Below are 55,811 nucleotides of genomic sequence, written 5' to 3'. Positions count from 1 at the left end.
GCCGCTCGGTCACCCGCAGCCGGTACGCCGGGTCGGGACGCAGTTCGTACCGCCGCAGCAGCAGCCCCAGCACCAACGTCGCCTCGTGCAACGCGAACTGCCGCCCGATGCACGCCCGCGCCCCCGTCCCGAACGGCTTGAACACGTGCGGCGGCCGAGCCCGCACCGCCCGCGCGTCGAAGCGATCCGGATCGAACCGCCCGGCGTCCGCCCCCCACACCTCCGGGTCCCGGTGCAGCATCGGCGTCAGCACCAGCGTCCACGCCCCCCGCCGCATCGGATGCTCCCCCGCCAGTACCGTGTCCCGCGTCGCCTCCCGCGCGAAGGCCGGCGCCGTCGGCCACAGCCGCAGCGACTCGTCCAGCACCCGGCGCACGTAGCGCAGCTTGGCGACCTGCTCGTAGCCGGGAGCCGCCGTGTCGCCCCAGACCCGGTCCACCTCCGCGCGGGCCCGGGCCGCGATCTCGGGCTCACGGGACAGGTAGTGCAGCGCGAACGACAGCGCGCCCGAGGTGGTCTCGTGACCGGCGACCAGGAAGGTGATGACCTGCCGCCGGACGTTCTCCGCCGACAGCCGCTCCCCGGTCTCCGGGTGCGCGGTGTCCAGCATCCGGTCCAGCAGGTCGCCGCCCCCGCCCCCGCCTCCGTCCGCCCGCCGCTCCCGGACCACCTCGTCGACGATGCGGTTGAGCCGCTGGATGTCGGCCGCGTTCCGGCGGCTCGCGCGGCGCAGCAGCAGCGGAGTCAGCGGCGCGGGAACGCTGTTCAGCCGCTGGGCGTAGGTGAGCGTGCCGACCATCGCCGTGACGAACGGGTGCGGGCGTGCCCGTTCGAAGGACCCGAAGTCGTGCCCGAAGCCGGTCCTCGCGATCGTCTCCAGCGTCAGCTTCGTCATGTCCCCGGGCACGTCCACCGACCGGCCCGCGGCCGCCGCGCGGTCCCAGTGCTCCGTGAGCCGCTCCGCCACGGCCAGCATCATCGGGTGGTACCCGGCCATGGCCTCGCGGCTGAACCCTGGGGCCAGCACGTCGTGCGCCAACTGCCAGTTCGGCTCGTGGTTGTACGCGGTGAACAGCCCGTCGCCCGCCACCGGCCGCAGATTGGCCACGCCCAGCCCCACGTGCTTGGCGAACCGCGACTCGTCGGCCAGTTCGGCCACCAGCCCGGCGCCCCAGGTGAACACGAACTCCTTGCCGAAGGCGTTCCGGCGGAAGATCGGGCCGAGCGTGCGGGCGTACTTCAGCGAGTCCTGCAGGGGCGTGTGCCTGCTCGCCCCGACGATGTCGCCGACCAGCGGCAGGCGGTAGGGCGGGTGGGGTATGCGGTGCAGCGCCGGCCAGCCCTGCTCCGCGCTGCGGAACCCCTTCGGCAGCCCCGTCCGTGTCGTCGTCTCCGCCATGACGCGATCTCCTTCGACCCGGCGAGCGAGTGCGACCTGTTGTACGCGAGTTCAATAACGCGGCCTCAGTCTGGTCCGGTTGTTGAACCGGCGTCAAGTAAGGTGCGGGGATGGCCGTGAACCAGGGCGGGCGCGCCCGCCGCCGGCTCAGTACCGAGGAGCGCAGGGAGCAGCTTCTGTCGGTCGGGGCGCGGCTGTTCTCCGAGAGCCCTTACGACGACGTGTGGATCGAGCAGGTCGCCGGGATCGCCGGGGTCTCCCGAGGGCTGCTCTACCACTACTTCCCGAACAAGCGGGACTTCTTCGCCGCGGTGGTGGAGCGGGAGAGCGGACGGATGCTCCGGATGACGGCGGCGGTCCCGGGCGTCCCGGTGCGCGAGCAGCTCACCGCGGGTCTCGACGCGTATCTGAAGTACGTCGAGACCCATGCCCACGGCTACCGCGCCTTCCACCGTGCCGACGCGGCGGGGGACCAGGCCGTGCGCCGGGTCTACCGGCGGGCGCTGGCCGCGCAGGAGCAGCAGATCCTGGCGGCGCTCGCGGCGGATCCCGAGTTCGGTCCGGTCTTCGAGTCCCGTCCGGACACCCGGCTCGCGGTGCGCGGCTGGCTGGCCTTCACCACCGCGGTCTGCCTGGAGTGGCTGCGCGGCGCGGACCTGGACCGTGAGCAGGTGCGCGACCTGTGTGCGCGCGCCCTGCTCGGTGTGCTCACGTCCTGAAAGGTCTCGTAAAGATCACGCCAGACGGTTGGCGCACCCCCTGATCTTCGATAGGTTAGGCAAGGCTTACCTAAGAGGAGGTTCGGGATGGGTGACGACACGCACAGCTGGACGGCCGCGCCGGGCGCGGCGGAGCGGGCCCGCTCGGTGCTCGCCGCCGCATGGTCCTGCGCGGTGACCGCGGAGGGCGCCCGCGAGGAGTTCGTCGGCGCGCACAGCGTCACCGACGACGGACGGGTGCTGCTGGAGGTGCCCGAGGACAGCGCGCTGCTCGCCGCCGCGATCTGCGCGCCGCGCGGCGAGCCGTCCGCCGTGCTGGAGTTCGCCGACGTCGCCCCCGTCCCCGTGCGCAACCGTATCCGCGCCCGGCTGTGGCTCGCCGGCTGGTTCTCCGTCCAGGACGGCCGGCTCGCCTTCCAGCCGACGCGCGTGGTGCTCCGGCAGCAGTCCGGCGCCGTCCTCGTCGACCTCGACGAATTCGCCACCGCCGCGCCCGACCCGCTCGCCACCGCCGAGGCCCGGCTGCTGACCCACCTCGCCGACTGCCACGGCGACGCGGTCGAACGGCTCACCCGCCTGGTCGACATGGGCAGCCTGCACGGCGCGGTCCGCGTCCAGCCGCTCGCCGTGGACCGGCACGGACTGACCCTGCGCATCGAACGCGTCCGCACGGGCGGCGACGTACGGCTGCCGTTCCACGCGCCCGCCGACGACGTCGCCGCACTCACCGAACGCATGCACGTACTGCTCTCCCAGGCCGCCGCCGCGTCCTGCCCCCGCCCGCTGCAGCGGCAGCGCACGGACGGCGACCGGTGAGACGAACGGCGTCACCCCCGGACCGCGGTTCACCGCTGCCCTGACCCGCCCGGCACGCGCCGCGGACGGACGGAGGGCGCCGCCACGCCGCACCGCGCGCCGGGTGCGGCCGTTCAGGAACGAGCGGAGGCACCGGGGCGCCCCCGGCGCAGCCGGTCCCGCAGCCGGGTGAGCCGCGGCAGCCGCTCGCGCTGCTCCTGCGAGTGCCGGTCCAGTTCCTCGAACAGCCGGCGCGTGCGGTGCTCGGTGTCCATCTCGTCGAGGATGCGGTTGACCTCGGTGAGCACCGCGCCCAGCAGCTGCCACTGGCGTGCGTCGCGCCGGGCCTCCGCGAAGAGCAACTGGGCCAGCCTGTCCCGCGTGGCCGCCGCCTGCCGCAGCTGGGAGGTGAGCCGTTCCTCCGCCGACTCCGCGCTGGCGCTCACGCTCGTGGTCACCAGCACCGCGAAGCTGACCACGGCATCGGCGATCTCGGACAGCAGCTGCTCGAAAACGGCGCCCGTCTCCGGCGCGAACAGCCGGCCGGGCCCGCGTTCCTTGGACAGGTCGGTGAGGGTGCGGGCCAGCACCCGCAGCACCACCGTGCAGATCTCCAGCGTGTCCAGGCCGGTGCGCAGCACGATCCGGTGCAGCAGCCCCTCCCGGACGCGCGGATTGAGCCGCAGGCTGTCCTCCGCCTGCCGGAGGTCCGCGTCCACCTCGTAGATGTCGTGGTCCAGCCGGCGGGCCTCGTGCAGCCGGGCCGCCGCGCGCGAGGAGGGCGGGCCCTCGGCCGCCTCCTCCCCGATCCGCAGCATCAGCTGCCGCACCCGCCGGGCCAGCTCCTCGATCGACTCGCCGGCCTCCTCCACCCACACCGGCGGGGCCAGCAGCAGGTTGAACGCCATCCCGACGACCGCGCCGATCAGCGTCTCCACGATCCGGGCCCAGGCGGTGTCCCCGTGGGTGGTCACCCCGAGCACCAGCATCGCGCTGATCGCCACCTCGGGGACGAACTCGTGCACCCGCACCAGATGGCCGACGGTCAGCGACGACAGAAGGAGCAGCGCCAGACTCCACCAGGTCAGACCGACCAACAGGCTGAAGAGGATCGCCAGGACCACTCCGGTGACCACGGCGTTCACCCGGCGCAGCCCGGTGGTGAGCGTGGAGTACAGGGTGACCTGGACGACGAGCAGCGCGGTCAGGGGCGCGGTGAGCGGTGCGGCCTCCGGACTGAGCCGCACGGCGATGACGTAGGCGACCGTGGCCGCCGCCGCCGACCGCACCGTCTGCACGACCACCGGGTCCCGGCGTCGCTTGACGAACTGAACGGCCGGCTCGGTCATCTCACGTACGACTTGCATCTCGGGACGGTTCCCCTTCCCCGGACGCATCGAACGTGTTCAGCCGCTACGGCAGTCCCTCGGCGGACACGCGGGCGGGAGCTACAGCTTGTCCAGGAAGGCGAACAGGTTGCGCAGCGTGCGCTCGATCTGCTCGTCCAGGGTGAGGCTCTCCTCGAAGCGCGCCCCGGTCTCCGGGACCTTCTTGCCGCGCAGATAGAGGGAGCAGGCCAGATCGGTGCACATGTAGGCGCCGACCGAGTTGCCCTCGCGTCCGGCCGTGCCCGCCCTGCGGGCCGTCATCAGGGAGACACCGCCGCGCGGATGCGTCGTCAGGCACAGGGAGCACATGCTGCGGTGCAGGAATCCCCGCTGCGCGGGCTGGAACCGCAGGGCCACCCCGACGGGACGGTCCCCGCGCTCCACGACGAGGAAGCTGCGGTCCGGTGCCCCCGGGTCGCGCCAGCCCAGGAAGTCCAGGTCGTCCCAGGGGCGCGTCTCCAGGTCCCGCGGCACGGTCAGCCGCTTGGCCTCACCCTTGGAGCAGTTGATGAACGAGGTGCGGATGTCCTGCTCCGTGAGCGCTCTCATGGGGGGCCGTCTCCTGGCGTGTGCTGTGCGAAATGCCGTACGTGATCATCGAAACCAGGCGGTCCCGGCTTCCGGATCAGGGTAGGGACGGGGCGGACGGGCGAGCCAGTGAATTTCCCGGCTCGCCCGGGGAAGCGGCCGTGGCCCGGCCCCGGGGTCACCCCGTGGGCTCGTCCGGTACCGGGTCCTCGGGGTTGCCGGACGCCGACTGCGGGGTGCCCCGGCGTCCCGTTCCGGCCTCGTCCGTGTCGGGGACGTCGGGCCCGGTCCCGCTCTCGTCCCCGGCCCCGTCGTCGTCCGGCTCCTTCGGCCGCCGGCCTGCCTTCTTCTCGCTCTCCCGTTCCGCGGCGGCCGGGGCGACGTCCCAGGGGTCCTCACCGGGACCGGCCTGCTGGTCGGGCAGGTCGCGGGGGACACCGGCGCCGTTCTCGCCGGGCCCTTCGAGGCGGTGGTCGGTCACGGCCCTCTCCCTCCATCGATGTACGAGCCCTCGCGGGTACCTCCGTGAGCACCCGCGAAACGGCACTCAGCCCACCTTGCGCCCGCGCAGCGGCTCCGTCGCGTCCCCCGCGCCCTGCCGCAGGCCCAGCAGGAACTCCTCCACCACCTGCGTCGCCGTGCGCGCCGGCTGCCAGCCGAGTTCCGCCCGCGCGCGCGTGCAGTCCATCAGCGGCAGCCTCAGCACGGCGTCGAACAGATGCGGGGAGGCGGGCAGCAGGCGCAGCCCCCACGCGGCGGCGACCGCCGACCGGGCCGCGGTCCGCGGCAGCCGCACCCGGCGGGTGCCGAGCATCTCCCCGAGCAGCTCGGCGTCGAGGGCCGGCTCCGCGGCGAGATTGAAGGCACCCCGGGCCTCGGCCGAGAGCACCGCCAGCCGATAGGCGTCGGCCGCGTCGTCGGTGTGCAGGGCCTGTACCCGCAGCCCCGGGATGTCGGGCAGGAAGGGCAGCAGATCGGGCCGTGCCACCGGCCCCGGCAGGAAACGCCCGCCGAAGATGCGGCGCTGCTCGCTCGCCGACTCCCGCTTGAAGAGGAACGCGGGCCGCATCCGTACCACCCGGATGCCCGGATGATCCCGCTCGAACGTGTCCAGGGTCCGCTCCAGATACGCCTTCTCCCGGCAGTACGCGGCGTCCGGCCAGCCGTGCGTCGGCCACGACTCGTCCACCGCCCGGTCCTTCGGGCCCGGCGAGTACGCCCCGACGGACGAGGCGTGCACCAGCGCCGGCACCCCCGCCTCGGCCACCGCGTCGAACACCCGGATGCCGCCGAGCACATTGGTGCGCCAGGTGGTCGCCGGATCGTGCGTCGGCTGGAACGCCCAGGCCAGGTGGATCACCGCGTCGGCGCCGGCGAACTCCGCCACGAGATCGAACCGGTCCGAGGCCACGTCCACCGCCGACCACTCGGTCTTCGGCGGCGACCACTCGGGCACCCGCCGGGCCAGACCCCGTACGGACGCCACCTCCGGTTCCGCCGAGAGGGCCCGCACCACACTGGTCCCGGCATTGCCGGTGGCACCCGTGACCACGACCCTCAGGCCCGCTGCGCTGCTCACCTTCCGCTCCTCTCGGCCGTACGCCTTCCTGGAACCGGCCGGGTACCCCCCGGGCGCGGGCCTGCACGCCCGCGAGGCGGGCCGCGGGGCGGGCGGTGACAAAGAAAGGAGCCCCGACCGCGACGGGGGAATCACGGTCGGGGCGGACAGAGGGTGGGCACGGATGGCGGTCGCCTCTCGGCGAAAGGCTCCACAGGGCTTCAGCCGAACGATCGTCCCTGTGGGCGAATGGTGAGGCCCGGGGACACTGTCCCATCCGCACCCACGTCCTGTTCAACGGCGGACCGCCCCGGAGTGTTCCGGGTCCGGCCGCACACCGGAGTGAGGTGCGTCACCGGGCCCGCTGCCCGCCGTCGAGCTCGGCCCAGAGGTTCTCCGCCTGGAGCAGCAGCGTGCCCAGGACGGCCGTCCGCGCGGCCCCCTGCCCCGCCTCCTTGCGCAGTCCTTCCTGCAGCCTCTCGTGCAGCTCCCGCATCACCGCCTCCGTCCGTTCGTCGAGCAACGGGTCCGCCTGCTCGCCGCCCACCAGCCAGTCGGCCTCGGCCCGGCAGCTCTCACCGAGCAGCTCCAGCAGCTCGGCGTAACAGCGCAGCACCGGCGCGTCGGGCACGGCGGGCGTGCGCTCCTCGTCCGCGGCCACCGCCAGCGAGCGGGTCAGCGCCGTGACATGCCCGGTGATCCTGCCGAACCGCTCGTCCTCCTCCGGAGGCGGCAGGGCTGCCCTCCCCGGCGCCCGGTGCAGCGCGCGCAGGACGCCCGAGGTCAGCCGCAGACTCTCGGCGCTCCAGCCGCGCGCCGAGCGCAACGCCTCCAGACGGTCCTGAAGCCGTACGGACGCCCCCACCCAGCCGACGGCCGTCTGCCCGTCCCACTCGCCCTCGCGCAGGTCCCCGGCGACGGTGTGCAGCACATCGCCCGCCTCCCGGGCCAGCGCCGCCAGGTTCTCCCGTACGTCCCGCAGGTGGATGGGCGGCAGGACCAGCGCGTTCACGGCGATCCCGATGACCGCGCCGAGCGCCGCCTGTCCCAGCCGGTGCCCGACGGCGGTCGCGCTCACCGTCCCCGTGGCGACGGTGAACACCGCCGTGGTGGCGGCGTAGATGCCCTGGTCCCCGAAGCGCGGCCAGTTCGACAGCAGCATCAGCACCGGCACGGACAGCGCCAGGGCGCCCGTCGTGTCCCCGGTGACCGCCTGCGCCCCCGAGGCCACCAGGGCGCCCACACAGATCGCGGCGAACTGCCGGGTGCCCTGGAGGACCGAGCTGTAGACGGTGGCCTGCACCAGCACCAGCGCCACCCAGGGCGCCATCAGGGCCATCGGGTCGCCGAGCCACACCTGCGCCAGCAGCCAGGCCACCAGGGCCGCCGCGGCCGCCTTCAGCGACTGGACGAGCAGGTCCCGCTCCCGCCCGGGTCCCCGCCAGGCGGCCCGCGCCGCCCGTGCGACGGACCCCGCGTCCCGGCGCACCGCCTCCCGCACCCGCGTCAGCGCCGCGACGCGCCCGCCGGCCTCACTCCGCGACATCGCTTCCCACGTCCGCACCATGCCCGGCGGGTATCCCGTCCGCAGGGCGTTTCATGCCAGGGGACTGTCCGCCAGGGACGCCAGGAGATGGGCCGGACCGTCGTAGACGGCGTCCGCGCCGGCCTCCTCCAGGTCGGCCCGCGGGATACCGCCGCACAGGACGGCCACGCAGCGCACCCCGGCGCGGCTGCCCGCCCGCATGTCCCACACCGTGTCACCGACGAACACCGCCCGCTCGGCCGGCACCCCGGCCAGCTCCAGGGCGTGCTCGACGGGCTCAGGGGAGGGCTTGCCCTCCTCGACGTCGTCGGCGCTCGCCGTCGCCGCGATCGCCTCGTCGGCGTCGATCGCCCGGCGCAGCGCGCTCAGCTCCGCACCGTCGGCGGAGGTGGCGAGCACCACCGTCCAGCCGTCGCGGTGCAGCCGCTTCAGCAGCCGGCCGGCGTCCGGCAGCGCGGGCAGCCGCTCGAAGTACTGCCCGTACAGCGCCTTGTGCGCGGCGCTCAGCTCCTCGTCGCGCCCGGCGTCCCGGTCCTCGCCCAGCAGCCGCGCGACCAGAGCGGAGGAGGGCAGCCCCACGGCCCGGTGGACGGCGTGCATCGGCACCCGGTGGCCGGCCTGCCGCAACGCCTCCCACCAGGCCGTCACATACAGGTGGTTGGTGTCGACCAGAGTGCCGTCGACATCGAACACGGCCGCCCGTTCCATACGTGATCCTTCCTCGGGGGCGGTGACGGGTACCACCTCAGCCGCCCGCCACTCCGGAGGGTGTCCTCCGCTCACGGGTCCACGCCAGCAGCTCCTCCAGGGACCAGGTGGTCACCACCCGTTCCGGCGGCACCCCGCACTCCTGCGCCCGGGCGCACCCGAGGATCTGCCAGTCCAGCTGGCCCGGCGCGTGCGCGTCGGTGTCCACGGAGAACAGCACGCCCGCCGCGACCGCCCGGCGCAGCAGCCGGCGCGGCGGATCGAGCCGCTCCGGACGGCTGTTGATCTCCAGGGCGGTACCGGTCTCGGCGCACGCCGCGAACACCTCCTCGGCGTCGAACTCCGACTCGGGCCGGCCGCGTCCGGACAGCAGCCGGCCGGTGCAGTGCCCGAGGACGTCGGAGTGCGGATCGCGCACGGCCGCCACCATGCGGCGGGTCATCGACCGCGCGTCCATCCGCAGCTTGGAGTGCACTGACACCACCACGACGTCCAGCCGCTCCAGCAGCTCCGGCTCCTGGTCGAGGGAGCCGTCCTCGAGGATGTCGCACTCGATCCCGGTCAGCAGCCGGAACGGCGCCCAGCTCTCGTTGAGCTCCGCCACCACCTCCAGCTGCTCGCGCAGCCGGCCGGCCGACAGCCCGCGCGCCACGGTCAGCCGCGGCGAGTGGTCCGTCAGCACCGCCCACTCGTGCCCGAGCGCCGCGGCGGTGCGGCCCATCTCCTCGATCGGGCTGCCGCCGTCGGACCAGTCCGAGTGCAGATGGCAGTCCCCCCGCAGCAGGTCCCGCAGCTCCTGCCCGTCGCGGTCCGCCGGCTGCCGCTCCGCCTCGTCCTCCAGCTTCCGCAGATAGCCGGGCACCTCCCCGGCCAGCGCCTCGCGCGCCACCTGCGCCGTCTTCGGCCCGACCCCCTTGAGCCCCTCGAGCGTTCCGGCCGCCGCCCGCTCGCGCACCCCGTCCGCGCCCAGCTCCGACAGCGTCCGCGCCGCGGTGCGGAAGGCCCGGACGCGGTACGCCGGTGCCAGGGACCGCTCCAGCAGGAAGGCGATCCGCTCCAGCGCCTCGACGGGTTCCATCGCCACCTCCTCGCTCCAGGGTTCCCCAGCGCGGGTGGCGGCGCACGGCGGAAGCGGCGCCGGTTCCCTGCCTCGCGCAGGGACCGGGCGGCCCGGAGGCCCGCGTTCGTGCCGTTTGCGCTCTACCCTCGAGGCATGACCGAAAGCGCGAGCCCGTACATGTCGCACCCGCGGATCATGGTGCTCGGGGTACAGCCCGGGACGCCGCCCTTCCGGATCGTGGAGATCGACGGACAGGTGGTCGGTGAGGCGAGGACCCTCACCGACGTGCTGCAAGCCGCCGCCGCCTTCGGGATCACGGTCCACGACCTGGACGACCCGGACGCGGTCCGCTGGGTGGGCGGTGACAAACTCACCTGGACCCTGCGCCGGTCCGCCGAGGACCGCCGGGCACAGGACGAGGACAGACACCGCCGGTGACCCGGGTCGGACGGGCGGCGGGCACGCCGTCGGCCGGTGGTCCGTCAGGTCTTCGGCTTCCGGGCGTGCACCGCGCGGCTGAGGCGCCGGCCCACGAGCAGATAGCCGAGGAGCGCCCCGCCGGTGTTCAGGATGACGTCGTCGATGTCGAAGGCGCGTCCGGTCACCAGGAGGCCCTGGGCGACCTCGACCAGCAGCATCACCACCGTCGTCAGCACCAGCACCCGCAGGAATCCGCGGGTGCGCGGTGCGACGACGGGCGCGAGGACGCCGAAGGGCACGCCGAGCAGGACGTTGCCGCCGATCTGGCGGACGGCGTCGCGCAGCGCGGGCTGGTCCAGATAGGCCCGCAGGGAGCGGCCCGGACGCAGATTGGTGTGGGTCAGCGCCTCGGAGGCGGGGGAGGGCTGGAGGGTGAGCCGGGCCAGCACCACCGCGAAGACGACCATGAACACGAGGGCGCACAGCAGCACCAGCAGCCGCAGGGGAAGCGGGAGCGGACGTGGGGCGGCGCGGGCCATGCGATCCTCCAGTCGTCAACTTCCGTCAGTGGTACGGCGGTTACCCCCGGCCGGCGCGGTCAGTCGCCGTAGCTGACCCGCACCTTCTCGAACCCCAGGGAGCGCAGCAGGCCTTCGAGCATCTCGGTGGTGTTGCTCTCGGCCCGGGCGGTGAGTCCGCTCTCCTTCGCCGCCTCCCCGATGTGCCGCACCGCGAGCTTCTGCACGGCCTGTTCGCTGCCCGGGTTGTCGGAGAAGAGGTCACCGAGCCGGTCGAGCAGCCCGCGCTGCTTGGAGACGGCGTAGGAACGGCCGGGGTCCAGCGCCGGTGTGCCCAGGCGTGCGTGGGGCAGCCGGAGCGTGGCGGACGTACGGTCCTCGTCGACCCGTACGTCGTCCTCGCCCAGCTTGCCGAGGTCGACATAGGCGTCGACGGTGCCCGCTCCCACGTACAGGGTGCGGCTGCCGCGGATCGCGTCGGGCAGGAACTTCGCGTCCTTCTCCAGGTCCACCACCACCTGGAAGTTGCCCGATGCGGCGTCGTAGCGGCTGATGTCCTGGATGGACTCCAGGAGCGCGGGCCCGGAGCGGTCCCGGGTCTCCGCGCCGAACAGGTCTTTCAGACCCGGCACCACGCTCAGCCGGATCCCGGCGAACAGCACGGCCAGCAGCAGCACCACCGAGCCGACCGCCTTCACCCACCCGGGGACGCGACCGGTTCTTGCCTTCGCGGGAGTCGTCATGGCGACGGCCCTCCTTCCTGACAGTCCGAATGCCCCTCAGTTCGCGGGCCAGACAGGCGAGTCGGGGAACCGGCGACGGCGGCGGAAGCACACGGGGGCGCACGGCGGGCGCCCGGCGGCACACGGTCCGCCGGTGGCCCGCGGGGGCGTCAGGCCGGGCCGGAGGCGGACTCGGGCTGCTCCAGCGCCGCGTCCAGGGTCGGCCACGGGGGGAGCAGCCGGGACAGGCCCGTGATGCGGAGCATGCGCAGGGTCAACGGGTGGACGCAGACCAGGCGCAGACGCCCGGACCCGTCCGCGGTCCGCTGCCGGGCCCGGTACAGCAGGCGAAGGCCCGAGCAGTCGAAGAACTCGACCCGGGTCAGGTCGATCACCACGCGGGCGCCCGGTTCGGCCGTCGCCATGTCCAGATGCGGGACGATCTCCGCGGCCGCGGAGATGTCGATCTCACCGCGGAACTCCAGCACCGTGTGTCCCCGGTCCTGGTGGACGCGCAGATGCCGGGTCAGCGGTGCAGGTTCGTACCGCACGACGCCATCGCCTCCAGCCTGCTCCGTGCAGCGGGGGGACGGGACCGACCTCAACGCCGGTCCCTGCCCTGCAAGTTACCTTCGGTCGAGTGCATTTGAGCATGTTCGAATGACATATGTCTCCGCATTGCGACCGAGTTCTTTCGTGTCTGGTTCCGTGCCGGGGGGCCGACTGAAACCGGCGAGCCGGGACAGGTGTCACGTACAGGGCGGGGCAGCAGCGCCCCGCGCCGGGACCCCGGAGGAGACATGGCACTGGTGACGACGGGTGTGGTGGTGCTCGACTGCGCCGAACCCGAGAAACTCGCCGAATTCTACAAGGAGTTGCTGCAAGCCGACGAGGCCGATGCCAACGCCAACCGGGTGGAGATCCGGGCCGCCGACGGCTTCCGCCTGGCGCTGCGCCGCGACGCCAACGCGACCGCGCCCAGCTGGCCCCGCCCGGAGAACTCCCTCCAGGCCCACCTGGAGTTCGTGGTGGACGACCTGGACGCGGTGGAACGCAGGATCGTCGGCCTGGGGGGCCGCCCGATGGAGACGGGCGACCCCACGGGGCCCACCGAGGAGCGCGGCTACGCCGACCCGGCGGGCCATTCCTTCACCGTCCGCCGGGGCACCCCGACGGCACCGAAGCAGGGCTGAGCCCGAGGTCAGTCGCGGCCGCCCCGGTCCGGGACCGGCCAGTTGCCCGTGGAGCGCTCGATCGCCTTGGCGCCCGCACGGTCCACGGCACTGCGCACCACCGCGAAGATGGCGCCCTGGATGGCCGCGGCCAGCAGGATCTCGCCCCAGCGGCGGTCCCGGTCCAGCGCGTCCGGCGCGTTGTCCTCGTGCCGGATCACCTTCCAGGTCTTCTGGAAGGCCATCCCCGCCACGGTGCCGCTCGTCCAGCCCAGTACGAACCCGACGGGTTTGTACGCCAGGGGCATCTTGTTCTTCGCCTTCTTGCTCTTCTTCGCCACGTGGATCTCCCAGGTCGGTTGCGTGGTTCTGATCGGTGGGTCACGCCCGGTCCGGGCGGTCAGGGCCGGCCGCGCGCCGGGACCTCCTCGCCGGCCGGTACCGGGCCCGGCGGACTGCCGTCCCCGAACGGCCGGCCGCCCAGCTCCTCGCGGTGATGGGGCGTCGTCCAGCCGGACAGGTCGGGCCCCAGGGGCACGATGCCGGAGGGGTTGATACCGGTGTGCACCTGGTAGTAGTGCCGCTTGATGTGGTCGAAGTCCACGGTGTCGCCGAAGCCGGGCGTCTGGTAGAGGTCGCGGGCGTAACCCCACAGCACCCGGTTCTCCGTCAGCTTCCACCGGTTGCACTTGAAGTGGCCGTGGTACACCGCGTCGAACCGCACCAGGGTGGTGAACAGCCGGATGTCCGCCTCGGTGAGGGTGTCACCGACCAGGTACCGCTGCCGCTCCAGCCGCCCCGCCAGCAGCTCCAGCCGCCGGAACACGGCCGTGCACGCGGCCTCGTACTCCTCCTGGTCCGTGGCGAAGCCCGCCCGGTACACGCCGTTGTTGACGTCCCGGAAGACGTCCTCCATGACCGCGTCGATCTCGTCGCGCCGCGCCGCCGGGTACAGATCGGGGGCCCCTTCGCGGTGCAGGGCCGTCCACTCGGTGGCGAGGTCCAGCGTGATCTGCTGGTAGTCGTTGGTGACCAGCTCCCCGCTACGCACGTCCACCACCGCCGGCACGCTCACCCCGCCGGGGTAGTCCGTCTCGCGCCGGTCGTACGCCTCGCTCAGATACCGGATGCCGAGCACCGGGTCACGGCCGTCCGGGTCCAGGGTGAAGCGCCAGCTCCGGTCGTCCTGCACCGGGTCGGCGACGGCCAGGGACAGCGCGTCCTCGAGACCCAGCAGCCGCCGCGAGACCAGCGCCCGGCTCGCCCACGGGCAGGCCCGGCTCACCACGAGCCGGTAGCGTCCGGCCTCCACCGGCCGGCCGTCCCGGCCGTCCGCGGTGATCCGGTCCGCGAAATGCGCCTTCGACCGCTTGAACTTCTTCCTGCCGTACGCGCTGTTGCCGACGCCCCCGTCGTCGCCCATGATGCTCTCCTTGTCGCCGTCGGGATGTCCCTGTGACCGCGTTCCCCGTTTTCCGCCGAGGGCACGGTATGGCGTGGGCCGACCGGGGCAATCGGCCGAGTGTGACTACTCGATCGGATCGCAGGACCCGGGTCACCGTGCTGGTGGCACTCGCCGCCAATCTGGTGATCGCCGCGGCCAAGACCGTCGGTGGGCTGGCCGCGTCCTCGCCCGCGCTGCTGTCGGAAGCGGCGCACTCGGTCGCCGACAGCCTCAACGAGGTGTTCCTGCTGGCCGCGCTGCGGCGCAGCAGACGCCCCGCCGACCGCCGCCACCCGTTCGGTTACGGAAAGGAGCGGTTCTTCTGGTCACTGCTGGCGGCCGTCGGAATCTTCGTGATGGGCGGCTGCTTCTCGTTCTACCAGGGCGTCGCGGCGCTCAGGAACGGCCGCGACGAGGACCTGAGCGGCTACGTCGCCGGCCTGATCGTGCTCGGCGTCGCCCTGCTCGCCGAGGGCGGCTCGCTGCTGCGCGCCCTGTACCAGGTGCGCCGGCAGGGCGGCCTGGGCAGCGGACTGCGCGATCCGGCCCTGCGCACGGTGGTCGCCGAGGACGGCACCGCGGTGGTGGGCGTCACCCTGGCCATGGTGGGCATGGCGCTGCACATGATCACCGGCCAGGTGGTGTGGGAGGCGTCCGCCTCGCTCGCCATCGGCGCGCTCCTGGTCTACGTCGCCTACCGGCTCGGGCGTGAGGCCCGGGACCAGCTGATCGGCGAGGCCGCCGCCCCGGAGACCAGCGCACGCATCCGGGAGCTGCTGCGGGCCCAGCCGGAGATCGACAGCGTGGAGGCGCTCTTCACCATGAAGACCGGCCTGGACACCGTCCTGGTGGCCGCCCGCGTCGACCTGGTGCCCGGACTGGACAGCGAGCGGGTGGAGGAGGTCGCCGTACGCATCAAGCGGTCCATCGCCCGTACGTTCCCCGAGGCGGAACAGATCTTCCTCGACGTCACCGAACGGGGCTCCCCGGAGGCGCGGGAGGCATGGGAAAGCCCCGCCGCGACGGGGGAACGCGGCGGGGCCTGAGGCACGAATGCCCGGCGCCCCGAGCTTCATGCACGCCGGGGCGGAGAAATCTCCTCCCGGCCGCCGGACCGGCTCCCGTCAGCCCTGCCCGGACCGCTCCAGCACGAAGACGGGGATCTCACGGTCCGTCTTCTCCTGGTAGTCGGCGTACGTAGGGAAGGCCTCGACCGCGCGCTTCCACCACTCGGCCTTCTCCTCCCCGGTCACCTCACGGGCCGTCATGTCCCACTTGGCGGGCCCGTCCTGGACCTCGACATGCGGGTCGGCCTTGAGGTTGTGGTACCAGACCGGGTGCTTGGGCGCGCCGCCCAGCGAGGCCACCGCCGCGTAGCGTCCCTCGTGCTCGACCCGCATCACCGGGGTCTTGCGCAGCTTGCCGCTCCTGGCGCCCCGGCTGGTCAGCACGATGACGGGCTGCCCCGTGTGCCGCAGGGTCGTGCCCTGTGTGCCGCCCGAGCTCTCGTACAGCTCCACCTGTTCGCGCACCCATCCTGTCGGGCTGGGTTCGTACTCGCCTTGCAGAGGCATGGCATCCGTCCCGTCGTTCTCGTGTACACGGCCGAGTCGATCACCCAGTGGAACACCTCGGCACGCCGACTTCATCCGAGCAGGGCGTGTTTTCAGCCAGGTTCCACCGCCGTCCGCAGCGCGAGCACGGTCATCACACCGCTCGCCACCAGCGCGGTCACCAGCCGCCCCCGGCGACCGGTCAGGGCCCGGCCCAGCAGGGCACCGCCCCCGGCCAGCAGCACCTGCCAGCCGGCGGAGGCGGCGAAGGCCGCCGCGACGAACACGCTCCGCTCCGGGACCCCGGCCGTCTCCCCGCCCTGCGAGCCGAGCACGAGCGCCGCGAAGTAGATCACGGTGGTGGGGTTGAGCAGGGTGATCCCCAGCAGTGCCAGGTACGCCCGTACGGGACCGGGAGGCGCGGCCTCGGCGCGCACGGCGAGCCGGTGGCTCCGGTACCGCCGTACGGCGGTCACCGCGCTCCACGCCGCCGGCGCCGGCAGCACCAGCACGCACACCTGGCGCAGGGGGCCGAGCGCCGGCCGCAGTGCCCCGGCGAGGGCCGAGCCGCCGAGCGTGGCGGCCAGGGCGTACAGCCCGTCGGCAGTGGCGATGCCGAGGGCCGCGCAGATGCCGGTGCGCAGGGTGGTACGGGCGGTGAGGGAGACGAGAAAGGTTCCGACGGCGCCCACGGGGATCGCGATGCCGAAGCCGGCGAGGAGCCCCGCGAGCAGGGCCGCCGTCATGAGCGCGGCGGTGTCGGACCTCCCCGGCGACCGGACCGCTGCCGTCGGCCCGCGGCGGACGCGGTGGCGGACGGCGGCATCGGGAGTGAACGGGTGCTCATGGCAGGATCCTGGAGCCTGCCCCGGGAACGGGCCATCGGTTTTCGCCGGGCGGGGGCCGGCGGCTGGTTAGGGTTTCCGGGTGACCGAGAAGCCCTTCCTCTACGTCGTGGTCTGCGCCGCCGGTGTCGCCGTGGACGTCAGCAAACTGATCAGCCGCGCACAGGAGCGGAACTGGGAGGTCGGTGTCATCGCGACCCCGGTCGCCATGAACGGCTTCTTCGACACCGCGGCCGTCGAGGCGCAGACCGGGCGCCCGATCCGGTCCGCCTGGCGCACCCCGGGCGAGCCGCGCCCCTTCCCCGCCCCCGACGCCGTCGTGGTCGCCCCGGCGACCTTCAACACCGTCAACAAGTGGGCGGCCGGCATCGCGGACACCCTCGCCCTCGGCACCCTGTGCGAGGCCGCCGGACTCGGCGTGCCCATGGCCGTCCTGCCGTGCGTGGCCGACGCGCTGGCCGCCCACCCCGCCTACCGGGACAGCCTCACCCGGCTGCGCGGCATGGGCGTGCGCTTCGGCGACCCGTACGCGGGCGAGCCGGAAGCGAACGGCGGACGGCCGGAGTTCGGCTGGGAACGGGCGCTGGACCTGCTGCGGCGGGAGTGAGCCGGCCCGCCCCGGCGGGACAGGACCAGCGAGGCGCGGTGGGCCGTCGCGTCCCGGGTCCGGCAGGCACCGGTGCGGCGTCAGGGCGCCGGCGTCTGCCGCATGCCGTGCGTCCCGGGACGCCACCGGCCGCCTTCGGCAGCTCCCGCTCCCGGGCGGCGGCCCCGGCCCCGCCGAGGCGGTCCCCGCTCGCCGAAGCGCGGGGCACCCGTCCCGGGTCCGGCAGGCACCGGTGCGGCGTCAGGGCGCCGGCGTCTGCCGCATGCCGTGCGTCCGGGGCCGGATCACCGGGGGCCGGGACGCCACCGGCCGCCTTCGGCAGCTCCCGCTCCCGGGCGGCGGCCCCGGCCCCGCCGAGGCGGTCCCCGCTCGCCGAAGCGCGGGGCCCCCGTCCCGGGTCCGGCAGGCACCGGTGCTGCGTCAGGGCGCCGGCGTCTGCCGCATGCCGTGCGCCCCGGGCCGGATCACCGGGAGCCGGGACGCCACCGGCCGCCTTCGGCAGCTCCCGCTCCCGCGCGGCGGCCCCGGCCCCGCGGAGGCGGTCCCCGCTCGCCGAAGCGCGGGGCCCCCGTCCCGGGTTCGGCAGGCACCGGTGCGGCGTCAGGGCGCCGGCGTCTGCCCGCATGCCGTGCGTCCCGGGACGCCACCGGCCGCCTTCGGCAGCTCCCGCTCCCGGGCGACGGCCCCGCCGAGGCGGTCCCCGCTCGCCGAAGCGCGGGGCCCCGACCGGCGCGGCGCCCCTCGTGCACGCGGCCGAGGACACCGTGGCCGCCGTGGGACGTGCCACGACGCCCCCACCGGCCCGCCCCGCACGTCGCCCCGTGCCTCCGCCGGAGGGATGCGCGGGGCGGCCACCGGCGGTCCGGACGTCACATCCCGTCCACCAGGGCCAGCTCCGCCCAGATGGTCTTGCCGTCGGCCGTGTGCCGGCTGCCCCAGCGCTGGGTGAGCTGGGCGACCAGCAGCAGGCCCCGCCCGCCCTCGTCCCAGGTCTTGGCCCGGCGCAGATGCGGCGCCGTGTGACTGGTGTCGGACACCTCGCAGATCAGCGTCGAGGCATCGTGGATCAGCCGGAGCCGGATGGGCGGGGCACCGTACCGGATGGCGTTGGTGACCAGCTCGCTCACCACCAGCTCCGCGGTGAACGAGGCCTCGGTGAGCGCCCAGGCGGCCAGCTGGTCGAGGACCTGCTTGCGGATCGGGGCGACCAGCGCCGGGTCGGCCGGGATGTCCCAGGTGGCGACCTGCGCGGCCGGCAGTCCGTGGGTACGGGTCAGCAGCAGGGCCACGTCGTCGCACGCGCCGCCCGGCGCCAGCACCGACTGCAGCACGCGGTCGCAGGTCTCGTCGAGCGGGCCGGCGGCGTCGGACAGCGCCTCGCGCAGCAGCGCGTACCCGGCCTCGCTGTCCCGTCCGCGGGACTCGACCAGCCCGTCGGTGTAGAACGCCAGCACCGCCTCGTCGGGCAGCTCCAGCTCGGCCGACTCGAACGGCAGCCCGCCCACGCCCAGCGGTGGGCCCGAGGGCAGGTCCAGGTGCCGGGCCGTGCCACCCGGCGGGATCAGGACCGGTGCGGGATGTCCGGCCCGGGCGAGGGTGCAGCGGCGCGACACCGGGTCGTAGACCGCGTACAGACAGGTCGCGCCGACCTCGCCGTGCCCGGGGTCCCCGCCCGACTCCTGCGACAGATGGTGGACCAGGTCGTCGAGGTGGGTCAGCAGCTCGTCGGGGGCCAGGTCGATGTCGGCGAGGGTGCGCACCGCGGTCCGCAGCCGGCCCATGGTCGCGGACGCCTGGATACCGTGTCCCACCACGTCCCCCACCACCATGGCCACCCGCATCCCGGACAGCGGGATCACGTCGAACCAGTCGCCGCCCACACCGGAACGCGACGCCGGCAGATAGCGGGTCGCCGCCTCCACCCACGCCGTGCGCGGCAGGGTGCGGGGGAGCAGGCTGCGCTGGAGGGCGACGGTGGTCTCCCGCTCGCGGGAGTAGCGGCGGGCGTTGTCGATGCAGACGGCGGCGCGCGCCGTCACCTCCTCGGCGAGCAGCACGTCGTCGTGGGTGAACGACTCCGGGTGGCTGAACCGGGTGAAGGCGGCGACACCGAGCGTGGTGCCGCGGGCCTGGAGCGGTACGGACAGGATCGAGTGGATCCCGTGCTCCCGGATCTGCCGGGCCCGCACCTCGTCGACGGCGAGCCACGGGTCGAGCTCCCCGGAGGACACCGAGGCCATGACGCTGTGGCCCGCGAGCAGCGAGTCGGCGTGGGGCGCGGCGGCCGGATAGACGACCACCTCGCCGACGTCCGCGATCGCCTCCGGGTCCCCCGGGGTGCGGGAGAGGTGGGCGACCCGGCGCAGCGAGACCGGCGCGGTCAGCGGGTCGGCGGGCTCGCCGCCGGGCTCCTCCGGCTCCAGCAGGTCCACGCTGACGAAGTCGGCCAGCGCGGGTACGCAGACCTCCGCCAGCTCCTGCGCCGTACGGGTGACGTCCAGGGTGGTGCCGATGCGGATGCTGGCCTCGTTGACCAGTTGCAGCCGCTCCCGCGCCCGGAACTGCTCGGTGAAGTCGTGGGCCGTCACGCACACGCCCCGCACCCGGGCCCCGTCGGTGAGCGGCGCGAGGCGGGCCAGCCAGGCGTGGGCGCGGGTCTCGCTCGTGGCCTTCATGTACGTCTGCATCTCGTGCGGCCGGCCGGTGCGCAGCACCTGCTCCAGGTGCCGCTCGAGTTCGGTGTGCTGCGGTCGGCCGCCGATGTCGGTGGGCCGCAGCCCGCGCAGATGATCGGCCGGCAGCCCGAGCAGGTGCGCCATCGCGTCGTTGACCCCGCGCAGTCGCAGCGCCCGGTCGAACACCATCGTGGCGCACGGCGACTGGTGCACGGCCGCCCTGACCAGCGGTTCGTCGGGCAGTTCGTGAGGCGAGGTCTCCAGCGGGGTGACGGCGAGCCAGTCGCCGGAGGTGCCGCCCGCCGGATGTCTGCGGTGGGCCAGCACCCACACGGCGACGGCGCCGCCGTCGCGGTGCCGCAGCGCGAGGGTGCCGCTCCAGCGGTCGGCCGGGAGCCGGGGCGGGCCCGTCCCCTCGGCGAGCAGGCCGGCGGCCGGGCGGCCCACGACCTCCTCGGCCGTGTGTCCCAGCAGCAGGCGCGCACCCTCGCTCCACCGCGCGAGCGTGCCGTCGGCGGCGATGACGGCCCGGGCCGTCACGGCATCGTCGAACGGGTCGTCCGGCCTCATCGTCGCCACTCCATCGCGCACACTCACCGTGAACCGGTGTATCGCCAGAGTTCCAGCCTAGTGCGTCCGGGCCCCGCGCGAACGCCGGGGCGGCAGGGACGCCGGCCGTCAACAGTCCCGTCCCCACCGTTGACGGACCGTCACACCAGCCACAACCATGGTCCGCGTACGGAAATGGGAGCGCTCCCATCCCGCGCTCCCGTGAACCCGCACCTCCCCAGAGGAGCCCCTACGTGAACAGACGCAGAACCGCTCTGCTGTCCCTGGCCGGCCTGCTGGCGACCGCCCTCACCGCGCTGCCCGCCGCTCCGGCCGGGGCCGACGAGGTCGAGCAGGTCCGCAACGGCACCTTCGACGACGGCACCGACCCCTGGTGGGCCTCCGCCGGCGTCACCGCGGGCCCGTCCGACGGCCGCCTGTGCGCCGACGTCCCCGGCGGCACCGTCAACCGCTGGGACGCGGCCGTCGGCCAGAACGACATCACCCTGGTGAAGGGCGAGTCGTACCGCTTCTCCTTCAGCGCGACCGGCTCGCCCGCGGGCCATGTCGTACGGGCGATCGTCGGCCTCCAGGTGGAGCCGTACGACACCTACTACGAGGTCTCCCCGCAGCTCAGCGTCTCGGGGAACACCTACTCGTACACCTTCACCTCACCCGTCGACACCGCGCAGGGGCAGGTCGGCTTCCAGCTCGGCGGCAGCGCGGACCCCTGGCGGTTCTGCGTGGACGACGTGTCCCTGCTGGGCGGGGTCGCCCCCGAACCGTACGTGCCCGACACCGGGCCCCGGGTCCGGGTCAATCAGGTCGGCTACCTGCCCTCCGGGCCGAAGAACGCCACCCTGGTCACCGACGAGACCAAGCGGCTGCGCTGGAAGCTGGCGGACGGCGACGGCCGTGTGGTCCGGCGGGGCTGGACCGTGCCGCGCGGCACCGACGCCTCCTCCGGGCAGAACGTCCACTCCATCGACTTCGGCGGCCACCGCAAGCGCGGTACGGGCTACACCCTGACCGTGGACGGCGAGACGAGCCGGCCCTTCGACATCGACGCGAGCGCCTACGAGCGGCTGCGGCTGGACTCGGCGAAGTACTACTACACCCAGCGCAGCGGCACGCCCATCCGCGAGGACCTGCGCCCCGGCTACGGCCGCGCGGCCGGACACGTGGGCGTGGCCCCCAACCAGGGTGACGCCGAGGTGCCCTGTCAGCCCGGGGTGTGCGACTACACCCTCGACGTCACCGGCGGCTGGTACGACGCCGGCGACCACGGCAAGTACGTCGTCAACGGCGGCATCAGCACCTGGGAGGTGCTCAGCACCTACGAACGCGCCCGGCACGCCCGCACCGGCGAGGCGGACCGGCTCGGCGACGGCACGCTGAACATCCCCGAGAGCGGCAACAAGGTCCCGGACATCCTCGACGAGGCCCGCTGGGAACTGGAGTTCCTGCTGAAGATGCAGGTCCCCGACGGTGAACCGCTGGCCGGCATGGCCCACCACAAGATCCACGACGCGCAGTGGACCGGGCTGCCGCTGCTGCCCGGCGACGACCCGCAGAAGCGGGAACTGCACCCGCCGACCACCGCCGCCACCCTGAACCTCGCGGCCACGGCCGCCCAGGCGGCACGGCTGTACCGGCCCCACGACAAGGAGTTCGCGGCCACCGCGCTGGCGGCCGCCCGCAAGGCCTGGACCGCGGCCCTCGCCCACCCGGACCTGCTCGCCGACCCCGACGACGGCATCGGCGGCGGCGCCTACCCCGACGACACCGTGTCCGACGAGTTCTACTGGGCCGCCGCCGAGCTCTACCTCACCACGGGGGAGCGGCAGTTCGAGGAGTACGTGCTGAACTCCCCGGTGCACACGGCCGACATCTTCGGCCCGCTCGGCTTCGACTGGGCGCGCACCGCGGCGGCCGGCCGGCTCGACCTCGCGACCGTGCCGAACCGGCTGCCCGGCAGGGACAAGGTCCGCCGTTCCGTGATCGAGGGCGCCGACCGCTACCTGGCCACGCTGAAGGCCCACCCGTACGGCATGCCGTACGCGCCCGCCGGCGAGGTCTACGACTGGGGCTCCACCCACCAGGTGCTCAACAACGCGGTCGTCCTCGCCACCGCCTACGACCTCACGGGCGCGCGGAAGTACCGTGACGGGGCGCTGCAGAGCATGGACTACGTCCTCGGACGCAACGCCCTGAACATCTCCTACGTCACCGGCTACGGCGAGGTGCACGCACAGAACCAGCACAGCCGCTGGTACGCCCGCCAGCTCGATCCGAACCTGCCGAACCCGCCCGCCGGCACGCTCTCCGGCGGACCGAACTCCAGCATCCAGGACCCCTACGCCCAGTCGAAACTGCAGGGCTGCGTCGGTCAGTTCTGCTTCATCGACGACATCCAGTCCTGGTCGACCAACGAGCACACGATCAACTGGAACGCCGCACTGACCCGGATGGCCTCCTTCGTGGCCGACCAGGGCTGACACAGGGCCGACACAGGGCCGACGACGGCCCCGCGTCCCGGCGGAAAGGCCGGGACGCGGGGCCGTCGGTACCCCTTCGCATGCCGCTTGACCTGCGGGTATTTACGATCGAGTACCCGAGCGGTACCGTGAGGGCATGCCTGCTCTCAACGTGGAGTTCAGCGACCGCGAGCTCGAGGACCTGCGGCAGATCGCCAAGGAACGCGGTACGTCCATGAAGGCGCTCGTGCGGGAGGCGGCGGCGGCGGACATAGCCCGCCACCGTGCCCTCCAGGAGGGCGCGGAGGCGTTCCGCACGTTCTTCGCCGCCCACAAGGACGAGTTCGCCGCCGCCTTCCCGGACGACGAACCCCCCGCCAAGGGCGAGGGGCGGGCCGCCTGAGCGATGGCACCCGTGCTGCACATCGACGTGCCCTGGCTGCTCCAGCGGCACGAGGAGGTCCTGCCGGACCAGCCCACCATCAACGACTTCTCCGCCCTGGTCGCGGCCGTCGCCCGGCACCGCGTCGACCCGCCCCGGCTCGGCGTGGACTCCGATCCGGCCTGGCGGGCGGCAGCCCTGCTGCACACCCTGGCCGTGCTCCGGCCGCTGCCCTCGGCCAACGCGCGCTTCGCCTGTTCCACCGCCGTGGCCTACATGTTCGTCAGCGGCGTCGGAATCGACCCGCCCTACGGGGCCCTGGTCGACCTCGCCCGTGACCTGATCTCCGGCGACGCCGATGTGTACGCCGCGGCCGACCGGCTGCGCTCCTGGCAGATCTGAGACCGCGCCGGACGCCGGACGCCGGGCGCGGGCTCGGGGCCGCCGGCCGAGGGCGGAAGGATCGGGGCCGGCGGCCGGGCGCAGGAGAGCCGCCGTCTCTGCGCGTGACCTCCGAGAAGGGTCGTGACCAGTCGACCGCGCTCCGGCGTGCGCCGGGAGCGTGCGCGGGGCTCCGCCGCGGGCGCGGCGTTCACACGGGGTGCGTGGCGCGTCCGGCGAGTGCGCGGATGAGCGCCGGGCGGCACTTATGACGCTCCGGATGTGAACCCCGGGAAAACGCAGGTCGAAAGCCGCAGTGACCCCCGCGGGCCGCCTTCCCTTTCTGACTTTCTGTCAACGCGCTGATGTTGCTCAACCGCCTTGTTGGCCGCGTGCCGGTTGTGCGAGAGTGAGCCACCCGCGAGGGGGTAAAGGCCGGGGACGCGCACGAGTTGATGAACCGGATCCGATTCGCCGTCGGTGAATTCGCGCCCCCCGCACCACGCCAAAGAGGTATGCACCAATCGGGCCTCCCTTTTCGGTGTCGGAAACGCTCGAATGTCACATGCGCTGTGGGAAGGAACCATCTCAGTGCACACCCCCCACCCTCCTCGACCCCCCTATCCGCCGCCGGGCGGGGACCCCGGGGAATCCGACGAGGCCCTCGCCGCGCGATTGCGGGGCCGTCCGGAGGGCGAGGCCGCCCGTTCCGTCGCGCTGCTGACGGCGCGGCACTGGCGGCCGATGCAGGACTACGCGGCCGTCTGTCTCGCCTCGCCGGGGCAGACGGCCGCCATGGTCACCGCGGCAGCCCTGCACATCGTCCTGGACCGGGTCGCCGTCGGTGAATCGGCCGTCGCGCTGCGGCCGGTGCTGCTGGTCGAGGTGCGGGACACGGTCCGGGAGTGGGCCGCCGACGACCGAATAGCCGCGGTTCTGCCGGGTCTGCAGAAACCGGCCGGCGGACGCGGCATGCGCGCGGCGACGACCATGACTCCGGAAAACCGCACACTCGCCGGGCGGGCATTCCGGTCCCTGCCCGCACTCGCGCGGTGTTTGCTCTGGCATGTGGAGGTCGAGGCCGAGCCGATTTCCGTACCGGCCGGTCTGCTGGGCATGGATCCCGACATCGCGTCGGGCGCACTCGAACAGGCGCGGGACAAATTCCGTCAGGGACTTGTCCATGCTCATCAGGAACTGGCACCGACGAAGGACTGCGGCTTCTACAACCGTCTCCTCGACGTGCCCATCCGCCGGGGCGGGGCCCTGCTGCCGGACGTCCGCCGGCACTTGGCGGAGTGCCGCTACTGCCGCAACGCCGCCGAGCAACTGAGCCACTTCGAGGGCGGGTTGGGGGCGCTGCTCGCCGAGGCGATGCTCGGCTGGGGCGCCCGGCGGTATCTCGATTCGCGTCCCGGGCGCGTGGCGGCCGGCCCGCGCGGCGGCCGGGCCGCCCGCCGTCGGCGTCGCGGCGGGGGCGGGGGAGCGGAGTCCGGCGGCGGCCGGCACCGTCTGCTGTCCCGGCTGCCGGTCCCCGACCGTCTCGCGGGCATCGCGCTCCCGGACCCGGTGCGCTCCACCCGGACGCTCCTCACCGGCCTCGGCGCGGTGTCCGCCGGGGTGCTGGTGAGCGTGCTCATCGCCGGGTCCTCCACGCCGGACGGCGGCGCGGCCGATCCGACGGGTTCCACCGGCACGGCGGGCGGGCGCGCGGCCGTGCCGTCCGCCTCCCCTCCGGGCGCCGCCGGACTGCCCGGCGCGCCGGGGCGCACCCGGCTGCGCAACGTCGCCTCCGGCCTCTGCCTCGACAGCCGGGTGCCCGAGCCGCAGGACGGCTCGGGCACCCGGCTCGCGGAGTGCTCCTCGGCATGGACCCAGCAGTGGACGTACGAGGACGACGGGCTGCTGCGCAGCGTCGCGGACCCCGGCCTGTGCCTGGACTCCCACAAGGACGCCGGTGTCGTCGTCCTGGGCACCTGCGCCGACACCGATGACGCGCGCCGTGACGACGTGCGCTACGACCTCACCTTCCAGGGTGAGCTGCTGCCCCGCTGGGACCAACAGCTGGCCCTCACCCCCGCCACCCCTGACGCGAACGCCGACATCGTCGTCAAGGTGCGCGACCGGACGGTGAACCAGCGCTGGGCGGCCGAGCCCGTGGGCAGCACCGCGGGCTCCCTCTCCAGCACGGGCACGGACGCCCCGCCGGCCCGCCGCGCGCGGCTGCCGGAACCGCTGGCGTGAGCGTCCACGGCCGGGGCGGGACCCTCTCGGGAGGGGTCCCGCCCCGGCCGTACGGCACATCGTGCGGCTGCCGATTGCCGGCGTGCGTGAGGGACCGGGGCCGGGCGGTGGCCCGGGCGGCGGCTCGTTCCGGCTGTACGGCGTCCCGGACGGCGCGCGGCGCGGGTGTGCCGCCGGGGTGGTTCAGGGGGCCGGCCGGGTGAGGTCGCCGGGGCCGGGTGTGGCCGGGGTGGCGTGGCCCGACAGGGCGAGGGTCAGGTCGAGTTCGGCGAGCAGACAGCGGATGACGTGCTCCACGCCCGCCTGGCCGTCGAGGGCCAGCCCGTAGACGTAGGGGCGACCCAGCAGGACCGCCCGGGCGCCGAGGGCGAGCGCCTTGAAGACGTCGTCGCCGGTGCGCACCCCGCTGTCGAACAGCACGGTGAGCCGGTCGCCGACGGCCGCGACCACGCCGGGCAGCGCGTCCGCCGCGGCGAGTGCCCCGGCCACCTGACGGCCCCCGTGGTTGGACACCACCACACCGTCCATCCCGGCGTCGGCGGCGAGCCGGGCGTCGTCGGGGTGGAGCACGCCCTTCAGCACGATCGGGCCGTCCCAGTTCTCCCGCAGGAACGCCAGGTCCGGCCAGGACTTGGCGGGGTCGGCGAACATGCCCACGAAGTGCATCACCGCCGCGTCGGGGTCCTCGTGCACCGGCTTGGCCAGACCCGCCCGGAACGCCGGGTCCGAGAAGTAGTTGGCGGTGCCCACCCCGTGCAGGAACGGCAGATACGCCCGGTCCAGGTCGCGCGGGCGCCAGGACAGCAGGGGAGTGTCCAGCGTGACGACGAGCGCCGTGTACCCCGCCGCCTTCGCCCGGTTCAGGAAGCTCCGGGCCACCTCTACGTCCTTCGGCCAGTACAGCTGGAACCAGCGCTCCGCCTCGCCCATCGCCTCCGCGACCTGCTCCATCGGCGTGCTGGACGCGGAGGACAGGACGAACGGCACACCCTGCGCGGCGGCGGCCCGGGCGGCCGCGGACTCCCCCTCCGGGTGCATGATCGACAGCACGCCGACCGGCGCCAGCGCCAGCGGTGCCGGCAGGGAACGGCCCAGCACCTCCACCGACAGATCACGCCCGGACACGTCCCGCAGCATCCGCGGCACGATCCGGTGGCGGTCGAGCGCGGCCCGGTTGGCCCGGGCGGTGCTGCCGTCCCCCGCGCTGCCGGCGACGTACCCGACCGGCCCCGGTCCCAGCCGCTGCTCGGTCAGCTCCTCCAGCCGGGTCAGGTCGGTGGGCAGCCGGGGCACGGCACCGGCCATCCCGTTCAGGTAGATCTCGTACTGGAAGTCGGCCCAGTGCTTCGCCATCCGTCCCGCCCTGTCTCCTCGAGCCGTGTCGTCCCGACGCATACTGGCCGGTATGCGCCGGGTGAGTCCAGGGCGGGGCTGTGGGGAGTTCAGCGGTGGCCGGCGGCCTCGTGCAGGACCCGGGCCAGCTCCCGTGGGCGGGAGAACATCGGCCAGTGCCCGGTGTCCATCGTCACCAGCTCCCAGCGGCCGCTCCCCAGCGGCTCCGCCGCGGCGGGCGGCGGCTCGTCGCCGTCCAGCAGGCACTTGACGTACGTCGCCGGCAGCTCCCCGAGCGGCCGTTCCAGGACGGCCGGTTCGGTCAGCGTGGCTCCGGGATGCGGGGTCGATCCGCCGACGAGGCGCGCGATCTGTTCGTCCGTCAGCCCCTGGCCCGCGAAGTCCCCCGCCGCCGGGGGCGGCCACCAGCCGCCGTTGTCCTCGATCGCCCGCCGGACGTGGTCACTGGGCCAGCCCGCGAGGAACGACTCCCCGTCGACCGGCACATGGGCGTCGACGAACACCACCCTCCGCAGCCGGTCCCCGATCAGCCCGGCCGCCTGCCCGACCGGCGTCCCCGCGTAGCTGTGCCCGACGAGGACCACGTCGCGCAGACCGAGGCGCTCCACCTCCGCCACGATGTCCCGCACATGGGTCCGCCGCCCCGCCGGCACGCCCTGCTTCCCGGCGAGGCCGGACAGCGTCAGAGCGTGCGCTTCCCGCCCGGTGGCGCGCAGTTCGTCCGCCACCTCGTCCCACGCCCACGCCCCGAGCCAGGCACCGGCCACCAACACGAATGAGGTCATGCCCGCACCGTAACGAAGGCCACTGACAACGCCACGACGCCCTGAACGCAGGATGTCGGCGAAGGGCCGGCCGGCAGGGGAATCGGAATGTTTCAGGCCGATTAAGCAGCAGCGGGTATTCGGCCATCTGGCCACTTCGCATATGCGTCGGCCGCCCGGTTGCCGGGTCGAGCCCTTCGCGTACTGTCACTTCGCGCCACTGTTTCAACACGCAATGTTACCTGAATCCGCACATCCGACGTGAGTTTCCGCCGCCGACTCGGCAGACTCCGGCACGCCGGTCCGGCACCACCGAGCACGGGCCGGCGACCCGACGAAACGAAGCGGAAGGATGCACACGATGCGGAACACCGCGCGCTGGGCCACCGTCCTCGGCCTCACGGCCGCAGCCGTCTGCGCACCCCTGCCCGGGGTCGCGCTGGCCGCTCAGGGAGATGCCCCGTCCGCGCTCTACGCCCCCTCGGCCCTGGTACTCACCGTGGGCCACGGCGACAGCGCGGCGACCGTCACGCCGGAACGCGCGGTCACCCTGACCTGCGCCCCCGGCCCCTCGGGCACCCACCCGGCCGCGGCCTCGGCCTGCGCGGACCTGAACGGCGTCGGCGGCGACCTCGACGCGCTGACGATGCGGGACGGCGTCTTCTGCACCCAGCAGTACGACCCGGTGCTCGTCACCGTCGACGGGGTGTGGCAGGGACAGCGCGTCTCCTACGAGCGGATCTTCTCCAACGCGTGCGTGATGAACGCTCACGGTTCGAGCGTCTTCGCGTTCTAGGACCGGGATCGCACGGTTCCCGTGACCGCGCGGCGGCCCGCAGATTTGGGGAGTGCGAGCCCCCACGCGGAACGTGCGATCTCGCGGAAGGAGGCCGGCGGGCGGAGTGGGGCCGCCCGCCGGCCTCCGGGCTTCTCACGGACCGGGCGCACGCCCGCCCGGTCGCCCGGGCCGGGTCACGCCCGGTCGCGGTGGCTGGTGTCGCACCAGGGATACCGGCGGCTGCGACGGCAGGTGCACAGGGCCACCCGGAAGCGGTCGGAGGACACGACCGTGCCGTCCTCCAGCTCCACCTCCACCGGGCCTTCCAGCAGCAGAGGCCCCTTGCGCTGCACGGTGACGCGCCGCGGGGCGTCAGACGGGGAGTTCGGCACGGACCACCACCAGCTCTTCCTCGTTCTCCGCGGGGGACAGCAGCCCCCGCTCCCGCAGCCACCGCTCCCGCTCCCGCAGCACCGGGCCGAGGGCGATCCGCCGGCGCCGCGTCACCGCGGCCTTCAGTCCGGCCGTCCGCAACAGGCCGAGGGTCACCTCGGGGCCGCTGAGCGCGGACTGCACCAGCAGCAGCACACCGCCCGGCCGCAGCAGCCGCGGGACCTGTCCGCAGATCCGGTCCAGGACGAGCCGCCCGTCGCCGCCCGCGTCCCAGGCCCGTGCCGCGCCACGCGGCACCCCCCGGCCGCCCGGTGCCGGTACATACGGGGGATTGGCGAGGACCAGGTCGAAGGACCGTCCCCGCACCGGAGCGAACAGGTTGCCGTGCCGGACCCGGACGGGCACACCCGCCCGCAACGCGTTCATCCGCGTCGCGCACACCGCCCGCCACGACACGTCGACGGCGGTGACGCGGGTGCCGAGACGTGCGGCGGTCACGGCCAGCGCGCCGGACCCGCATCCCACGTCGAGCACGTCGGCGCCCGGTGCCAGCGGCTCCTCGAGCAGGGCGCCGGTCAGCAGTTCGGTGTCCTCTTGAGGGGCGTACACGCCCGGTGGTACGAGTGATTTCACAGCCCGCCGAGTACCCCCGCGCTCACGAGGTATGGGCGGACATCCGGTCCAGGGGCTCGCGCAGGGCCGAGCGGCCCGCCCGCCAGCAGGCCAGCAGCCGGTCGCCGAGCAGGTCCTCGGTGAACACCGTGGCGTCCACACCGAAGGCGATGTCCGGGGCGAGCCGCGGCTCGTCCTCCAGCAGTCCGCCGATGACGTCGTGGCGCACCACCTGCTCGTGCACCGCGTCCGCCTCCACGTGCTCGTCGTAGAAGTGCTCGGCGGCGGGCCCCGCGCCCGTGCGCCGCATCGCCTCCGCGAGCCGCCGGGAGCCGGGCGAGGAGGTGATCTCTACCGTGGCGAAGTGGCCCACCAGAGCGCCCCTGAGGGAGCGGTGCAGACCGAAGAGCGACATGAGGTTCACCGTGACGAGGAGTTCGGCGGGGGCGGCGTCGAGGTAGCGGCCGTACGTGGTGTCCAGACCGAGGTCGGTCATCAGATCGGCGAACAGCCGGGCGTGCACACGGTCGGCGCGGCCGCCGCCGAACTCGTCGAACTCCACGGCCGCCATCGCCGCCTTGGCCCGCCCCCGCAGCCGGGGCAGCACCCACGCGTGCGGATCGGCCTCCTTGAGGTGGTACAGCGACCGCAGGGCGGCGTACTCGCGCAGGTGCCACAGCTCGCCCTTGTCGCGCAGGAAATGACTGACGCCGGTGCCGTCGACCGGCTCGACCAGGATCCCGGCGAGCGCGTCGTCGACGCCGTCGTGCCGCCGGGCGTCCGCGCGGAGCGCGCCGAGGAAGCGCCGCTCCAGGGCGGCCCGGGTGCGCAGCAGCTCCGGGTCCCATTCCAGGCCGGGGTCGACGCCCGCGAACCCGCGGTAGTGCAGCTCGTAGCAGAGGTAGAGGGCGAGCTGGAGGTCGTCGCCGTACACGGGGGCCGCCTCGACGTCCTCGGTGGACGGCAGCGGACCGGTGCCGCGCAGACGGTCCTGTACGGCGCCGCTCACCGGGCCGCGCGGGGCGGGCAGCAGTGGTTCGTCTCGGGGGTCTTCCATGGACCCCGGGTACCCGGACGGCGCACCGGAACCCCTGCCCGTGTGACAGGGCACCGCGCACGGGGTACCCCATGGCAGCATGAAGGCACTAGTGATCAACTGCACCCTCAAGAAGTCACCCGACACGTCCAACACCGAGGCGCTGTTCCGGACCGTCACCGAGCAGCTGGAGAAGGACGGCGTGCAGGTGGACGTCGTCCGCGCGGTCGACCTGGACATCGCCCCGGGCGTGGTCAGCGAGGCCGTGCACGAGGGCGACGACTGGCCGGACGTGCACGAGAGGATCCTCGCGGCACGGATCCTGGTCATCGCCACCCCGACCTGGCTCGGCCAGCCGTCGTCGGTCAGCAAGCGCGTCCTGGAACGCATGGACGCGATGATGGCCGAGACCGACGACGACGGCCGCCCGGTCGCCTACAACCGGGTCGCCGGAGTCGTCGTCACCGGCAACGAGGACGGCGCCCACCACGTCATCAGCGAGATCACCGGCGGACTGCAGGACATCGGCTACACCATCCCCGGCCAGGCGTGGACCTACTGGAACCAGGGCCCCGGCCCCGGACCGAGCTTCCTGGAGGGCGGGAGCGGCCACGACTGGTCCCGCAAGACGGGCCGGGCCATGGCGGCCAACCTGCTGGGCGTGGCCCGGGCCCTGGAGGCCCACCCGCTCGGCCCGCCCCCGCAGTAGGAGGCACCGGGGCCGCTCCGCTACTCGCCCCGGGACTGCTCCTGCGCCTCCGTGTTGGGCGTGATCGCCTCGCCCTCCCCGCTGCGGCGCCTGCGGCTCCCGGGGGAACCGGTGGTGCGGCGCGCGGCCTCCTCCGCCTCGTGCAGCAGCTCCTCGACGGCCGTCTCGGGCTTGTCCTGGTCGTCCCGCTCGGACACGGGGGTCTCCTCTCGTCGTACGTCTCGGTCAGGCGCGCGCGGTCGCGATGCGCAGGGGTACGGGCTCGGCGGCCGCCTCCTTCTCGTAGAGGCGGGTGATCTCCGCCCACCAGGACGGACCGTCCTCGAGGTGCCGCAGCAGCACCCCCTCACGCAGCGCCCACGGACAGATCGTCACCGTGCGCAGCCCGGTCAGCTTCATCGCCGTGTGCGCCACGACCGCCCCGGCCAGGCTCTGCACGGAGCGGGGCGCGGAGATGCCGGGCAGCCGGGCGCGGTCGACGGCGGGCAGGACGGCCAGCCGGTCGATCGCCCCGCGCAGATCGGTGCTGGACAGCTCCCGCTCCACGAACGGCCCGTGCCGCCCGGGAGCGGCCCCGCACAGCCGCCCCAGCTGCTGGAAGGTCCGGGAGGTGGCGACCGCCGTACGGGGCCCCTCCCAGCGGACCCGGGCCGCCACGTCACGCAGCTGGTGGCGCACCCGCCGGCGCAGCGCCCGCACCCGCTCCGGGCCGGGCGGGTCCTCGTCCGCGAAGTACTCGTGCGTCAGCCGGGCCGCGCCCAGCGGCAGCGAGGCCGCGAAGTCGGGCAGCCGACCCCGCCCGAAGGCGACCTCCAGCGAGCCTCCACCGATGTCCAGCAGCGCCAGCGGCCCGCACCGCCAGCCCATCCAGCGGCGCGCCGCGAGGAAGGTGAGCTCCGCCTCGACCTCGCCGGGAAGGGTGCACAGCTCGACACCCGTCCGCTCCCGGACCGTGCGCAGCACCTCCAGCCGGTTCGGGGCGCCGCGCACCACGGCCGTCGCGAACGCCAGCGGCCCGGCCGCCCCCCACCGCGCGGCGGCCCGGTCCGCGGCAGCCACGGCGTCCACCAGGTCCTCCACCGCCTGCTCCGGCACCGGTCCGCCCGGGGTGACCTGCTCGGACAGCCTGAGCCGCCACTTGGACGTGTGCACCGGAAGCGGCGCACCGCCCTCCGTGTCCGACACGACGAGTCTGACGGTCTTCGATCCCACATCCACCACGCTGGTCCGCATGGCCCGTGGGTACCCACTTACGGCGCGGATCAACGGCCCCGCCGCTGTGTACGGCGCGGACGGGCCACCGCGGGCGGGGTTTCAGGCCAGCTGGCGCCGCACCAGCTCGTGCAGCCGGCCACCGGTGTCGGCGAGCAGCCGGCCGGGCGGCCCCTGCTGGACCACCTTGCCGCCCTCCATCACCACCACCCGGTCCGCGTCCAGGACCGTCGACAGCCGGTGCGCGATGACGATCCGGGTCGCCTCCAGGGCCTTGGTGCTCTCGATCACCGTGCGCTGCGTCTCGTTGTCCAGGGCGCTGGTCGCCTCGTCGAAGAAGAGGATCCGCGGCCGGCGGATCAGCGCCCGGGCGATCATCAGCCGCTGTCGCTGACCGCCGGAGACCGCGCCGCCGCCGGACACGATGGTGTGCAGCCCCATCGGCATCCGCCGGATGTCCTCGCCGAGCCCCGCCAGCTCCGCCGCCGCCATCACCTCCTGCGGCGTGTACGGCTCGGTCCCGCGGATCACGTCCAGAACGGACCCGGTGAACGGCTGGGCGTGCTGGAGCACCACACCGCACTGCCGGCGCACCGCCGACCGGTCCAGCGCGGCCAGATCCTGGCCGTCGTAGAGCACACTGCCGGACACCGGCCGGTCGAAGCCGATCAGCAGCCGCAGCAGGGTGGACTTGCCGCAGCCGCTCGGGCCGACCACCGCCACGAACTCGCCCGGCCGCGCCTCGAACGACACGTCGTCCAGGACCAGCGGCCCGTCGTCGGAGTACCGGAAGGACAGCCGTCGCGCCTCGATCGCCCCGGTGAGCGGGCCCGGCCGGGTGCTCGCCGCCCGCACCTCAGGAGTGGCGTCGAGCACCGGCTTGATCTGCTCGAACAGCGGCAGCGCGGCGACCATGGAGACGAACGCGCCGGTCAGCTGGGTGACCGAGGTCAGCATCATCGTCACCGACGTGTTGAAGGTGAGGAACTCCGCCGCCGTCATCGAGCCGCGCGCCGGTCCGGCCAGCAGCATGAACATCGCCAGCGTGACCAGCGGCAGGTACACCGCGCCCAGCACCGCCGTCAGGTTCCTGATCCGGCCGGCCCGCTGCTGGAGCTCACGGCTGCGGGCGAACTCCGACGCCCACGCGGCGTACGCGTAGTTCTCCGCCGCCGCCACCCGAAGCTTCGGCAGGCCGCGCAGGGTCTGGAACGCCTGGTTGTTCAGCTTGTTGGTGAGGACCACCAGCCGCCGCTGCCAGCGCACCTGCCACAGCCCGAGCCCCAGGAACACACCCGCGACGACGACCAGCAGCCCGATCGCGGCCAGCGCCATCGGCACGCTGAACCACAGCAGCAGCCCGAGGTTCACCGCCCCCACGGTGACCGACTGCGCCACCGTCGGGCCGACCCCGGCCAGCAGCCGGCGGATGGCGCTGATGCCCATGGCCGCGCTCGCCAGCTCACCGGTGGACCGCTGGGTGAAGAACCGGGTGGGCAGCCGCAGCAGCCTGTCCCACACGGCCGGCTGGAGCGTGGCCTCCACCCGGCCCTCCAGCCGCAGCAGGGTGAGGTTCTGCAGCAGCATGAAGGCGGCGGCCACCACACTGCCGATGATCACCGCGAGACACACCTGCGCGATCGGTTCCGTCCGCGCCGTCGGCACGAACTCGCCGAGCACCTTGCCGGTCGCGAGCGGCACCAGGGCCCCGATCGCCACGGTGACCAGACCGCTCAGCAGCAGTCCCGTCAGATCACCGCGCGTCCCGGTCATGCAGAACCGCAGCAGCCGCAGCGGGCTCAGCCGCCGCTCGGGCAGCGGACGGTAGAACATCACCGCGCGGGGCTCGAACTCCCCGGCGTTCGCCTTCTCCACCGGGGTCTGCCTGCCGGTCGCGGGATGCACCGCCACATAGCCGCCGCGCCGCCACAGCAGCGCCACCGGAGCCCCCGACAGCGCCCGGTGCCCCACCAGCGGACCGACGTCGTCCCGCCACCAGCGGCCGTCCAGCCGTACGACACGGGTGCGCACCCGGGACGCCAGGGCGATCCGCTCGACCGGATCGAGCCGGTCCCCGCCGGTGCCGGACCGCGCGGGCGGGGCGAGCGGGATGCCGGCGGCCCGGGCCACCAGCTCGCAGGCCGCGTACGTGGCGTCCGCGTCGGCCGCCGTCGTGCGCCGTCCGGACCGCTCGCCGATCGCGGCGAGCAGCGTCCGGTCGGCCTGGGCCCGCACCGCCTCGCCGGCCCTGATGCCCTCGGCGGTCCGGGTCTCATGGGTCTGCTCCAGCTGCTCGATCCACCGGTCGAGTGTGGTCATCAGCCGGTACTGCTGGTCGACCATGCTCTGCCACAGCGCCGGATCCATCAGCAGGTCGGCCGCCGCCTCCGCCCCGTACAGCGAGCCGTACCGCACGCTGCCCGGCGGGACCCGCATCCAGAACACGTCGTCGTCGGTGGGCGCCGCGGCCCGCTCCGTCGCCATCGGTGCCTGGAACAGCACCGACAGACTCCGCCCCACGCCCAGGGCGAGGGCGTACTCCAGCGGGCTCGTCGCCGGCGGCACGTACCGCGGATCGCCGTACGCGTCGCAGGACCAGGTGTGCGTGCTCGCGGGCTGGTACAGCTCCCGCAGCCCGATGCGGTGCACCACGCAGTCCCGCAGCGGACGGGCCACCAGCGTGTGCGCCGGACCGGCCACCGGGCCCAGCACCAGCGAGCCCGCCTCCAGCCGGCCCAGATGGTGCCAGTGACCCTGCTGTGCGGCGTCCACCGCGAACAGGTCCACGGCACCGGACGCGATCAGCCACAGCACCTGCGGCCCCTCCAGGTCCAGCCGGCCGAACCCCGAGCAGTCGACCGGTGTGCCCAGCGACCCGAGCGCGCCCAGGACCAGATCGCCGCCCCGGCCCTCGTGCACGGCTGTCATCTCATCGCTCCCCGACCAGCGCCGCGTACGCGCCGCCGCGCGCCACCAGCTCCTCGTGCCGCCCGCGTTCCACGACCGTGCCGTGGTCCAGGACGACGATCTCGTCGCTGTCGCGCACCGTGCTCAGCCGGTGTGCGATCACCACGCACGCACAGCCGCGCCGGCGCAGGTTGTCCATCACCACCAGCTCGGTCTCGGCGTCCAGCGCGCTGGTCACCTCGTCGAGGACCAGGATGCTCGGCCTGCGCACCAGCGCCCGCGCGATCTCCAGACGCTGGCGCTGGCCGCCGGAGAAGTTCCGGCCGTCCTGCTCGACCGGGCTGTGGATGCCACCCGGCCGGCGCCCGACCACGTCGTACAGCGCGGCGTCCGTCAGCGCCTCCACCACCGCCTCGTCCGGGATCGACGGGTCCCACAGCGCCACGTTGTCGCGCACGCTTCCCTCGAACAGGAACACGTCCTGGTCGACGAAGGAGACGGACGCGGCGAGCGCCCCGCGCGGGATGTCCTCGATGCGCCGCCCGTCGATCCGGATCACGCCCTCCCACGGCGTGTACAGCCCCGAGAGCAGCCGCGACACCGTGGACTTGCCGCTGCCGGAGCCGCCCACCAGCGCCACCTGCTGCCCCGGTCCGACGGTCAGGTCGAACCCGGTCAGCAGCGGCTCGTCCAGCGGGTTGTAGCCGAAGGTGAGGTTCCGCAGTTCGACGTGCCCGTGCAGCCGGCGCGTCGATTCCCCCGCGCCGGGACGGCCGTGGAGCGGGTCCGCGCGGAAGTTCTCCACGTCCTTCAGCCGGGCCACGTCCGCCGCGAAGTCCTGGATGCGGCCCGCGACGCCGTTGAGCCGGGTCAGCGGGGCGGTGAACCGGGCGACCAGCGCCTGGAAGGCCACCAGCAGACCGACCGAGACATGTCCCTCGACCGCCCGCAGGCCCCCGATCCACAGGATCAGCGCGCTGTTGAGCGTGGCGAGCGTCGGCGCCACGATGCCGAGCCAGGCCGTCGGCACGCCGAGCCGCTGCTGTTCCTCCAGCGTCGTGGCGTGCTGCCCGGCCCACGTGCGGAAGTAGCCGTCCTCCCCGCCGGTCGCCTTCATCGTCTCGATCAGCTGCAGACCGGTGTACGCCGTGTTCGTGAGCCGCGCCGTGTCCGCCCGCAGCTTCGCCGTACGGGTCGCGCGCAGCCGGATCACGACCCGCATCGCCACGATGTTCAGCAGCGCCACCCCGACGCCCACGAACGTCAGCTGCGGGTCGTAGGTGTACAGCAGCACCGCGTACAGCACGACCACCAGCGCGTCCACGCCGGCCGCCGACAGATCGCGGGCCAGCGTCTCGGCGACCGCGTCGTTGGACTGCAGCCGCTGCACCAGGTCGGCCGGGCCGCGCTGGGCGAAGAACGTCACCGGCAGCCGCAGCAGATGGCGCAGGAAACGGGCGCTGGGCAGGGTGGAGGAGATCAGCCGGCCGCGCAGCAGATTGCCCTGCTGGAGCCAGGTCAGCACGAGGGTGAGCAGCACACAGGCGCCCATCGACGGGAACAGCACGTCCAGCGTCGACGTCCGGCCGCCGATCAGGAACTCGTCGATGAAGGCGCGGCTGAGCCCGGGCACCGCCGCGCCCACCGCCACCAGCAGCAGACTCGACAGCACCACCGCGGGCATGGTGCCCGCGGTGCCGCGCAGCCGGGCCGGCAACGCACCGAGCACGCCCGGCTTGCGGCCGCCCCGGGTGAAGCCCTCGCCGGGCTCCATCACCAGCACGACCCCGGTGAAGCCGCCGTCGAACTCCTCGAAGGGCACGAACCGCCGCCCCTTGCCGGGGTCGTTGAGGTACACGCCGCGGCGGCCGAACCGGCGCCCCATGCCGTCGTAGACGACGTAGTGGTTGAACTCCCAGAACAGGACGGCCGGTGCCGGCACCCCGGCCAGGGCGGCCAGGTCCATCTGCATGCCCTTGGCGGTCAGCCCGTAACCGCGCGCCGCCTTCAGCAGGTTGCTCGCGCGCGAGCCGTCCCGGGAGACACCGCAGGCGATGCGCAGCTCCTCCAGCGGGACATGGCGGCCGTAGTGGCCGAGCACCATCGCGAGCGAGGCGGCGCCGCACTCCACGGCCTCCATCTGGAGCACGGTGGGTGTGCGGACGGTCTTCGCGCGGGACGCGGGCACCGTGCGCTTCGGCGGGGCGGCCCGGCGCCTGCCGCGGGTCTCCCGGGCGGTGCTCACGGCAGCAGCCAGTCGACGGGCCGCCGGTCGGTCAGCCGGACCGAAGCCGTGGCCGGGGTCATCGAGGCCGGTTCGAAGGGTGGACCGTCCGCGGTGGACCACTCGTAACCGCTCCGCGTGGTGGACGACTTCCTCAGCTCGACCGTCACCGCCACCGGCCTGCCCTCCTTGGTGAACTGTTCGCCGAGCCGGCCGTCCCCGAGGAACGCGGCGATCTGCTGGGCCGACTGGGGCGCGCGGTCCACCGACGTCACCTCGCCGCGCAGCACGCCGTACTCCTGGCTCGGCACCGACTGCACGGTGAGGTCCACGGAGGCGTGGGCGGGAATGCCGGCGGCGCTCTCGGCCGGAACGTAGACGGTCGCCCGGAGCGGAGCCCCGGCGCGCGCCACCTTCTCCACGACGGCGACGTTCGCGCCGGTGGAGACGATCTGCCCGACGCCGGCGGCGAGCGCGGTGATCCGGCCCGCGTCGAGCGTGCGGACCACCTCGTCACCCTGCTCGGTGCGCACCTTCAGGACGGGGGAGCCGGCGGCCAGCCGCTCGCCCTCCCGCGCGAGGACGGCGGTGACCTGGCCCGCGACCGGACTCTGCAGCACGTAACTGCCCTGTCCGTACGTCAGGACGGCGGGTCCGCCGACCGTGGCGGACACCGATCCGGTCACCGCCCACACCGCGGCGGCCGCCGTCGCGATCACCGTCACGGCCAGCACCAGCCAGCCCTGCGGCCGGGCGAAGCGCACGGGGAGATCGAGCTCCTCGGGGGACTGGAGCTTGGCGAGGGCCTGTTGGCGGAACTGCACGCGTCTTCCCTCACCTGGACGAACTGTGCGTGGAAACGGGGGAGTTCACGCATCACGGAGTCCCGGAGCCGGGGGGCGGCTCCGGGACTCGGTGACGCGGGAGCGCGATCAGAGACCGGCGACCAGGTTCGCGACCGGGGCCGTGTTCAGGCCGGTGGCACCCTCGACGGTGCCGACGGCCGTGTCGACCAGGCCGGAGACCGGGGCGATGCCGTCCACCGCGCCCGTGAGGGTGTTCACGGCGTTCACGGACAGGCCGCCGGAGACGTTGTCGAGGTCGGCGTCGGAGATCTCGACGGTCTCGACCTGGGGGGTGGAGTTCATGATGGAACTTCCCTTCGTATGGGGTTTCACAAGGGGGAGCGGCCCCCTCCGGGGACGGGCGAAGGCCGCGGACCGCGGGCGCCGAACGCCCGTAGCCGGGAGTCCGAAGCGGCCCTGCGGTGCGATGGATCAAAGCACGCCGCGGGCGCGGGCTTCCAATCAACCAAACGTCCCACCAGGCCATGTGCCGCCGGCGGGCGTTCAAGCGTGCAGACGGGGGCACGGCTCGGCGGCGACTTCTTCACATGGCTCACGGCATCGGCTCATCGCGCCCCTTGCGTCCCCGCGGCCGGATTCCGGCACACCGGTCCCAAAGCCGTGACCCGGCCGGCCGGCGTGCGGAGGGACACCGGCTCCGGTGACCTCCCCGGGCATTCGCTGTGCAGATTCGCCGAAGCCGCCCTTCCGCTCCCGGACGGTGACGCGACGTGCGCGTCGTGTGGCGCACCGTGAAGTCCCGGCGGGATTGAACGCGTTCCGCGCCCCGTGCGTACCAACAGCCATCCAGGCGCCCCCAACTGCCGCACCGCGGCCCGACTCCGGTCCCCCCAGGAGGTCGAGTAGTTTGAGTCACAAGCGAATTCCGAAGCGCAAGGCCGCGATAGCGGTGGGCGGTGTGGTGGCGCTCGGAGCCGCCGCGATCCTGCTCCCCAACGCCAACGCGTCGCAGGACGGCGCGTCGGACGACGCGGCTGCGGCGCCCAGGACCCTGAAGGCGGGCGACGCCTCGGATCTCGCCTCACAGCTCGCCGGGCTCCTCGGCGACGCCTTCGCCGGCTCCTACTACGACGGCGACAACAAGCAACTCGTCGTCAACGTCGTACCGGGCGACAACAACAACGTGATCGTGCAGGCCAAGAAGGCGGGCGCGGCCGTCCGCGAGGTCGACAACAGCATGACCGAGCTGGAGGCCGGGGCGCGGACGCTGAAGTCGCAGGCGACCATCCCCGGCACCTCGTGGGCCGTGGACCCGCGCACCAACAAGATCCTCGTCACCGCGGACAGCACGGTGACCGGGGACAAGTGGGACCGGCTGGAGTCCACCGTCGAGAGCCTCGGCTCCGGCATGGCGACCATCAAGAAGTCCGCGGGCACCTTCAGGACGTTCGTGTCCGGCGGCGACGCCATCTTCTCCGGCGGTGCGCGCTGCTCGCTCGGCTTCAACGTCACCGCAGGCGACGGCGCCCCGGCGTTCCTGACGGCCGGTCACTGCGCCGCAGGGGGCGACCAGTGGTCCGACCAGCAGGGCGGGCAGCCGATCGCCACGGTCGACCAGGCGGTCTTCCCGGGCGAGGGCGACTTCGCGCTGGTCAAGTACGACGACCCGGCCACCCGGGCGCCCAGTGACGTCAACGTCGGCAACCAGACGGTGCCCATCGTTCAGGCGGCGGAGGCCACGGTCGGGCAGGAGGTGTTCCGGATGGGCAGCACCACCGGGCTCGCCGACGGCCAGGTGCTCGGTCTGAACGCCACGGTCAACTACCCGGAGGGCACGGTCACCGGTCTGATCCAGACCGACGTCTGTGCCGAGCCCGGTGACAGCGGCGGCTCGATGTTCACCCGGGACGGCCTCGCCATCGGCCTGACCTCGGGCGGCAGCGGCGACTGCACCTCCGGCGGCGAGACGTTCTTCCAGCCGGTCACCACGGCCCTGGCGGCGGTCGGCGCGACCCTCGGCGCGGACGGCGGCGCGGGCGCCGGAGGCCAGGCGGGCGGCGAGCAGGCGGGCGGCGAGCAGGCCGGCGCCGGTGGGGAGGCCGGTGAGGAGGCCGGTGCGGGCGCCGGTGACGCGGCGGACCAGGGCGCCCAGGACGGCTCCGGTCTGACCGAGACCCACTGACGTATCCTCGCCCCAGCGCGGACCCGGCCCCGGCCCGCCACGTCGGTGGCGGGCCGGGGCCTGCCACGCCGTCGGGTGTGTTCCCCGTGCCGCCCCGGCTCCCGAGCACCTTCCCGCCCCCGCCGCCCCTTCCCTTCCCGTCCCCGGGGGCTCTGCCCCCGGACCCCGTTCGCGCCCGCGCGGCGAGCCGCATATCGGTACAGCCCCACGCCCCGAGGTCAGCCGGGCACGGCCCTCAGCAGCAGCACCGCCACGTCGTCCAGCCTGCTCTCCGCGTCCGCTCCGTGCTGGACCAGCGCGTCGGCCAGGTCGTCCAGGGGCAGGTCGCCGAGGTCGGTGAGACGCCGGCCCAGCTCGGCCAGGGCCTCCTCGAAGTCCGTACCCGGGGACTCCACCAGGCCGTCGGTGTACAGAACGAGCAGCGACCCGGGGGAGAGGTTCACCTCGGTCGACGGGTAGGCCGCCGAACCGTCGATCCCCAGCAGCGGCCCACCGGCCAGGTCGAGGACCCGCACCCGCCCGTCCGGCCTGCGCAGCAGCGGCGGCGGATGACCCGCGCGGGACATCACGGCCCGCCCGCGCGCCGGATCGAGCCGCAGATACAGACAGCTCGCGAAGAGCTCCGAACCCAGGTCCAGCAACAGCCGGTTGGTGCTGCGCATGACCTCCTCGGGAGCCTGCCCGACGGCCGTGTACGCGCGCACGGCGGTACGGACCTGCCCCATCAGCCCGGCCGCCGTCACATTGTGCCCCTGCACGTCCCCGATCACCGCCGCCGCCATGCCCTGCGTCGGCACCAGGTCGTAGAAGTCGCCCCCGATCTCCATGCCCTGAGTCGCCGGCAGATAGCGCGCCGCCGCCTCGATCCCCGCCAGCGGAGGCAGCGTGTGCGGCAGCAGCGCCTCCTGCAGCCCGTGCGCGAGCCGGTGCTTGGCGTCGTAGAGCAGGGCCCGCTCCAGCGCCTGGGCGATCAGCCCGGCCAGACTTGTCAGGACCGCCCGCTCCTCCGTGGCGAAGTGGTGCGCGGACGTGTAGGACAGCACGCACGTCCCCACCGGGCGCCCCGAGGCGATCAGCGGCAGATACGCCCACGCCGAGAACTCGGACAGGTTCGCCACCAGCGCCGGATACATGCGTTCGATCTCCGCGCGGTCCTCGAAGAAGGCGGGCACGCCCGTGCGCAGCACCTGACTGCCGGGAGTCGGCTCCGACAGCGGCATCCCGTCGTACCGCTCCACGACCCGCGGGTCGGGGTAGCCGCGGTGCCCCAGCACGCGCAGCCGGCCCGCCCGGGAACCGAGGACCACCAGCCCCTGGCTGCCCACGGCCGGCGCGATCTCGTCCGCGACCAGCTGCACCACGTCCTGCACGCCGACCGCCTCGGTCAGCGCACCGGCCAGGTTCAGCACCTGGCTGATGGTGACCAGCCGGGTGCCCGTCCGCCCGGGCGGCGGCACCGTGTCGTTCATCTCCGCGACCGCGCGCGCCCGGCTGATCCGCACGCTGAGGCCGGTCGTGCTCGGATACATCCGGAAGGACAGCCACTCGCTGGGCGGGCGCAACGCGACGAAGGACGTGACGTGCTGGCTGAACAGCGCGGCCCGGTAGCGGTCCTCGTACACGGGATCGTTCAGCCACGGCACCGACGCCCACAGGTGGGCGCCGAGCAGCCGGGTGGCCGGGACGTCGAGCAGTTCGGCGGCGGCCGCGTTGGCGAAGCCGACCCGCCCGTGCACATCGAGCGAGCAGAGCCCGTACGGCAGCCGGGACACCATCCGGGCCGCCTCCACCGAGCCGAGCGTGCCGGCCACCCCGCCCACCAGCGGCGCGGCCAGCAGATCCGGCTCGGCCGCCAGCGGCAGACTCCGCTCGGCGGCCCGCTCCAGCCGGACCGCCAGCCGGTCGCAGGCGGCGGTCAGATGATCACGCTCCCAGTCGGACAGCTCCGGCGCATGCGTGCCCGGCCAGGTCACGAACACCGCGCCGTACGCCCGGGTCGCGGTCGCCACCGGCAGCGCGGCCAGCGAGAAGGGGTACGGCAGCACCATGGCGATCCGGGGATAGTGGCGGGCCATCTCCTCTTCGCCGCCCACCCAGACCAGCCGCCGCTCACGCACCGCGTCGGAGACCGGGATCGGCGCGCTCAGCCCCACCCGCTCCCACGGGGCCGCGAAGGCGCGCGGCAGCCCCGCCATCACCGCCATCTCCAGCACCGGATGGTCCGGCGAGAGCAGATACACCGCCCCGGAGTGGGCATGCACCTCGTCCATCATCGAGGCCAGCGTCAGCGACAGCAGCGGACGGCCCACCGGCGTCCGCGCACCCCCGGACGCCCGCGTGGACGACTGCCCCTCGGACACGCCGACCACCTCCTCGCACGGCCGCGCCCCGCGACCCAATCTCCCCCCTGCCGGGCCGTCGCGCACGACGAGCGGCCGGGAGAAGGGGCTGCATGCCGGGGGAGTACGGACCGGAAGCGGCCCGCCGCCGCGGCGCACCTGTCCGGTTACCCCGCGACCGGGGCCCCATGGCCCCGCCGCCGGAACTCCCGCGACGGGAGCGGGGCCCGTCGGCCGCGGAACGCAGGAACGCTCACAGGGGCTGCGCCGGTGCCCCATAAGCGCTGTAATGGCCAACGTGGTCGGTGAGGGCGCTGCGGGACGCAGCACGAGAACGCTGCGTGCGGAAGGCGCCCTCGCGGCGATCGCGGCCGACCCGGAGTCACCCGACCGGCTGCGCCGGATCCTGGAGCAGGCACTCGTCTTCGCCGGCGCCGCGTTCGTCGCCGTGTACACGCCCAGCGCGGACGGCGAGGTGCTCTGTCTGGCGGAGTCCGCCGGGGTGCCGAGGACCCTGTGCGGGGTCCGCGACAGCTACCCCGTCGCGGAGCACTCCCCGGTGGCCGGGGCGTACCGGGGGCGCCCGGTGTGGCTCGGCCCCGAGGACCTCGCCGCGCAGGCCCAGTCGAGGCGGGTGCCCAGCCGCGACTTCCATCTGGCGGCCCTGCCCCTGCGCCGGAGCGGCGGCGGCTCCCTCCTCGCGGTCAGTGAGCGCCCCGGCGGGTTCGACGCCGAGGACCGCGTCAGCCTCGGGCTCGTCGCCGACGCCGTCGCCTTCCCCGCGCCGCCGGCCGCCACCGACGGCGCGGAGCTGCCGCCGGGCGGCTTCAGCCTCGCCATGGACACCGGCCGGGTCCGGGTCGACGACGCCGTCCTGGAGCTGTTCGGCATGGCCCCCGAGGACTTCGACGGACGGGTGGAGACCCTGCTCGGCCTGACCGTCCCGGAGGACCTGCCCTCGCTGATGTCCGTCGTCGAGGCCGACCACATGACGATCGGCGAGCGGGAGCTGGAATTCCGGGTGCTCCAGCCCACCGGGCCGCCCAAGTGGATCCGGCTGCGCGGCCGGCTGCTGCCCGGCGGCGAGGGACGCCCGGCCCGGCTCGTCGGCTCCGTCGCGGACGCCTCCACGCTGCGCTCCGACATCACCGACGTGGCCCGCGTCCAGCGGCTCGCCGCCGCGCTGGCCACCGCGGTCACCGTCCGCGACGTCGGCAAGGCCGTCGTCGCCGCGCTGCGCCGGCCGCTGCGCGCCGACCGGATCGCCCTGGCCGAGCTGGAGAGCGAACGGCTCGTCGTCACCGTCCTCGACCCGCCCGAGCCGGAGGCGTGGCCGGAGCTGTGGCGCGCGGAGTGGCGCACCGAGTGGCCCGAAGCGCCCGTGCGCACCATGCCCACCCTCGCCGCGGCCCTGCGCGAGGGCCGGGCCGCCATCTGGCCGACCGGGTCCCCGCTGGAGACCGCCCTCGCCGAGGTCGGCCCCGGCGGTCTGGCCGTGCTGCCGCTGCCCGCCGGCAACCGCATGGCCGGCGCCTGTCTGATCGGCTGGGACGCCCCGCACGACTTCGGCGCCGACGAACGCGCCCTGCTCACCGCCGCCGCCGGCCTTGCCGGCCAGGCTCTGATGCGGGCCCGCGCCTTCGACGCCGAGCACGAACTGGTCGGCATGCTCCAGCGCCAGCTGCTGCCGCGCCGGCTGCCCCGGCTGCCGGGCGCGGTCGCCGTCGCCCGCTACCTGCCCAGCACCGCCGGCATGGAGCTCGGCGGCGACTGGTACGACGTGATCCCGCTGCCGGACAACCACGTCGCCCTCGTGATCGGCGACGTCCAGGGACACAACGCCGGCGCCGCCACCCTCATGGGCCAGATGCGCACCGCCCTGCGCGCCTACGCCGTCGAGGGACACCCCCCGGACGTGGTGGTCTCCCACGCCAACCGGCTGCTCATGGACATGGAGACCGACCTCTTCGCGACCTGCTGCTATGTCGACGTGGACATGGAGGAGGGCTTCGCCTGGTGCGTACGGGCGGGGCATCTCCCGCCGGTGCTGCGGCACCCGGACGGGCGTACGGAGATCGCGGAGGCCGAGGGCGGCCCGCCGCTCGGAGTGGTCCGGCAGTGCGACTTCCCCATGAGCCCGCTGCGGCTGCAGCCCGGCACGATGGTCGCCCTCACCACGGACGGCCTGGTCGAGTCGCCCGAGACCGACATCGACGAGGGCCTGGCACGCTTCGCCCGGCAGCTGTCCGCGGCCGACCCCGCCCGGCTCGGACCGGTCGCCGACACCCTGCTCGGCAAGGCACCCCGCAGCGACGACGTCGCCCTGCTGCTGATGCGCTACGACGGCATGGCCACGCGCCCGCTGCGGGAGAGCTGGACGGTGTGGCGGGTGCCCCAGGCGGTCGGGCACGCCCGCCGTTTCACCCGGCGCACCCTGCGTTCCTGGGGCGTGACCGAGGACGTCGACGCCGCCCTGCTCGCCGTCTCCGAACTGGTCACCAACGCCCTGGTGCACACCGACGGGCAGGTCCGTCTCGACATCGCCCTGGTGGGAGACCGGCTGCGGCTCGCGGTCGCCGACTCCTCGCCCCGCACGCCCGTGAAGCCGACCAGCATCGGCTGGGAGGCCACCGGCGGCCGGGGCATCCTGCTCGTCGAGGCCGTGTCGGCGGGCTGGGGAACGCTTCCGGTCAGCGGGGGCAAACAGGTGTGGGCCGAGTTCGTCCTGCGCTGACGACCGCACCCCCGCCGCGCCCGGCCGGCCAACTGCGCACCCTGTCCCACCACTTGGGTGCCGTCCGGTACGCGGGTGTCCGCGTCGCGCGCCTGCGGTGACCGGAGGGCCCCGACGGGTACCCGGAACGCCACCGAGAGAACGAGGGCGAGAGGGACACGTCATGGCACAGCACGTCCGCGACATCATGACCGGCGCACCGGCGACCGTCGGGCCGCAGACCTCCGTCGCGGAGGTCGCCCGCATCATGCGCGACCGCGACCTCGGAGCCGTTCTGGTGACCGACGGGGACCGGCTGCGCGGCCTGGTCACCGACCGCGACCTGGTGGTGCGGTCGGTCGCCCGGGGGGTGGACACCGAGGAGACCACCGTGGCCGGCGTGTGCAGCGACGACCTGGTGACGGTGGGGCCGGACGACGACCTGGACCACGCGGTGCGGCTGATGCGCGAGCACGCCGTGCGCCGCGTTCCGGTCGTCGAGGACGGACACCCCGTCGGCGTCGTCACGCTGGGGGACACCGCGATGGAGCGCGACCCGGAGTCGGCCCTGAGCGACATCAGCGTGGCCCGGCCCCACACATGAGCCCTCGTGCCAGAACCCCGCTCACCGGAAGGTGAGTTGACGCCGAGGAGGCGCATGCGGCGGCGGGGTGTTTGCCCGCTGCGGCGCCGGGGACCCGAAGGTCAGTGGAAGCAGAAGGAAGATGATGCGTCGTGACAACGGAGATCAGCGACCCTCGGCCCAGCCGGCCGGAGACCGGCTGGGCGTGCGCCCGCCGACTGCGCGGCAAGCACGCCCTGCGCACCTGCCGCCCCGCCGTGGACCGGGACACCGGCACCACCGTCCCCGAGACGGACGCGGAGGGGAACATCGTCAGGGGCGAGGACTAGAGCGAGCCGACGCCGAACCGTAACTGCCGGGCGACCGGCGTGCTCCCCCGACCGGCCCAGCATCATCGGCCACCCGTCCCGCTCCCGTGCCAGGCTGAGTCCCGTCGCGCTGTATCCGGCCGGTCCCCGGCCGGTCGGCCCCGGACCCGGCGGAGGACACGATGTTGCTCAGTCTTCAGGAGCGGGAGCGCCTGATGATCTACACGGCCGCGAAGCTCGCGCAGGAACGCCGGGAACGCGGCCTGAAACTGAACCTCCCGGAAGCCACGGCGGTCATCTCCGCGTTCCTCCTCGAAGGGGCGCGTGACGGACGGACCAAGGCCGATCTCCAGGACGCCGGACGCGGGGTGCTGCGCCGGGACGAGGTGATGGACGGCGTACCCGAGATGCTCGTCCAGGTGCAGGTCGAGGCGACGTTCCTCGACGGCACGAAGCTCATCGCGGTGCAGGGACCGATCCAGTGAGCGAGCGGCAGGAGCGGCCGGGCAGCCACAAGTCGATCGTTCCCGGCTCCGGCAAGGGGGAGACGACCGGCCTGGTGCAGCCGGGGGCGGAGTCCGGGGCCCGTACGGGGGCGCCCGGGCAGATCATCCACGGCCCCGGTCCGGTGACCATCAACGAGGGCCGCCCCGTGATCAGCCTCTCGGTCGTCAACACGGCCGACCGTCCTGTGAGCGTCGGCTCCCACTACCACTTCGCCGAGGTGAACCCGGCCCTGAGCTTCGACCGCGAGCGCGCCTGGGGGCACCGGCTGAACATCCTCGCCGGCGGCATGCGGCGCTTCGATCCGGGCGCCACGGTGGACGTCGAACTCGTACCCCTCGGCGGCCGGCGCATCGTGCGCGGGCTGCGCGGCGAATGCGGAGGGCCCCTCGATGGCTGAGATCGACCGCCGCGAATACGTCGCCTCGCTCGGGCCCACGAAGGGCGACCGGATCCGCCTCGCCGACACCGACATCCTCATCGAAATCGAGGAGGACCGGTGCGTCGGCGGCGACGAGACCGTCTTCGGCGGCGGCAAGTCGGGACGGGAGTCGCAGGGACAGTCCCACGTCGCGCGGGCCGAGGGAACACCGGACCTGGTGATCGGCGGCGTCGTGGTGCTGGACCACTGGGGCATCGTCAAGACCGACGTCGGTATCCGCGACGGCAGGATCGTCGCACTCGGCAAATGCGGAAACCCGGACATCATGGACGGCGTCCATCCCGACCTGGTCGTCGGGCCGTCCACGGAGATGGTCAACGGCAGCGGGCTGATCATGACCGCCGGCACCGTCGACACCCATGTGCACTACGTGTCGCCCGACATGTCCGTGGTGGCCCTGGAGGCCGGCACGACCACCATGGTCGGCGGCGGCACCGGCCCGACCGACGGTTCCAAGGCGGCCCTGGCCACGCCGGGCGGCTGGTGGATGGACCGCATGCTGGAAGCGTTCGAGCCCTGGCCGGTCAACGTGCTGTTCCTCGGGCGGGGCAGCACGGTCAGTGAGGAGTCCCTCTGGGAGCAACTCCGCTCCGGCATGGGCGGGTTCAAGGTCCACGAGGACTGGGGCGCCACCCCGGCCGTCATCGACACGGCGCTGCGCGTCGCGGACGCCGCCGGTGTGCAGGTGGCGATCCACAGCGACACCCTCAACGAGGCCGGGTTCGTGGAGGACATGCTGCGCGCGGTGGGCGGCCGTTCGTTCCACGCCTTCCACACCGAGGGCGCCGGCGGCGGCCACGCCCCGGACATCATCCGCATCGCGGGGGAGCCCTGTGTCCTGCCGTCCTCGACCACGCCCACCCGGCCGTTCACGGTCAACACCGCCGACGAGCAGCTGGACATCTGCCTGATCGCACACCACCTGAACCCGAAGGTGCCGGCCGAACTCGCCTTCGCCGAGAGCAGGGTGCGGGCGTCCACCATGGCGGCGGAGGACATCCTCCAGGACATGGGCGCGATCTCCGCGATGTCCTCCGACGCCCAGGCCATGGGGCGGCTCGGCGAGGTGGTGCGGCGCACCTGGCAGACGGCGCACCTGATGAAGAAGCTGCGCGGTTCGGCGCCCGGCGACGGCGCGGCGGACAACCACCGCGCCCGCCGCTACGTCGCGAAGTACACCATCGTCCCCGCGGTCATCCACGGCCTCGAGCGCGAGGTCGGCTCGGTCGAGCCGGGCAAGCTCGCCGACCTCGTGCTGTGGGAGCCCGCCCTGTTCGGTGTGCGTCCCACGGCGGTCTACAAGTCGGGCATGGCGGCGATGGCGCTGCTCGGCGACCCCAACGCCGCGGTGCCCACCCCCCAGCCGGTGCTGCCCCGGCTGGGCTACAACGTGCACACCAGGGCGGCCGGCGCGACGAGTGTGGCGTTCGTCGCCCCGGCCGCGATCGAGGACGGACTGGCCGAGCGGCTGGAGCTCAGCCGCAGACTCGTGCCGGTGGAGAACATGCGCCACCGGACCAAGGCCGACCTGCCGGAGAACAGCGCGCTGCCCACCATCGAGGTCGACCCCGACACCTTCACCGTGCGCATCGACGGAGAGGTCGTCGACCACGAACCGGCCACCGAACTGCCGATGAACCATCGGTACTTCCTGTTTTGAGCGGGCCCCACGACCCCGCCACCGGGAGCGCCGCCCTGCTGATGCTGGCGGACGGGCGCTTCCCGGCGGGCAGTCACGCGCACTCCGGTGGTCTGGAGGCGGCCGTCGCCGCGGGCCGCGTCTCGGACACCGGCACCCTGGAGGAGTTCCTCCGCGGACGCATGACCACCGGCGGAGCGACCGTCGCCGCCTTCGCCGCCGCGGCCCGCGCCGCCTTCGGCGACGGACCGGCGCCGGCGGACCGCGAGGGCCGCATGACCCTGCTCGACACGGAGTTCGAGGCCCGCACCCCGGCGCCCGCGCTGCGCGCCACCTCCCGCAAGCTCGGCCGCCAGTTGCTGCGCGCGGCCCGGGCGATCCGGCCGCGCCCGGAACTGGACGCGTTCGCCGCCGCCCTGCCCGCGGGGCCGCACCAGCCGCTCGCCCTCGGCGCCGTGGCGTGGACCCTCGGGCTCGGCCTCCACGCGACCGCGTCGGCGGCCCTGCACGACGCCGTCACCGGCCCCGCCACGGCGGCCGTACGGCTGCTGGGACTCGACCCCTTCGCCGTACAGGCCGTGCTCGTCCGGCTGGCCCCGGACCTGGACCGTCTCGCGCGGACCGCGGCCGGCCACGCCCACCTGCCCCCCGAGCGGCTGCCGTCCCACGGCGCTCCACTGCTCGACATCTCCGCCGAACTCCACGCCACCTGGGAGGTGCGTCTCTTTGCCTCATGACGGGCACGCCACCGAAGAAGAGCTCACACAGAGCCACCCCGACCCCGGCCGACGGCCGGGCACGCTCCCGCGGACCCCCGGCCGCCCGCTGCGGATCGGCCTCGGCGGGCCGGTGGGGTCCGGCAAGACCGCACTGGTGGCGGCGCTGTGCCGCGCCCTGGCCGGCGAACTCCGGCTGGCCGTCGTCACCAACGACATCTACACCACCGAGGACGCCGACTTCCTGCTGCGCAACGGCGTACTGCCCGCCGAGCGCGTCCGAGCGGTCGAGACGGGCTGCTGCCCGCACACCGCCATCCGCGACGACATCTCCGCCAACCTCGAAGCCGTCGAGGACCTGGAGCGGAGCCTGAAGCCGCTGGACCTCATCCTCATCGAGAGCGGCGGGGACAACCTCACCGCCACCTTCAGCCACGGCCTGATCCACCACCAGATCTTCGTCATCGACGTCTCCGGCGGCGACAAGGTGCCCCGCAAGGGCGGACCCGGAGTCACAGCCTCCGACCTGCTGGTCATCAACAAGACCGACCTCGCCGGCCAGGTCGGCGCGGACCTGTCGGTGATGGCACGCGACGCGAAGGCCAAGCGGGACGACCTGCCCGTGTGCTTCCTCTCCCTCGTCGAGGACCCCGCAGCCCACGAGGTCACGGCCTGGGTGCGCGGACTGCTCCGCGACGCCGGATGAGGAGCGGCCATGACCCGGGCGTCGGCCTGCGTCGCCACCGAAGCGGTCCCGCCCGCCGGCACCGGCCGGGCCGGCACGCGGATCTCCGTGCTCCGCTCCGGCTGGCCGGTGATGCTGCGCACCACCTCGCTCCTGGCCCCGTCTCCCACCACCACGTGGGCCTGCCGCACCGCCGACGCGGCACACGTCCACGTGGCGGCGGGCGCCGCCGGTCCCCTCGGCGGCGACCTGCTGCGCCTGGACGTCCGGGTGGGCCGCGGCAGCGCCCTCGTCCTCGGGGAGATCGCCCCGACCCTGCTGCTGCCGGGGACCTACGACGAGGAGTCACGCCTGGACGTGCGGATCCACGTGGGCGTGGACGCCTCCCTCGCCTGGCTTCCCCAGCTGGTGATCGCCGCGCGGGGCTGCCGGCACGTCACCGACGTGCGGGTGGTGCTGGAGCGCGGCGCCCGGCTCGTCCTGAGGGAGGAGGTGCTGTTCGGACGGCACGGTGAATCCCCGGGCAGCTTCCGGCAGCGGGTGCGCGTCGAGTCGGAGCACGGCCCGGTGTACGACCAGGAGCTCGCCTCGGGACCCGGCGCACCGGGGTGGGACGGCCCCGCCGTCACCGGGGGCCGCCGCGCCGCCGGGACGGTGCTCGTCGTGGACCCGGCGCTGCCCTCCGGCCACGCCACCGCCGTACCCGGCCGGGACCCCGACACCGCCGTCATGGCCCTCCCCGGCACCGGCGCGGTCCTGGCCGCCTGCCTCGCCGCCGACACGGCGGTACTGCGCCGGCACCTGGACCTGGCCACCGCCCGGCTCCTCACCCCGGCGGACCCGCCGCGGCCCGCTCAGGCCGCCGCGCCGCCCCGGGCCTCCCGGGCGTCACTCCCGGACGGAGCGGTCGAGCCGCCGCGAACCGCCGGCGCGCCTACGCTGTGACCCGTGCGCCTGCTCCTGATGTCCGACACCCACCTGCCCAAGCGCGCCAAACGGCTCCCCGAGCGGCTGCTCGACGAAGTCCCCCGCGCGGACGTCGTGTTCCACGCGGGGGACTGGGTCGACACCGACACCCTCGATCTGCTGGAGAGCCGCAGCCGCAGGCTGATCGGCGTGTACGGCAACAACGACGGCCCCGAGCTGCGCACCCGCCTGCCCGGGACCGCGTACGCCGAACTCGGCGGGCTGCGCTTCGCAGTGATCCACGAGACCGGCCCGGCCAAGGGGCGGGAGACCCGGTGCGCCGAGCGCTTTCCCGGGATCGACGTGCTGGTGTTCGGGCACAGCCACATCCCGTGGGACACCGTCGCTCCCACGGGACTCCGTCTGCTGAATCCGGGCTCTCCGACGGACCGCCGCCGTCAGCCCCACTGCACCTACATGACCGCCGTGCTCACCGGCGGCCGGCTCACGGAGGTGGACCTCCACCGGCTGCCCCGGCGCTGACGGTCCGGGCCGCTTCGTCTCGGTGGAAGCGGCCCGGGCTCACGAACATGTGCGCTTCCACGGACCTCCTTCCCACGATCGGAGGTGATACCGGGCGACTACCCCACCGCGCCGGGCTCACACCTCTCTTCTCCCGAATCCTCCGGGGACGTGGATGCCCCGCCGGCTACTCGTCCCAGGCCTGGATCATCGTCTGAGCGGTGATCCTCCCGTCCCGCAGGGTGAGCATCGACTCCGAGAGCACCCGTGTCCCGTCCGGGTACCGGCAGCTCTCGCAGTAGGCGGCGTGATCGCCCTGGACGACGCACGCCTCGAGCCGGTGCGTCATGTCGCGGCTGTAGACGTCGTCGAGCACGGCCGCGATCTCGTCCCGGCCGCGCAGCACCCTGGGGTGGCTGGGCTGGGTGTTGCGGTCGACGATGCGCAGCTCCGCGTCGTCCGCGTAGAGCGCCACCAGCCCGGCCGGCGTGTCCGCCTCGATGCCCCGGCGCAGCGTGTCCGTGCCGAAGCCGGACGGTGCCGCGGTTGTCATGATGACCACCTCCCGACGAGGCCGCGGCCCGGACCTCCGGCAGGCCGAGACGGCCTCTCCTACGAGCCTCCTCCGGCCCGGTGGGCAGGGCAAGCCCCACGTGCCCGCCCCGGGCCGCGGTCACCCACCCGTCGCCAGGAACTGCGTCGCCGCCAGCTCCGCGTACAGCGGATCGGTGGTCACCAGCTCCCGGTGCGTGCCGACCGCGCGGACCCGGCCCGCGTCCATCACCACGATCCGGTCGGCCATCGTCACCGTGGACAGCCGGTGCGCGACCACCAGCACCGTCGTCGTCCGGGCCACATCGGCGACGGTGTCCCGCAGCGCCGCCTCGTTCACCGCGTCGAGCTGCGAGGTCGCCTCGTCGAGCAGCAGCAGCCGGGGCCGGCGCAGCAGGGCACGGGCGATGGCGACCCGCTGCCGCTCACCCCCGGACAGTTTGGTGCCGCGATGCCCGACCAGCGTGTCCAGGCCGTCCGGCAGCCCGGACACCAGCCCGTCCAGCCGGGTCGTCTTCAGCACCCGCGTCACCGTGTCGTCGTCCGCCCCGGGGCTGCCCAGCAGCAGGTTGTCCCGCAGGGTGCCCGACAGTACGGGCGCGTCCTGCTCCACATAGCCGATCGCGGCCCGCAGCTCCGCGAGCGGCCAGCCGGCCACATCCCGGCCGTCGAGCGTGATCACGCCGCTGTCGGGGTCGTAGAACCGCTCGATGAGGGAGAAGACGGTGGTCTTGCCCGCCCCGGACGGGCCGACGAACGCCGTCATGCCCTGCGCGGGCACGGTGAACGTCACCCCGTGATGGACGTACGGCAGATCGTCGGCGTACCGGAAGCGGACGTCCTCGAAGGCGAGCGCGGCGGGCGCCGTGCCGGGGGCGGGCAGTTCCGCGGGCCCGGCGGCCGGTTCGGCGGGCAGCCGCAGCGCCTCCTGGATCCGGGCGAGCGCGGCGCTGCCCGCCTGGTACTGCGTGATCGCGCCGACGATCTCCGTGATCGGCGCCATCAGATAGAACACGAACAGCAGGAACGCCACCAGCGTCCCGATGTCGATGGCCTCCGTCGCCACCCGCGCCCCGCCCACCGCGAGCACGGTGATGAACGCGATCTGCATCGCCAGCCCGGCCGTGTTCCCCGCCGCGGCCGACCACTTGGCGGCGCGCACGCTCTGCCGCCACGACTCCCGCGCGGCCTCGTGCAGCGTGCGCTCCTCCCGCGGCTCGGCACCCGACGCCTTCACCGTGCGCAGCGCCCCGAGGACCCGCTCCAGCGAGGCCCCCATCACACCGACCGCGTCCTGCGCCCGGCGGGAGGCCCGCTGGATCCGCGGCACGATCAGCCCGAGCACGGTCCCCGCGACGGCGATCACGCCCAGGGTGACGGCCAGCAGCACCGGGTCCACGAACCCCATCAGCACCACGGTCGCGATCAGTGTGAGCCCGCCCGTGCCCAGACCGACCAGTGAATCGGTGGTCACCTCCCGCAGCAGCGTGGTGTCGGAGGTGATGCGCGCCATCAGATCGCCCGGCTCACTGCGGTCCACGGCCGCTATGCGCAGCCGCAGCAGATACGACGACAGCGAGCGCCGCGCCCCCAGCACCACCGACTCGGCGGTGCGCCGCAGCACGTACGAACCCAGCCCGCCCAGTACGGCGTTGGCGACGACCAGGGCCGACATCAGCAGCAGCGGGCCGGAGATGGCCCGGTCGTCCGCGAGGCCGTCGATCAGCTCCCTGGCCACCAGCGGCAGCATCAGCCCCGTCGCGCCGGTCATCAGCGAGAGCAGGGCACCGCCCAGCAGGGCCCACCGGTGCGGGCGTACGTATCCGAGCAGCAGCCGCCAGGCGGGCGGACCGGATTCCTCGGCGGCGATGGTCACGTGGCCCCCCTCGGCGACGGATGGAAAGGCCAGGCTACGTCGGCCGCGCGGACCCGCCGCACGGCGGGCGGCACCACCGATCATTCCCGCGTAGGGTCGGGGGGACGGACACCGGCCGAAGAAGGAGTCAGCACCATGGCCCAGGAAGTACGCGGCGTGATCGCACCCGGCAAGGACGAGCCGGTGCGGATCGAGACGGTCGTCGTACCCGACCCGGGACCCGGCGAGGCGGTCGTACGGATCCAGGCCTGCGGGGTGTGCCACACCGATCTGCACTACAAGCAGGGCGGGATCAGCGACGACTTCCCGTTCCTGCTCGGGCACGAGGCCGCGGGCGTCGTCGAGTCGGTCGGCGACGGCGTCACCGACGTCGAACCCGGCGACTTCGTGATCCTCAACTGGCGCGCGGTGTGCGGGAAGTGCCGCGCCTGTCTGCGCGGACGCCCCTGGTACTGCTTCGACACGCACAACGCGAAGCAGAAGATGACCCTCGCCTCCACCGGCCAGGAACTCTCCCCGGCGCTCGGCATCGGCGCCTTCGCCGAGAAGACCCTCGTCGCCGCCGGACAGTGCACCAAGGTCGACCCCGCCGTCTCCGCCCAGGTCGCCGGGCTGCTCGGCTGCGGAGTGATGGCCGGCATCGGCGCCGCCATCAACACGGGCGAGGTCGGCCGGGGCGACTCGGTCGCCGTCATCGGCTGCGGCGGCGTCGGCGACGCGGCGATCGCCGGGTCCCGGCTCGCCGGAGCGGCGAAGATCATCGCCGTCGACATCGACCAGCGCAAGCTCGACACCGCGCGCTCCATGGGCGCCACCCACACCGTGAACTCCCGGGAGACCGACCCCGTCGAGGCGATCCGCGACCTCACCGGCGGCTTCGGCGCCGACGTGGTCATCGAGGCCGTCGGCCGCCCCGAGACCTACCAGCAGGCCTTCTACGCCCGTGATCTGGCCGGCACGGTCGTCCTGGTCGGCGTCCCCACCCCGGAGATGAAGCTCGAACTGCCGCTCCTCGACGTCTTCGGCCGCGGCGGCTCCCTGAAGTCCTCCTGGTACGGCGACTGCCTGCCCTCCCGGGACTTCCCGATGCTGATCGACCTGCACCTCCAGGGACGCCTGGACCTCGCCGCGTTCGTCACCGAGACCATCCAACTGGACGAGGTCGAGAAGGCGTTCGAGCGCATGCACCACGGCGACGTGCTGCGTTCGGTGGTGGTGCTGTGATGGCCGCCCGCATCGAACGACTCGTCACCTCCGGGCAGTTCAGCCTCGACGGCGGCACCTGGGACGTCGACAACAACGTGTGGATCGTCGGCGACGACCACGAGGCGATCGTCATCGACGCCGCCCACGACGCCGA

55 protein-coding genes (2 of these 55 cut by a window edge) are annotated in these 55,811 nt (G+C 73.7%); 25 read left to right on the top strand and 30 right to left on the bottom strand.

Going from position 1 to position 55,811, the window contains the following annotated elements; all coding sequences use genetic code 11:
- A protein-coding gene (locus ACZ434_RS12890; protein WP_468454840.1) for a cytochrome P450 crosses the window boundary here: on the bottom strand, positions 1-1,399 show its 5' portion. It extends 104 nt beyond the left edge of the window; the window shows 1,399 of its 1,503 coding nt (coding positions 1-1,399); its start codon is at positions 1,397-1,399; its stop codon lies beyond the left edge, outside the window.
- A gap of 110 nt (positions 1,400-1,509) precedes the next feature.
- Here ACZ434_RS12890 and ACZ434_RS12885 point away from each other — a divergent pair, with 110 nt between their 5' ends.
- Together ACZ434_RS12885 and ACZ434_RS12880 are read left to right on the top strand one after the other, a co-directional pair.
- Complete coding sequence (locus tag ACZ434_RS12885) at positions 1,510-2,118, top strand: TetR/AcrR family transcriptional regulator (protein WP_468454838.1); 609 nt, start codon at positions 1,510-1,512, stop codon at positions 2,116-2,118.
- An 87-nt stretch (positions 2,119-2,205) separates the two neighbouring features.
- Positions 2,206-2,934: a DUF2470 domain-containing protein gene (locus ACZ434_RS12880; protein ID WP_468454836.1), complete on the top strand. Its 729-nt coding sequence runs from the start codon at positions 2,206-2,208 to the stop codon at positions 2,932-2,934.
- A gap of 113 nt (positions 2,935-3,047) precedes the next feature.
- On the opposite strand, the gene ACZ434_RS12875 is transcribed toward ACZ434_RS12880, so the two are convergent.
- The 7 genes from ACZ434_RS12875 to ACZ434_RS12845 all read right to left on the bottom strand — a co-directional run bounded on the left by ACZ434_RS12875 (position 3,048) and on the right by ACZ434_RS12845 (position 9,719).
- Positions 3,048-4,280, bottom strand: a complete 1,233-nt coding sequence (locus ACZ434_RS12875) for an FUSC family protein (protein ID WP_468454834.1) — start codon at positions 4,278-4,280, stop codon at positions 3,048-3,050.
- Positions 4,281-4,361: 81 nt separating this feature from the next.
- Entirely contained in the window at positions 4,362-4,850 is a 489-nt protein-coding gene (locus ACZ434_RS12870) for an FBP domain-containing protein (RefSeq protein WP_468454832.1), read from the bottom strand.
- Positions 4,851-5,007: 157 nt separating this feature from the next.
- On the bottom strand, positions 5,008-5,310 hold the full coding sequence (locus ACZ434_RS12865; protein WP_468454830.1) for a hypothetical protein: 303 nt from the start codon (positions 5,308-5,310) through the stop codon (positions 5,008-5,010).
- 66 nt (positions 5,311-5,376) lie between these two features.
- Positions 5,377-6,408, bottom strand: a complete 1,032-nt coding sequence (locus ACZ434_RS12860) for an SDR family oxidoreductase (RefSeq protein WP_468454828.1) — start codon at positions 6,406-6,408, stop codon at positions 5,377-5,379.
- A gap of 331 nt (positions 6,409-6,739) precedes the next feature.
- Positions 6,740-7,933 (bottom strand): FUSC family protein, encoded by a 1,194-nt coding sequence (locus tag ACZ434_RS12855; protein WP_468454826.1) that lies wholly within the window; start codon positions 7,931-7,933, stop codon positions 6,740-6,742.
- Between the two features lie 51 nt (positions 7,934-7,984).
- A complete protein-coding gene (locus ACZ434_RS12850) occupies positions 7,985-8,641 on the bottom strand; it encodes an HAD family hydrolase (RefSeq protein WP_468454824.1) in 657 nt (218 codons plus the stop codon).
- 37 nt (positions 8,642-8,678) lie between these two features.
- Positions 8,679-9,719: a PHP domain-containing protein gene (locus ACZ434_RS12845; protein WP_468454822.1), complete on the bottom strand. Its 1,041-nt coding sequence runs from the start codon at positions 9,717-9,719 to the stop codon at positions 8,679-8,681.
- A gap of 135 nt (positions 9,720-9,854) precedes the next feature.
- Here ACZ434_RS12845 and ACZ434_RS12840 point away from each other — a divergent pair, with 135 nt between their 5' ends.
- Entirely contained in the window at positions 9,855-10,139 is a 285-nt protein-coding gene (locus ACZ434_RS12840) for a hypothetical protein (RefSeq protein WP_468454820.1), read from the top strand.
- Positions 10,140-10,183: 44 nt separating this feature from the next.
- Here ACZ434_RS12840 and ACZ434_RS12835 read toward each other — a convergent pair whose 3' ends face one another.
- The 3 genes from ACZ434_RS12835 to ACZ434_RS12825 all read right to left on the bottom strand — a co-directional run bounded on the left by ACZ434_RS12835 (position 10,184) and on the right by ACZ434_RS12825 (position 11,912).
- Complete coding sequence (locus ACZ434_RS12835; RefSeq protein WP_468454818.1) at positions 10,184-10,660, bottom strand: VanZ family protein; 477 nt, start codon at positions 10,658-10,660, stop codon at positions 10,184-10,186.
- Between the two features lie 59 nt (positions 10,661-10,719).
- Entirely contained in the window at positions 10,720-11,382 is a 663-nt protein-coding gene (locus ACZ434_RS12830; protein ID WP_468454816.1) for a DUF4230 domain-containing protein, read from the bottom strand.
- Between the two features lie 149 nt (positions 11,383-11,531).
- Complete coding sequence (locus ACZ434_RS12825; protein ID WP_468454814.1) at positions 11,532-11,912, bottom strand: anti-sigma factor antagonist; 381 nt, start codon at positions 11,910-11,912, stop codon at positions 11,532-11,534.
- 249 nt (positions 11,913-12,161) lie between these two features.
- Between ACZ434_RS12825 and ACZ434_RS12820 the strand changes: the two genes are divergently transcribed.
- Positions 12,162-12,554, top strand: coding sequence for a VOC family protein (locus ACZ434_RS12820; protein ID WP_468454812.1), 393 nt, complete (start codon positions 12,162-12,164; stop codon positions 12,552-12,554).
- An 8-nt stretch (positions 12,555-12,562) separates the two neighbouring features.
- Here ACZ434_RS12820 and ACZ434_RS12815 read toward each other — a convergent pair whose 3' ends face one another.
- Complete coding sequence (locus ACZ434_RS12815; protein ID WP_468454810.1) at positions 12,563-12,874, bottom strand: DUF4235 domain-containing protein; 312 nt, start codon at positions 12,872-12,874, stop codon at positions 12,563-12,565.
- A gap of 59 nt (positions 12,875-12,933) precedes the next feature.
- Positions 12,934-13,959 (bottom strand): glutathione S-transferase family protein, encoded by a 1,026-nt coding sequence (locus tag ACZ434_RS12810; protein WP_468455301.1) that lies wholly within the window; start codon positions 13,957-13,959, stop codon positions 12,934-12,936.
- A 134-nt stretch (positions 13,960-14,093) separates the two neighbouring features.
- On the opposite strand from ACZ434_RS12810, the gene ACZ434_RS12805 reads away from it, so the two are divergent.
- Positions 14,094-15,023, top strand: coding sequence for a cation diffusion facilitator family transporter (locus tag ACZ434_RS12805; protein WP_468454808.1), 930 nt, complete (start codon positions 14,094-14,096; stop codon positions 15,021-15,023).
- A gap of 78 nt (positions 15,024-15,101) precedes the next feature.
- Here ACZ434_RS12805 and ACZ434_RS12800 read toward each other — a convergent pair whose 3' ends face one another.
- Complete coding sequence (locus ACZ434_RS12800) at positions 15,102-15,551, bottom strand: nitroreductase family deazaflavin-dependent oxidoreductase (RefSeq protein WP_468454806.1); 450 nt, start codon at positions 15,549-15,551, stop codon at positions 15,102-15,104.
- Between the two features lie 92 nt (positions 15,552-15,643).
- Positions 15,644-16,276 carry a LysE family transporter gene (locus tag ACZ434_RS12795; protein ID WP_468454804.1) on the bottom strand — a complete coding sequence of 211 codons (633 nt, stop codon included), beginning with the start codon at positions 16,274-16,276 and terminating at the stop codon, positions 15,644-15,646.
- Between the two features lie 181 nt (positions 16,277-16,457).
- Here ACZ434_RS12795 and ACZ434_RS12790 point away from each other — a divergent pair, with 181 nt between their 5' ends.
- Positions 16,458-16,982: a flavoprotein gene (locus ACZ434_RS12790; RefSeq protein ID WP_468454802.1), complete on the top strand. Its 525-nt coding sequence runs from the start codon at positions 16,458-16,460 to the stop codon at positions 16,980-16,982.
- A gap of 869 nt (positions 16,983-17,851) precedes the next feature.
- On the opposite strand, the gene ACZ434_RS12785 is transcribed toward ACZ434_RS12790, so the two are convergent.
- Positions 17,852-20,227, bottom strand: coding sequence for a SpoIIE family protein phosphatase (locus tag ACZ434_RS12785; RefSeq protein WP_468454800.1), 2,376 nt, complete (start codon positions 20,225-20,227; stop codon positions 17,852-17,854).
- A gap of 233 nt (positions 20,228-20,460) precedes the next feature.
- On the opposite strand from ACZ434_RS12785, the gene ACZ434_RS12780 reads away from it, so the two are divergent.
- From ACZ434_RS12780 to ACZ434_RS12765, 4 genes are all read left to right on the top strand, one after another.
- Positions 20,461-22,704 (top strand): glycoside hydrolase family 9 protein, encoded by a 2,244-nt coding sequence (locus tag ACZ434_RS12780; RefSeq protein WP_468454798.1) that lies wholly within the window; start codon positions 20,461-20,463, stop codon positions 22,702-22,704.
- A gap of 136 nt (positions 22,705-22,840) precedes the next feature.
- A complete protein-coding gene (locus tag ACZ434_RS12775; protein WP_468454796.1) occupies positions 22,841-23,086 on the top strand; it encodes a hypothetical protein in 246 nt (81 codons plus the stop codon).
- A 3-nt stretch (positions 23,087-23,089) separates the two neighbouring features.
- Positions 23,090-23,467: a toxin Doc gene (locus tag ACZ434_RS12770; RefSeq protein ID WP_468454794.1), complete on the top strand. Its 378-nt coding sequence runs from the start codon at positions 23,090-23,092 to the stop codon at positions 23,465-23,467.
- A 570-nt stretch (positions 23,468-24,037) separates the two neighbouring features.
- A complete protein-coding gene (locus ACZ434_RS12765) occupies positions 24,038-25,690 on the top strand; it encodes an RICIN domain-containing protein (protein ID WP_468454792.1) in 1,653 nt (550 codons plus the stop codon).
- A 183-nt stretch (positions 25,691-25,873) separates the two neighbouring features.
- Here ACZ434_RS12765 and ACZ434_RS12760 read toward each other — a convergent pair whose 3' ends face one another.
- Together ACZ434_RS12760 and ACZ434_RS12755 are read right to left on the bottom strand one after the other, a co-directional pair.
- Positions 25,874-27,043, bottom strand: coding sequence for a lactate 2-monooxygenase (locus ACZ434_RS12760; RefSeq protein WP_468454790.1), 1,170 nt, complete (start codon positions 27,041-27,043; stop codon positions 25,874-25,876).
- Positions 27,044-27,132: 89 nt separating this feature from the next.
- Positions 27,133-27,828 carry an alpha/beta fold hydrolase gene (locus ACZ434_RS12755; RefSeq protein WP_468454788.1) on the bottom strand — a complete coding sequence of 232 codons (696 nt, stop codon included), beginning with the start codon at positions 27,826-27,828 and terminating at the stop codon, positions 27,133-27,135.
- A gap of 340 nt (positions 27,829-28,168) precedes the next feature.
- On the opposite strand from ACZ434_RS12755, the gene ACZ434_RS12750 reads away from it, so the two are divergent.
- The gene (locus ACZ434_RS12750; RefSeq protein WP_468454786.1) at positions 28,169-28,603 is read left to right on the top strand and encodes a subtilase-type protease inhibitor; all 435 of its coding nucleotides are present in this window, start codon (positions 28,169-28,171) and stop codon (positions 28,601-28,603) included.
- A gap of 176 nt (positions 28,604-28,779) precedes the next feature.
- On the opposite strand, the gene ACZ434_RS12745 is transcribed toward ACZ434_RS12750, so the two are convergent.
- From ACZ434_RS12745 to ACZ434_RS12735, 3 genes are read right to left on the bottom strand one after another with little or no spacing between them, the layout of a single operon-like run.
- Positions 28,780-28,977: a CDGSH iron-sulfur domain-containing protein gene (locus ACZ434_RS12745; protein ID WP_125501900.1), complete on the bottom strand. Its 198-nt coding sequence runs from the start codon at positions 28,975-28,977 to the stop codon at positions 28,780-28,782.
- Complete coding sequence (locus tag ACZ434_RS12740) at positions 28,958-29,587, bottom strand: HemK2/MTQ2 family protein methyltransferase (protein WP_468454783.1); 630 nt, start codon at positions 29,585-29,587, stop codon at positions 28,958-28,960. Before ACZ434_RS12740 ends, ACZ434_RS12745 begins: the two co-directional genes overlap by 20 nt.
- 46 nt (positions 29,588-29,633) lie before the next feature.
- Positions 29,634-30,647 carry an iron-containing redox enzyme family protein gene (locus ACZ434_RS12735; protein ID WP_468454781.1) on the bottom strand — a complete coding sequence of 338 codons (1,014 nt, stop codon included), beginning with the start codon at positions 30,645-30,647 and terminating at the stop codon, positions 29,634-29,636.
- 79 nt (positions 30,648-30,726) lie between these two features.
- Between ACZ434_RS12735 and ACZ434_RS12730 the strand changes: the two genes are divergently transcribed.
- On the top strand, positions 30,727-31,335 hold the full coding sequence (locus ACZ434_RS12730) for a flavodoxin family protein (protein WP_468454779.1): 609 nt from the start codon (positions 30,727-30,729) through the stop codon (positions 31,333-31,335).
- A 20-nt stretch (positions 31,336-31,355) separates the two neighbouring features.
- Here the strand turns inward: ACZ434_RS12730 and ACZ434_RS12725 are convergent, their stop codons facing one another.
- From ACZ434_RS12725 to ACZ434_RS12700, 6 genes are all read right to left on the bottom strand, one after another.
- Positions 31,356-31,532 carry a hypothetical protein gene (locus tag ACZ434_RS12725; protein WP_468454777.1) on the bottom strand — a complete coding sequence of 59 codons (177 nt, stop codon included), beginning with the start codon at positions 31,530-31,532 and terminating at the stop codon, positions 31,356-31,358.
- 28 nt (positions 31,533-31,560) lie between these two features.
- Positions 31,561-32,568 carry a Ppx/GppA family phosphatase gene (locus ACZ434_RS12720; protein ID WP_468454775.1) on the bottom strand — a complete coding sequence of 336 codons (1,008 nt, stop codon included), beginning with the start codon at positions 32,566-32,568 and terminating at the stop codon, positions 31,561-31,563.
- A gap of 81 nt (positions 32,569-32,649) precedes the next feature.
- The gene (locus ACZ434_RS12715; protein WP_468454773.1) at positions 32,650-35,475 is read right to left on the bottom strand and encodes an NHLP bacteriocin export ABC transporter permease/ATPase subunit; all 2,826 of its coding nucleotides are present in this window, start codon (positions 35,473-35,475) and stop codon (positions 32,650-32,652) included.
- A gap of 1 nt (position 35,476) precedes the next feature.
- A complete protein-coding gene (locus ACZ434_RS12710) occupies positions 35,477-37,699 on the bottom strand; it encodes an NHLP family bacteriocin export ABC transporter peptidase/permease/ATPase subunit (RefSeq protein WP_468454771.1) in 2,223 nt (740 codons plus the stop codon).
- Positions 37,696-38,502, bottom strand: coding sequence for a hypothetical protein (locus tag ACZ434_RS12705; protein WP_468454769.1), 807 nt, complete (start codon positions 38,500-38,502; stop codon positions 37,696-37,698). The genes ACZ434_RS12710 and ACZ434_RS12705 overlap by 4 nt, the downstream gene beginning before the upstream one ends.
- A 108-nt stretch (positions 38,503-38,610) precedes the next feature.
- Positions 38,611-38,826 (bottom strand): type A2 lantipeptide, encoded by a 216-nt coding sequence (locus ACZ434_RS12700; protein WP_468454767.1) that lies wholly within the window; start codon positions 38,824-38,826, stop codon positions 38,611-38,613.
- A gap of 565 nt (positions 38,827-39,391) precedes the next feature.
- Between ACZ434_RS12700 and ACZ434_RS12695 the strand changes: the two genes are divergently transcribed.
- Positions 39,392-40,666, top strand: coding sequence for a S1 family peptidase (locus ACZ434_RS12695; RefSeq protein ID WP_468454765.1), 1,275 nt, complete (start codon positions 39,392-39,394; stop codon positions 40,664-40,666).
- Positions 40,667-40,884: 218 nt separating this feature from the next.
- On the opposite strand, the gene ACZ434_RS12690 is transcribed toward ACZ434_RS12695, so the two are convergent.
- Positions 40,885-43,026: a PP2C family protein-serine/threonine phosphatase gene (locus ACZ434_RS12690; protein ID WP_468454763.1), complete on the bottom strand. Its 2,142-nt coding sequence runs from the start codon at positions 43,024-43,026 to the stop codon at positions 40,885-40,887.
- Positions 43,027-43,294: 268 nt separating this feature from the next.
- Here ACZ434_RS12690 and ACZ434_RS12685 point away from each other — a divergent pair, with 268 nt between their 5' ends.
- From ACZ434_RS12685 to ACZ434_RS12640, 10 genes are all read left to right on the top strand, one after another.
- A complete protein-coding gene (locus tag ACZ434_RS12685) occupies positions 43,295-45,739 on the top strand; it encodes a SpoIIE family protein phosphatase (RefSeq protein WP_468454761.1) in 2,445 nt (814 codons plus the stop codon).
- A 163-nt stretch (positions 45,740-45,902) separates the two neighbouring features.
- A complete protein-coding gene (locus ACZ434_RS12680) occupies positions 45,903-46,322 on the top strand; it encodes a CBS domain-containing protein (protein ID WP_468454759.1) in 420 nt (139 codons plus the stop codon).
- A gap of 131 nt (positions 46,323-46,453) precedes the next feature.
- Positions 46,454-46,630, top strand: coding sequence for a hypothetical protein (locus ACZ434_RS12675; RefSeq protein WP_468454757.1), 177 nt, complete (start codon positions 46,454-46,456; stop codon positions 46,628-46,630).
- Positions 46,631-46,791: 161 nt separating this feature from the next.
- Positions 46,792-47,094, top strand: a complete 303-nt coding sequence (locus ACZ434_RS12670; protein WP_468454755.1) for an urease subunit gamma — start codon at positions 46,792-46,794, stop codon at positions 47,092-47,094.
- Between the two features lie 74 nt (positions 47,095-47,168).
- Positions 47,169-47,513, top strand: coding sequence for an urease subunit beta (locus ACZ434_RS12665; RefSeq protein WP_468455299.1), 345 nt, complete (start codon positions 47,169-47,171; stop codon positions 47,511-47,513).
- Entirely contained in the window at positions 47,506-49,215 is a 1,710-nt protein-coding gene (locus tag ACZ434_RS12660; protein ID WP_468454753.1) for an urease subunit alpha, read from the top strand. Before ACZ434_RS12665 ends, ACZ434_RS12660 begins: the two co-directional genes overlap by 8 nt.
- Before the next feature lie 41 nt (positions 49,216-49,256).
- On the top strand, positions 49,257-49,931 hold the full coding sequence (locus tag ACZ434_RS12655) for an urease accessory protein UreF (protein ID WP_468455296.1): 675 nt from the start codon (positions 49,257-49,259) through the stop codon (positions 49,929-49,931).
- The gene (gene ureG, locus ACZ434_RS12650; protein ID WP_468454751.1) at positions 49,921-50,616 is read left to right on the top strand and encodes an urease accessory protein UreG; all 696 of its coding nucleotides are present in this window, start codon (positions 49,921-49,923) and stop codon (positions 50,614-50,616) included. The genes ACZ434_RS12655 and ureG overlap by 11 nt, the downstream gene beginning before the upstream one ends.
- A 9-nt stretch (positions 50,617-50,625) precedes the next feature.
- Complete coding sequence (locus ACZ434_RS12645; protein WP_468454749.1) at positions 50,626-51,540, top strand: urease accessory protein UreD; 915 nt, start codon at positions 50,626-50,628, stop codon at positions 51,538-51,540.
- A gap of 3 nt (positions 51,541-51,543) precedes the next feature.
- Positions 51,544-52,044: a metallophosphoesterase family protein gene (locus ACZ434_RS12640; protein WP_468454747.1), complete on the top strand. Its 501-nt coding sequence runs from the start codon at positions 51,544-51,546 to the stop codon at positions 52,042-52,044.
- A gap of 166 nt (positions 52,045-52,210) precedes the next feature.
- Here the strand turns inward: ACZ434_RS12640 and ACZ434_RS12635 are convergent, their stop codons facing one another.
- The gene (locus tag ACZ434_RS12635; RefSeq protein ID WP_468454745.1) at positions 52,211-52,576 is read right to left on the bottom strand and encodes a nuclear transport factor 2 family protein; all 366 of its coding nucleotides are present in this window, start codon (positions 52,574-52,576) and stop codon (positions 52,211-52,213) included.
- Positions 52,577-52,696: 120 nt separating this feature from the next.
- Positions 52,697-54,451: an ABC transporter ATP-binding protein gene (locus ACZ434_RS12630; protein ID WP_468454743.1), complete on the bottom strand. Its 1,755-nt coding sequence runs from the start codon at positions 54,449-54,451 to the stop codon at positions 52,697-52,699.
- Positions 54,452-54,586: 135 nt separating this feature from the next.
- Between ACZ434_RS12630 and ACZ434_RS12625 the strand changes: the two genes are divergently transcribed.
- Together ACZ434_RS12625 and ACZ434_RS12620 are read left to right on the top strand one after the other, a co-directional pair.
- Positions 54,587-55,675 carry an S-(hydroxymethyl)mycothiol dehydrogenase gene (locus ACZ434_RS12625; protein ID WP_468454741.1) on the top strand — a complete coding sequence of 363 codons (1,089 nt, stop codon included), beginning with the start codon at positions 54,587-54,589 and terminating at the stop codon, positions 55,673-55,675.
- Positions 55,675-55,811 carry the start of an MBL fold metallo-hydrolase gene (locus tag ACZ434_RS12620; RefSeq protein WP_468454739.1) on the top strand. The gene runs 493 nt beyond the window's last position, so only the first 137 of its 630 coding nucleotides appear in the window; the start codon lies at positions 55,675-55,677; the stop codon falls past the right edge of the window. Before ACZ434_RS12625 ends, ACZ434_RS12620 begins: the two co-directional genes overlap by 1 nt.

This window comes from Streptomyces sp. NPDC030893 (assembly GCF_055571535.1).
Note: the sequence above shows the minus strand (reverse complement) of the source record. Positions and strands in the feature narration are given on the sequence as shown.

What these genes read in the sequence shown, in the direction of transcription:
- ACZ434_RS12885 (WP_468454838.1), top strand. Translation starts at nt 1,510, where the DNA reads ATGGCCGTGAACCAGGGCGGGCGCGCCCGCCGCCGGCTCAGTACCGAG.
- ACZ434_RS12880 (WP_468454836.1), top strand. Translation starts at nt 2,206, where the DNA reads ATGGGTGACGACACGCACAGCTGGACGGCCGCGCCGGGCGCGGCGGAG.
- ACZ434_RS12875 (WP_468454834.1), bottom strand. Translation starts at nt 4,280, where the DNA reads ATGCAAGTCGTACGTGAGATGACCGAGCCGGCCGTTCAGTTCGTCAAG.
- ACZ434_RS12870 (WP_468454832.1), bottom strand. Translation starts at nt 4,850, where the DNA reads ATGAGAGCGCTCACGGAGCAGGACATCCGCACCTCGTTCATCAACTGC.
- ACZ434_RS12855 (WP_468454826.1), bottom strand. Translation starts at nt 7,933, where the DNA reads ATGTCGCGGAGTGAGGCCGGCGGGCGCGTCGCGGCGCTGACGCGGGTG.
- ACZ434_RS12850 (WP_468454824.1), bottom strand. Translation starts at nt 8,641, where the DNA reads ATGGAACGGGCGGCCGTGTTCGATGTCGACGGCACTCTGGTCGACACC.
- ACZ434_RS12845 (WP_468454822.1), bottom strand. Translation starts at nt 9,719, where the DNA reads ATGGAACCCGTCGAGGCGCTGGAGCGGATCGCCTTCCTGCTGGAGCGG.
- ACZ434_RS12840 (WP_468454820.1), top strand. Translation starts at nt 9,855, where the DNA reads ATGACCGAAAGCGCGAGCCCGTACATGTCGCACCCGCGGATCATGGTG.
- ACZ434_RS12835 (WP_468454818.1), bottom strand. Translation starts at nt 10,660, where the DNA reads ATGGCCCGCGCCGCCCCACGTCCGCTCCCGCTTCCCCTGCGGCTGCTG.
- ACZ434_RS12830 (WP_468454816.1), bottom strand. Translation starts at nt 11,382, where the DNA reads ATGACGACTCCCGCGAAGGCAAGAACCGGTCGCGTCCCCGGGTGGGTG.
- ACZ434_RS12820 (WP_468454812.1), top strand. Translation starts at nt 12,162, where the DNA reads ATGGCACTGGTGACGACGGGTGTGGTGGTGCTCGACTGCGCCGAACCC.
- ACZ434_RS12800 (WP_468454806.1), bottom strand. Translation starts at nt 15,551, where the DNA reads ATGCCTCTGCAAGGCGAGTACGAACCCAGCCCGACAGGATGGGTGCGC.
- ACZ434_RS12795 (WP_468454804.1), bottom strand. Translation starts at nt 16,276, where the DNA reads ATGACGGCGGCCCTGCTCGCGGGGCTCCTCGCCGGCTTCGGCATCGCG.
- ACZ434_RS12785 (WP_468454800.1), bottom strand. Translation starts at nt 20,227, where the DNA reads ATGAGGCCGGACGACCCGTTCGACGATGCCGTGACGGCCCGGGCCGTC.
- ACZ434_RS12775 (WP_468454796.1), top strand. Translation starts at nt 22,841, where the DNA reads ATGCCTGCTCTCAACGTGGAGTTCAGCGACCGCGAGCTCGAGGACCTG.
- ACZ434_RS12770 (WP_468454794.1), top strand. Translation starts at nt 23,090, where the DNA reads ATGGCACCCGTGCTGCACATCGACGTGCCCTGGCTGCTCCAGCGGCAC.
- ACZ434_RS12760 (WP_468454790.1), bottom strand. Translation starts at nt 27,043, where the DNA reads ATGGCGAAGCACTGGGCCGACTTCCAGTACGAGATCTACCTGAACGGG.
- ACZ434_RS12755 (WP_468454788.1), bottom strand. Translation starts at nt 27,828, where the DNA reads ATGACCTCATTCGTGTTGGTGGCCGGTGCCTGGCTCGGGGCGTGGGCG.
- ACZ434_RS12750 (WP_468454786.1), top strand. Translation starts at nt 28,169, where the DNA reads ATGCGGAACACCGCGCGCTGGGCCACCGTCCTCGGCCTCACGGCCGCA.
- ACZ434_RS12735 (WP_468454781.1), bottom strand. Translation starts at nt 30,647, where the DNA reads ATGGAAGACCCCCGAGACGAACCACTGCTGCCCGCCCCGCGCGGCCCG.
- ACZ434_RS12730 (WP_468454779.1), top strand. Translation starts at nt 30,727, where the DNA reads ATGAAGGCACTAGTGATCAACTGCACCCTCAAGAAGTCACCCGACACG.
- ACZ434_RS12720 (WP_468454775.1), bottom strand. Translation starts at nt 32,568, where the DNA reads ATGCGGACCAGCGTGGTGGATGTGGGATCGAAGACCGTCAGACTCGTC.
- ACZ434_RS12715 (WP_468454773.1), bottom strand. Translation starts at nt 35,475, where the DNA reads ATGACAGCCGTGCACGAGGGCCGGGGCGGCGATCTGGTCCTGGGCGCG.
- ACZ434_RS12700 (WP_468454767.1), bottom strand. Translation starts at nt 38,826, where the DNA reads ATGAACTCCACCCCCCAGGTCGAGACCGTCGAGATCTCCGACGCCGAC.
- ACZ434_RS12685 (WP_468454761.1), top strand. Translation starts at nt 43,295, where the DNA reads ATGGCCAACGTGGTCGGTGAGGGCGCTGCGGGACGCAGCACGAGAACG.
- ACZ434_RS12680 (WP_468454759.1), top strand. Translation starts at nt 45,903, where the DNA reads ATGGCACAGCACGTCCGCGACATCATGACCGGCGCACCGGCGACCGTC.
- ACZ434_RS12670 (WP_468454755.1), top strand. Translation starts at nt 46,792, where the DNA reads ATGTTGCTCAGTCTTCAGGAGCGGGAGCGCCTGATGATCTACACGGCC.
- ACZ434_RS12660 (WP_468454753.1), top strand. Translation starts at nt 47,506, where the DNA reads ATGGCTGAGATCGACCGCCGCGAATACGTCGCCTCGCTCGGGCCCACG.
- ACZ434_RS12655 (WP_468455296.1), top strand. Translation starts at nt 49,257, where the DNA reads ATGCTGGCGGACGGGCGCTTCCCGGCGGGCAGTCACGCGCACTCCGGT.
- ACZ434_RS12645 (WP_468454749.1), top strand. Translation starts at nt 50,626, where the DNA reads ATGACCCGGGCGTCGGCCTGCGTCGCCACCGAAGCGGTCCCGCCCGCC.
- ACZ434_RS12635 (WP_468454745.1), bottom strand. Translation starts at nt 52,576, where the DNA reads ATGACAACCGCGGCACCGTCCGGCTTCGGCACGGACACGCTGCGCCGG.
- ACZ434_RS12625 (WP_468454741.1), top strand. Translation starts at nt 54,587, where the DNA reads ATGGCCCAGGAAGTACGCGGCGTGATCGCACCCGGCAAGGACGAGCCG.